This is a genomic window from Sphingomonas sp. TX0543 (genome assembly GCF_048565505.1).
Classification (GTDB): Bacteria; Pseudomonadota; Alphaproteobacteria; order Sphingomonadales; family Sphingomonadaceae; genus Sphingomonas.
In genome coordinates, this window is the sequence record NZ_JBLZUS010000002.1 from 2,734,632 (window position 1) to 2,792,302 (window position 57,671).

A 57,671-nucleotide genomic window follows, 5' to 3' on the forward strand; every position below is an offset into this window, starting at 1 on the left:
ACCACCCAATCGCTCGTCGCCAACTCCAATAACAAGGCCCACTCAAAGCTCATGAGCGCGATCACGACCGCGCCTACGGAACTGTCCGTGCTCATGCCGGTGCTGTTCGAATCGTTCATCGGCCCGATAGTCGCCGTGTTGATCAAGCAGGAGGTGCGCCGGGACGCCGCAGCCTTCGAGGCGTTCGTCCGGGGCCCCCTCAACCAGAAGTTGGTCGCGATGGCGGACATGTGCGTCGGCTTTGCCCGGCCACTCCAGCAGAATAATCCCGCGTTCGGCCGCTACTGGCAGGTTGTGAACAAGAGGAACGACGTGATTCATGGTAACGTGGACCCGGTGCGCGACGCCCTCGAGACCGTCTACTTCCACGGCAAGAGACCGCTTTTCAGAACAGGTGGGGACCGAATCCGCCAGCATTGGATCCGGCTGATCGATCGCTATAGGCCGCAAGAGATTCTTGACGACTACCTCGCGCTCCACGACTTCATCTGGGAGATCATTGGCCACATGACACCTTCTGGCAGGCAGCGGATCGAGATGGTTATGAACGACACGCAGCCTGGTTGGGACAATCGGCGAAAGATCGCGGGCAGGCTTTTTCCCGACCATGTCGCCACTACCGCGTTTGAGGGGCTCCGGTACGACTGGCAGGTGGATCGACGACAGTGAAGGAGCGAGCGCTGGATCAGCTCGAGGCCGTGATCCGCCATTGCCCGTTTTTGCTTTGTGAAGACGATCCTTTACCTGATTGTGCCTAGCTCCTCCGAGAACTGCCGTTCCGCAAACGACCTCGATCCGGCCACTCGATTAACAGTCGAGACTTTGATCACGGGATGACGGCTTTTCGCGATCCGGTGCCAAAAAGCCGCCTGACCGCTACCGGCCCAGTTGCTGCCGTTCCAGCCCCGATGACATGTACGTCTATTTGTGGGCCGTCAGTTGGCTGTCCGCTACCGATACGAAAGGCACTCGAAGCAGACAAAGACGCTGCTGATCCAGTCTACATTAGCGGGCCGCTTACCCAGTCCTTGTCATCGGAGCGGAGCGTTGGGACTTCGCTCGTGCGACATGCTCAGCACGGCCCCGTGTTCGAGCGCTGGCGGCAGCGGCGATGCGCCGAGACAATTGCGAGGCTCCGTAATAGGAACGGTTTCGCAGGATAGCTTGCGGCGGGGGGATCGGTGTCATCTGAACAGATCAAGATCGGGGCGAGGTCAATCGCGCTCACAAAGGCAGTCAACGGATCTAACTTTCGGATGAAGACCGTGCTCACCCTGGACCCCTTCGACTATGTCGATCTGTGGCTCCGAAGGGAGAAGAAGGACGAGGCGCAACACTACTGGAGGCAGGCGAGAAACTTTCATCGCGCAGCGCAGGGGCTAACGATCGAGTCATCGCCTCTGGTCCTGTACTACTGCTTCATGAACGCCGCGAAGGCGCTTCTCGCCTCCAAGTCGATCGTGTTCAATCCATATCATGGCGTGTCCGGCAACAGGATGCGCGGGCCGAACAGTAAGACTGTCCTCAGCAACGAGGGGGTCAAGATCAAGCAGAACGGCATCGTGCCTGCGATGGTCTCCTACTTCGCGGAAACGGAGACCGCCCGCGTCCACAGCTTGGAGGACATACTGTACAACGTCGTGTGCGTGCATCGCACCTGCTGTCTGAGCTATTCCAACAAGCCCGAGCGGTTCATCCCGCTCAGACAGGCGGCCTTCAAGCGGGACGCGGCATCTGGACAGGTCTCGCTCCACGCCGAGATTGGTGATGGCATCAACTGGAAGATCTACAGGAGGCGCCTGCCGCCGGAAGTCACGGAGGTTGTCGGAGGCCCACCCACCATCGTGTCGACCCGCACCATCCATTGGGCGGCGGCCGGCCGTCCCAGCGACGCCGAACTCGCCTCGCTTAGTGGTCTGAATGCTGAGATCCGCCGGATCATCCACTACATTAACGGCGCACACACCTTGTGGTACCTGAAAACGACCGGCGCGAGCACAATCGATCGGAGCCCGATCACGTTGATGCTGATCGCGATGCACCGACTAAGCGAGATTTGCCGTTACACGCCTTCGCAGCTCAGATCGTATCTCGACGGACCAAAGAATTGGCTGCTCAGCGAATTTATAGCCATGTCGCCGTCCCAGTTCCTGGACGAGATAGCCTGTGAGATGACGGGGCATCAGATCATGATCCCCAACGTCAGGGTACCAAACTGAGGGGTCATTCGTGAAGATATACATCGCTTGCGGCCTGACTCACGTTCCACGTGACGTCTTCGCCGAGTATGCCTCATACCTGCACGCGCTGGCTGCCAGGCTGCGCGATGTTCCGAGCGTGACGAGCGTGCGCTACGCCTTGGTCGACAGCGACCCCCAGCTCGCCTCGAAATCGGCGGGTGACCAGGCGGGACTTTGCTACGACTGGGATCGCAGGATGGTCGAAGATGCTGACCTTGTCGTCGCGGACGCGAGCTTCCCGTCCACAGGGCTCGGCATCGAGCTGCAGATCGCGGAAGCTGCGGGGATCCCAGTCGTCATGCTCATCGGCGACCTCGGCATCAACCGCGTCAGGGAGGTCCACTACCGCAATCCGGACGACAGCCAGCACGAACTCCAGATCGGACGAGGCATCGTTTCATTGATGGCGCTCGGCCTGCCGGCGATCCGCAAGACAGTACAGTACACCCGTTTTGACGAGGCGATCGCCCGAGGTGTGGACGCCGTCGCGATGCAGGTCCAGCAGTGATCTCACTGTTCGCCCCTCAGTCGATCGCGAGCGCGCTAGATAGCGTAGAATGCATTGGCAGATCACGCGTAAGCTTAAAGTCGCTTCCGGGATCGCAAATGCGCTCCTGAAGCTCCGAGTTTGGGGCGCGTTGCTGCCAATCCGTCGATGATGTTCAATCGTGATGCAGGGGCTATAAGCAGCTATGCCACCAGACGCTTTCACGCCTTTAACCGGTGACGCGCACCTATCTTTGCGGATAGGCGACACTTTCATTGTCGAAGGAACCGTTACTGCCCGAGGTTTCGTGGGAATTGGCGTGATCGTTGCAGCCGCCTTGCTCGGCTCCGCTGCAATCGTGATAGCAGCGAGGTCTCGGCCCCGGCAGCTTTCCGGATCATTGGTGCCACGCCTCGATGGCTGAATCTGGGGCGCAAAGCAGGGCGGCAACTTCTTGTCATTCAGGCAGTATTGCTGCATCTCTATCTGACCCCGCTGGTGCCGACCTCGGCACGGCTACCAGAACGTCACACTGATCTGGCACGAGCCCGCCCATAGGGCGTTGTCTTCTGCAGGTGCTCTAGCGATTTTTCGAAGGAACCCTATGGTCTGCCTCACAAGGTGGGGCTCCATGTTAGACAAACACGCGCTCAGCGAACGCGATATTTGCACGAAGTTCATCTCGCCGGCTGTGAAACAGGCAGGCTGGGACGAAATGACTCAGATTCGGGAAGAGGTGAATTTCACCAAAGGCCGCATCATCGTCCGCGGTAAATTGGTCTCTCGTGGCGAATGCAAGCGGGCCGACTATGTCCTCTATTATAAACCCAACATCCCGCTCGCAATCATCGAGGCGAAGGACAATGCGCAGCCGGTAGGCGCCGGCATCCAGCAAGCCCTGGAATACGCCGAGACCCTCGACATCCCGTTCGTATTCGCATCGAACGGAGATGGATTCGTTTTTCACGACCGGACGGGCACGGGCGACACCCGCGAAACTACGCTTGCTCTGGATGAATTCCCGTCGCCAAATGAGCTGTGGCGACGCTACGCGGAGTGGAAGGGATTAACGCCAGCGGGCGAGGAAATCGCCCTCGAAGATTATTATGATGACGGCAGCGGGAAACAGCCGCGCTACTATCAGGTCAACGCCATAAACGCCGCGATCGAAGCGATCGCGAAGGGGCAGAACCGAGTTCTGCTCGTTATGGCGACCGGAACCGGCAAAACCTACACAGCGTTCCAGATCATATGGCGCCTCTGGAAGGGCGGGCACAAGAAGCGCGTGCTTTTCCTCGCGGACCGCAATGTTCTGGTCGACCAGACCATGGTCAATGACTTCCGGCCCTTCGGCCCCGCCATGGCCAAGCTGTCAGCCAACTCCAAGACGATCGAGCGCGACGACGGCAGCAAGATCGAGCTGACGCTTGCCATGGACAAGAAGCGCCGGGTCGATACGGCCTATGAAATTTACCTCAGTCTCTACCAGTCGATCACAGGGCCTGAGGAACGGCAGAAGCTGTTCAAGGAATTCTCGCCCGGCTTCTTCGATCTGATCGTGATCGACGAATGCCATCGCGGCAGCGCGGCCGAGGACAGCGCATGGCGCGAGATCCTAGAGCACTTTTCCGACGCGACGCAGATCGGCCTTACCGCAACGCCCAAGGAAACCCAGTACGCGTCCAACATCCACTACTTCGGCAAGCCAGTTTACAGCTACACGCTCAAGCAAGGCATTCGGGACGGCTTCCTCGCGCCCTACAAGGTTATCAAGGTTCACGTTGACCGCGACATCGAAGGCTATCGACCGCAGGCGGGTCAACTCGATCGCGAAGGTAACGAAGTCGAGGACCGTATCTACAACGCGCGTGATTTCGACCGGACCTTGGTGCTGGATGACCGGACCAAGCTCATCGCTCGCAAGGTCACGGAGTTCCTGAAGGAAAGCGGTGACCCGTATCAGAAGACGATCGTCTTCTGCGTCGATCAGGAACACGCCGCCCGCATGCGGCAAGCCTTGGTCAACGAGAACTCCGATCTGGTCGCGGAAAACTCCCGCTACGTCATGCGGATCACCGGAAACGATCCGGAAGGACAAGCGCAGCTCGGCAATTTCATTGATCCCGAAAGCCGCTATCCGGTGCTGGTCACCACTTCGCGCTTGCTCTCCACCGGCGTGGATGCGCAGACCTGCCGGCTGATCGTGCTGGACCGGGAAGTTGGCTCGATGACCGAGTTCAAGCAGATCGTCGGGCGGGGGACCCGCGTTCATGAGGATACCCGCAAGTTCTTCTTCACGCTCATGGATTTTCGCGGCGCGACCAACCACTTCGCCGACCCTGATTTCGATGGCGAGCCGGTGCAAATCTACGAGCCCAGCGACGATGATTCCGTCTTCCCGCCCGATGACGAAGACACGACGAGCGATCCCAGCGGCGATGACGAAGAGGAATCACGCGAAGACGAGACCATCATCGACGGCGGCGATCGGCCGGACATTACCATCAATGATGGCGGAATCAGGCGCGGGAAGATCTACGTCGACGGAATTGGTGCCAAGATCATAGCCGAGCGCGTGGAATACCTCGACGAGAGCGGCAAGCTCGTCACCGAAAGCCTTCGCGATTTCACGAAGCGGGCACTGCGCAAGCACTTCGCAAGCCTCGACGAATTCTTGAACCGTTGGAACCACGCTGACCGCAAGCAGGTCCTGGTCGATGAGCTAGCCGCCGAAGGCCTTGCCCTCGATGTGATCGCCGATGAACTCGGCAAGGATCTCGATCCCTTCGATTTGATCTGCCACGTCGCATTCGACCGCAAGCCGCTCACCCGCCGCGAGCGCGCTACCAACGTCCAGAAGCGAGACGTTTTCTCCAAGTACGGCGAGCAGGCCCGTGCCGTGCTGCGCGCCCTGCTCGACAAGTATGCCGACGAAGGCATGCTGAATCTTGACGACACCAACGTGCTTCGTATCCCGCCGCTGAACACGCTGGGCACCCCGGTCGAGCTGATCAAGGCATTCGGCGGCAGGGCCGGGTTTGAAGAAGCCGTCCACGCCCTGCAAGACGAGCTCTATCAGGAAGTCGCTTGAACTTATGTCAGTCCGTACCCTCGTCAAATCCATTCAGGACATCATGCGCAAGGACAGCGGCGTCGATGGTGACGCGCAGCGCATTAGCCAGCTGTGCTGGTTGTTTTTCCTGAAGATCATCGACGATCAGGATCAGGAATTGGAGCTGATGCGCGACGGCTATCAGTCGCCCGTTCCACCGCAATTCCAGTGGCGCAGCTGGGCTGCCGATCCCGAAGGCCTGACCGGCGAGGCGCTGCTCGCCTTTGTCAACGAAGAGCTGTTCCCGGCGATGAAGGGCCTCAAGCCCACCGGCCAGCCGGGTGATCGCCGCCGCGTGGTGCGCGACGTGTTCGAGGACGCTTACAACTACATGAAATCCGGCCAGCTCCTCCGGCAGGTGGTCAACAAGATCAACGATATCGATTTCAACAACCTCACCGAGCGCCAGCACTTCGGCGACGTTTACGAGCAGTTGCTCAACGACCTGCAATCGGCTGGAAACGCCGGCGAATACTACACCCCCCGTGCGGTCACGGCCTTCATGGTGGACCGCATCGATCCCAAGCCGGGCGAGATCATCTTCGATCCCTCCTGCGGCACTGGCGGGTTCCTCACTTGCGCGATGAAGCACATGCGCGAACGCTATGTGAAGCGGCCGGAGGACGAGGCGCTGATGCAGGCGTCCTTCCGCGCGGTGGAAAAGAAGCCGCTGCCGCACATGCTCTGCGTCACCAACATGCTGCTGCACGGAGTGGAAGATCCCAGCTTTGTGCGGCACGACAACACGCTGGCCCGGCCCTACATCAGTTGGGCGCAGAAAGACCGCGTCGATGTGATCCTCACGAACCCGCCTTTTGGCGGCAAGGTGTTGATTTCCGCTGAGAGCTGACCCGGGAAGGTCCAAAGTTTCCACTGAGAAGTGACCCATGTTCTGAGCTTCCCCCTGGCATTTGCGTCGGGGGATCAAGGAGTGATCGACATGGCGTTATTGAGCGTAATCCGGCGCTGGCATTTCCGCGAAGGGATGCCGATCCGGGAGATTGAGCGACGCACCGGATTGTCGCGCAACACGATCCGCAAGTACCTGCGCGCCGGCACGGTAGAGCCGAAGTTCAAGGTTCCCGAGCGGCCAAGCAAGCTGGACCCGTTCGCCGAGAAGCTGTCGGCATGGCTACGGATCGAGGCGGGCCGGTCGCGTAAGCAGCGGCGCACCGCCAGGCAGATGCACGCCGATCTGGTCGTGCTGGGCTATGACGGATCCTACAACCGCGTCGCGGCCTTCGTTCGCACCTGGAAGGCCGAGCGGCAGCGTGATGCCCAGACCAGCGGCCGCGGTACTTTCGTCCCGCTGGCGTTCGCGCCGGGCGAGGCGTTCCAGTTCGACTGGAGCGAGGACTGGGCGATCATTGCCGGCGAGCGGACCAAGCTGCAGGTGGCGCACAGCAAGCTGTCGCACAGCCGGGCGTTCATCGTCAGAGCCTATCTGCTCCAGACCCACGAGATGCTGTTCGATGCGCTGACCCAGGCGTTCCGGGTTCTCGGCGGCGTCCCCCGGCGCGGGATCTTCGACAACATGAAGACCGCGGTCGACCGGATCGGTGCCGGCAAGGTCCGGCAGGTTAATGCCCGGTTCGCGGCGATGGCCAGCCACTACCTGTTCGAGCCGGATTTCTGCAACCCGGCCGCCGGTTGGGAGAAGGGACAGGTTGAGAAGAATGTCCAGGATGCCCGGCGCCGACTGTGGCAGCCGCTGCCCAGCTTCCCCGATCTGGCGGCACTCAACGCCTGGCTCGAACAGCGCTGCATCGAGCAATGGGGCCAGATCCAGCATGGCGTCCTGCCCGGCACGATCGGCGATGCCTGGGCCGACGAGGTAGTCAGCCTGATGCTGTCAAAGGGCCCCGAACTTTCCGCAGATGTGGGCGCTTAAAATTCCCTATGCTGGCGGTTTGAGCTATGCGGTGATCAGCCGTATTCGGGATCGGGTTTTCCTTTCGTTGGCGGGCGGCCGCGACGCTTTGGCGGTGGATTGAACGTGACGCCGGCGCGGACGTTTTCGGGCACCAGCGCGGCGTGCTCGCGCATCCTGTAGCTGGAGCCCTCGATCTGGATGACGACGGCGTGGTGCAGCAGCCTGTCGAGCAGCGCCGTCGCCACGACGGCATCGCCGAAGACCTCGCCCCATTCGGCGAAGCCGCGGTTAGAGGTGAGGATCATGGCGCCCTTTTCGTAGCGGGCGTTGACCAGCTGGAAGAACAGGTTCGCGCCGCCGGGTGTGACCGGCAGGTAACCGATCTCGTCGACGACGAGCAGCGACGCTCTGGTGAGGAAGCGGATCTTCTCGCGAAGCGTGCCCTCGCGCTCGGCCTTGGCGAGCTGGGCGATCAGATCAGCCAGCGGGATGAAGTAGACCGCCTTGCCGGCGCGCACGGCCTCGACCGCCAGCGCGGTCGCGATGTGGCTTTTCCCGGTGCCGGGCGGGCCCAGCAGATGGACGACCTCGGCGCGCTCGATGAAGTCGAGGCCGGCGAGCGCCAGGATGCGGTTGCGGTCGAGCGAGGGCTGGAACGAGAAGTCGTAGCCGGCGAGCGTCTTGACGACGGGCAGCCGCGCCATGCGCAGGGCCGCCTTGATTCGGCGGTTCTCGCGCAGAGACAGCTCCTCGCCGAGCAGATCGTCGAGCGCCTCGATGCCGTCGATCTGGCCCTGCTCGATGCGTCGCAAGGTCGCGTCGAGGATCTCAAGCGCCCGCGGCATCTTGAGGCTGACCAGGCTGCGGCGGATCGAGTCGACGCGCGAGGATGGTGCCGCGCCGTTCATGGCCGTCCTTCCATCGCCAGGCTCGCGCCAATGGCTTCATAAACCGCCAGCGAGCGCAGCGGCACATGGTCACCGAGCCGGCCGATCATCGTCGTGCGCCGTTCCTGTGGCCGTGATTGAGGCCTTCCGGTGCGATGACGCCGGTCGATGCGATACTGGAGGCGTCCTTCGAGCACAGGGTGCTCAGCAACCACAACGCCGCGATCGATTACCCGGACTACGTCCGGTAGCTGCTCGACCTCGACGATGCGGCGCGTGCGGTCAGGCACGCTGTAGAAGTTGCCGCCGACCGCCACAAAGCCGTCATGGGTAACCCGCCGCTCGAGCTTCAGCACGGCGTTGAAGCGGTGTTCGGGCAGCCGCTGCAGTTCTCCCTGCTCCTCGGCGAAGGCCTCGGCCACCACGCGCTGCGTCGTGCCGTGCACCCGGACATTGGCCACCGTGTCGAGCCACTCGACGAGCTGGGCGTTGAGGTCCTCCATGTTGCGGAAGGATCGGCCCAGGAAGAAGTCCTCGCGGATGTAGCGGAACGGCCGCTCAACTTTCCCCTTCGTCTTGGCGCGATAGGGCCGGCACGCCCGGGGCTGGAACCGGTAGTGCTTCGCCAGCGCCAGCAGCGAGGTGTTGTAGACGATGTGGCCCTGGTCGTCCTCGCCGGTGACCGCGGTCTTCATCCGGTCATAGAGGATCTCGATCGGCACGCCATCGATCGCCTCGAACGCCTGCATGTGACAGCGCAGCAGCGTCTGCAGGTCCTGATGCAGCACATAGCGGGCGAACACGAGGCGCGAGTAGCCCAGCACCAGGCTGAACAGCCAGACGATGCGCACCACGCCCGGCTCGTCGGTGAACTCGACGACGAACCGGGCGAAGTCGACCTGGGCCTGCACGCCGGCCTTGGTCTCGAAGCGAACCTCGTAAGGCTTGGGATCATGGTCGGGCCGGATTGCTGCCAGGTAGCGCTTCACCGCGGTGTACGCGCCGGCATAGCCCATCTCCCTGATCTCGCGCGTGAGGCGCGAGGCCGTCAGCTCGGGGAACGCCGTCACGCGCTCGCGCAGGAACTCCATGTAGGGCGCGATCTTGCTCGGCCGCCCGGCCTTGCGGGGGCCGTAAACCGGCACCTCGACGCCGCGCTCGATGTATTTGCGAACGGTCTTGGGATCACGGCCCGTCCGGCGGGCGATCGCCGTCACCGACAGCCCCTGCCGGTGCAACTCCAGTATCATCATGGCTTCTCCAAGTCGGATCATCAGCGCCGCCTCCCGCAGGAGGTCATCGCGCCGATTTTGGCGTTGCCCAATGAGCCGGGGTTAACCCCGGCTCATTGGGCAACCAGGCCCAACAATCAGGGAATTTTCAAAGCCCACATCCGCGGAGAATTACACGCCCACTGACAGATGCCGTTGGGGCGGACCTTCGACGGCTTCGTCGAGCACGCCAAGCGGGTCTCGCCGACCTGCCTCGTGCACTTCGAGCGCAACCGCTACAGCGTGCCGGCATCCTTCGCCAACCGGCCGGTCAGCCTACGCGTCTACCCTGACCGAATCGTCATCGCCGCCGAAGGCCAGATCCTGTGCGAGCATGACCGGATCATTGAACGCTCGCACCACCTGCCGGGGCGGACGGTCTATGACTGGCGGCACTATCTGGCGGTGATCCAGCGCAAGCCTGGCGCCCTGCGCAATGGCGCGCCCTTCGCCGAGCTGCCTGATGCGTTCCGGCGGCTGCAGGGCCATCTTCTCAAGCGCCCCGGCGGCGACCGGGAGATGGTCGAGATCCTCGCCCTCGTCCTGCAGCACGACGAGCAGGCGGTGCTTTGCGCCGTCGAGCTGGCGCTCGAAGCCGGCGTTCCGGCCAAGACCCACATCCTCAACATCCTGCACCGGCTGACCGACGGCAAAGCTGGCACCCCGCCGAGAATCGACGCCCCACAGGCGCTGAGCCTGGTCCGCGAGCCCAGGGCTAACGTCGAGCGCTACGACGCGCTCCGCAACAAGGAGACCGCCCGTGCGTCATGATCCTGCCAGCGCCGCCGTCGTGGTCATGCTTCGCGGTCTGAAGATGTACGGCATGGCCCAAGCCGTCAGCGAACTCGTCGAACAGGGGGCGCCGGCCTTCGATACCGCGGTGCCGATCCTGTCACAGCTGCTCAAGGCCGAGGTCGCCGAGCGCGAGGTCCGCTCGATCGCCTACCAGATCAAGGCCGCCCGCTTCCCGGCCTACAAGGACCTCGCCGGCTTCGACTTCGCTTCCAGCGAGATCAATGAAGCCATGGTTCGCCAGCTGCACCGCGGCGAGTTCATCGACGGCGCCCACAACGTCGTGCTGATCGGCGGGCCGGGCACCGGCAAGACCCACATCGCCACCGCGCTCGGCATCCAGGCGGTCGAGCATCATCGCAAGAAGGTCCGCTTCTTCGCCACCGTTGACCTGGTCAACGCGCTCGAGCAGGAAAAGGCCATGAACAGGGCCGGCCAGCTGGCCGATCGGCTGCTGCGTCTCGACCTCGTGATCCTCGATGAGCTCGGCTACCTGCCGTTCAGCTCGTCAGGCGGGGCATTGCTGTTCCACCTGCTCAGCAAACTCTACGAGCGCACCAGCGTCGTCATCACCACCAACCTCAGCTTCAGCGAGTGGGCCGGCGTGTTCGGCGATGCCAAGATGACGACCGCGCTGCTCGATCGGCTCACGCACCACTGCCACATCCTGGAGACCGGAAACGACAGCTTCCGCTTCAGAGCCAGCACCGCCGCCGCGGCGCCCAAACCACGAAAGGAAAAATCGCCAGCTTGACCCATCACCCGCATCGCGGGACATATCTTCAACCCGGGTCACTTCTCGATGAAAATCCCGGGTCAACTCTCAGCGGAAATCAACACATGGGCCTTCAGAAGGCGGTAAACCGTGGCTTCCGACACGAAGTAACGCCTTTCGTCGGTAAAGCGCACCGCCAGCTCCCGTGGGCTCAGCTCGGACTGCTCCAGTGCCAGTTCGATGATCTGATCATGGATGTCAGGCGGGATCCGGTTCCACACGCGGCTCGGTGCCGATGGCCGATCTTCCAACGCCTCCGGTCCGCCTTCGAGGAACCGGTCGTACCAGCGGTAGAACGTCCGGCGTGCGATCCCCAGCTTGTCGAGGGTGAGCTTCGCCGGCAGATGCGACTGCTCGACGATCCGGATGATCTCGAGCTTCTCGGATGCGGGATATCTCATTCGTCGTCGCCCCCATCCGCGATCATGCTTTTTTTGAGCAGACGGTTTTCGAGCGTCAGGTCGGCCACGCATTCCTTCAGGGCACGGGCTTCGCGGCGCAGGTCCTGCACCTCGCCGCTGGTCGCGGCACGAGCCGTGTCACCCGCCAGGCGCCGCTTGCCCGCTTCCATGAACTCCTTCGACCAGGTGTAATACAGGCTCTGGGCAATGCCTTCCTTGCGGCATAGTTCGGCAATGCTGTCTTCGCCACGCAGCCCATCGAGCACAATGCGGATCTTGTCTTCGGCCGAAAAATGCCGCCGGGTCTGCCGCCGGATGTCCTTCACCACACGCTCAGCAGGGGCCTTGGCAGGCGATTTTTTCAAGGAGTGTTGGGGCTTCATCTTCGTTCCTTCGTCACTACGACGAAGCCCCAACACTCCTTAATTCACAACCTCAAATCTGTGCCATTGGCGCTGACGGGGAACAGCCATGGGCCACAGCGCTTTGGGCGGCCGATCCCCGAACGACGTCATGCTCGAATACATTATGCACGAGGGCAAGATCCGCTTCACGCCGCCGGGCGAAATCAAGCGGCACTTGGCACGGGCAGTACAGGGTATCCTGACCACGGACGGCGTGACCTTCGACGGTATTCTGTATCGCTGGAACCGGGACGGCATTACGCAGGTCCTGTCGAACAACTTGTCGTCGCAGGCATTTCGCCAGCGGCTCGAAGGCACGGCGAAGTGCGACGTGCATATCCGGGTGTACGATTGGAACCTGGATTCCATCGAGGTTCTCGACGAACACGCCAATCAGTTCGTACCGCTCTGGTCAGACGACCCCGATTACACCGCCTTCTTGAGCCGGGCAGAGCATAAATTTCACCAGAGGTGCGCTTCCTCAGGCGCGACGGGCGCGCAGACGAGCGAAGAGAAGGCGCGGCACCGGGGGGATAATCTTAAGCGTGCGTGGCGCGACATGCACACCCAGCCGTTCCGGTTTGCAAAGACGGCCAGCTCTATTCTCGAAATGGCCGAGATCAGGTCGAAGGCGCGCAACATTCAGGACGACCCGGACCTGACTAACTTCGACGACCTGCTGTTAGAAACCGCAGTCGCTGGGGCCGAGCGCGTGGACGTTCCTCTTGGTCCGTCGCAGAAGCGGGAAACGAAAGGCAGGCCGGAACCGTCGTCAAGGGCCAAGTCCAAGCTGCCAGAATCTCCGTTTGATTGGGGCGGCTTGGAGCCTGCACCCCGGACCAACCAGCTCATGCTTGAGCAGCTGGAAGAAGAGGATCTCGACGGCGGGATCGATTGGGACGCCGATGACGATCAGCTCGGGCTGAGGGACTGAACGTGAGCGCCCCCAGCCGTCGACCTAGTGATCCGCTTGGCGATCAACCAGCTCCGACTCATGGCGACCTGAAGCCAGACTACGCACATCGCGCTCGCTCCGAACGGGTGGCGCGGGTCTTGCCGTTTTTTAAGGCCAACTACGTTGAGCACGGACCGCAGACACTCGTCGTTGAGCAGTTGCTCACCTACCTCGCGTCGATGCAACCTCTGCTCGGTGGTCCAATCGATGGACGGCGGTTGTCTGAGCACTCGAACGCCGGGAAGTCCCGCATGATCGAGCACCTGGTCGCGACCGCGGCATTGCGTCGTGCAGCCGCGGGTCTGCCGCCCAATCCGTACCAAATCGTCGTGTTGGAGCTGGACAAAACGACGTCGGTATCTGCCTTCTACCGGCGCATCCTTCTGCAGCTCGGTGATGACCATTGGGATAGCCCAGCCAAGCTCGACGAACTGGAAGAGCGCGTCCAGCATCTCAGTCGGAAGCTTGAGGTCGAGGGGTTGGTCTGCGACGAGGTTCAGCATTTGGATCGGAAGACCACTGACGCGCGGCAGGTCACCGATCGCTTCAAGACGTTCCTCAACCGTGGTGTTCTACCACTCATTCTGGTTGGCGATGAGGATTCCGAGGTCTTCTTTAACAAGAATCCGAAGTTTGCTTCGCGGCTCGGAACACCCCTCACGCTGAAGCCCTTGGACGTGCGCAATAATGAGGAGGACCGCGTCCATTTCCTGCGCTTCTGCAAACGACTTGACCAGTCGATGGCTGAGGCGGGCATCGTTGATGCAGTCGCACGTTTAGACGGCCCCGGGATCAGGACTCAGCTCGCTGTCGCTAGCGGCGGCCATATCGGAAGGGTGTGTCGCGTAGTTTGCGAAGCCACCTTGCATGCGCTGTGGCGGGGCTCACCCGTTGTTGAGCGGCACGATCTCAGCGTAGCGACGCGCCAGTTCGCGATGAAGTTGAATTGGGTCATGCACGACCCGTTTTCGATTGTTCCCGGTGCCAGTTCCGAGAACAGCACGGGAGCGCGGATTGGATGACTAATCGTCCACGTCAGTTGCGATTTCCCTACAAGCCTGCGGCGGACGAAAGCCTTTGCGGCGCGTTGGCAGCCGCTTGTCACGACTCCCGCGTGCGGTCGATCAAACAGGTCCTCTCCAACGGCGGGGTTCGCGTTTTCGATCCCGGGCAAGTTCAGGTTGCAAGGCCCCAGGTACTCGACGCTGTGGCTACAATCATGAAGGTGAATGCCGCGCAACTATCGTCACACGGCTATACGCCGATGACGCGCAACATGCTTGCGCTTGCAGACGTCGTCGTACCCCGAAAGGTTATCGAGCTTCGTCGCCGCCGGGTTGGACCGCTTTCTCTCATGAAACAGCCGCATCATCGAGCGGCATGGCTCAACCGGCTGTTGCCATACTGCCCGGAGTCGTTGGAACTTCTCGTCGATGCCTGCCCGAGCTGCGGGCCGCTTCAATGGCGTTATGCGAGAGGCATCGGTAACTGCGATCATTGCGGAGCGCTGATCGCGCCGTCTGGCTCGGCATCCTTAGCGGCCGCGCTGGCGGATGACTACCGGCAGGCAGCCAATTTGATGTCGCATCAAGAGGATGTCGGAGCGGAAGCTATCAAGGCGCTTCCATCCTGCATTCAGAGGTTTTCCCGAACGACCTTACTCGCGACGCTCCTGCGGGCCGGAATCGTGTTCTCCAGCCAACGAAGCTGGTTCGCGATCCACAAGTTGATCGAGCAACCACCCACCGTCGTTGCGCAGGTTATTTGCGCCGGTGCCAGAATGCTCAGGGGTTGGCCTCACTCTATTCGCACGGAGGTCAGTGCGCTGACCGACGCGATGGCTGATGACCTCGTGGCGTACGACGCATTGCGGAACGACCTGCGCTGGTTGACCGGGCGGACATCCGAAGGTGCGGAACTCTTTAGTATCGCGCTCAGCACCCTCGACGGCCGGACCGCAGACGTGTTCGCGACGGGAGAAGCGCCCTATTATACAACCACGCAGGTCAGCCGCCTGCTGAACATAAGCTCCCGTGAGCTCAAACATCTGAGGGACGCGGGCGTCGTCCGGTACGACAAGCTCCCGAGCGAACAACGCACGAGAGCTCGGTATCACTCGAAAGACATCGATGAATTAGTGAACTTGCTTCGTGACTGCATGACGGCTGGGGCAGCCGGCGCCGCACTGGATGTGCCGGTCTACGCGGTCGATCAAATCGCTAAGGCTGGCTACATCGAAGCTGTCGACGATCCTCGCGTTCATGCGCTTCGGGGACATCAGGTTGTCAAACAATCTGTGGAGGCGCTTGTGGATCGGCTCCGCAAGGGCGCGTTGCAGGCGAGTCCTCCTTCGACTGCGGATCGCCTCGAAAAGGTCTTGGCGGCATTTCCGGGGGAAAAGCCTTGGGGAGCGGCAATCGGTGCGCTGCTACGATATGGCGCCCGTTACTATTTGCCCCAAGGCGACCTCGCAGTCCGGCGGATCATGGTCGACCCTGCAGTTGTTTCGACCTTTCAGCGCGGTCGCGCATGGTATTCCGGCAGCGGCGTGGGGGTCACGCATATTGCGCTGCGCGACGCTGCTGAAGTTCTCGGGTCGAGCTTCCCGGAGGCTGTCGCTGCCGTCAATTCCGCTGGGCTCGCAATCGTTCGCTATGGCCCTGGCAAGGGGGTCTGTCGGGATGGCTTGCGCCGCTTGGCCGGTGAGATGGCCTTTGTCCGTGAAGTCGCGGCGTACACCGGGAGTCACCACCGCGCGGTTTACAGCGAACTCACGAGGCATGGCGTTCCGCGAGTACACGGAGGCTGGTGCCGCCGAATGCTGGTTCAACTCGGCTTGGTTTCTGGATCTAGTCCCCCTCCGTCGCCAATGGCGGACGCGATGACGACTGGCAGGTAACGCAGTAAACAACGCTAGGACGGATCGACATTCAGGATTCCCAAGGGGAGTGATCGCTGATTCATAGGTATCCGTGTTGAGACGCGGAGCGGATGATGGTGGCCAAGCGGTATGAACTGAATGATGCACAGTGGTCGAGGATCGCGCTGCTGTTGCCGGGCAAGGCGACGGATCCGGGGCGAACTGGATCCGATAACCGCTTGTTCGTGAACGGATGTTTGTGGGTGCTGCGGTCTGGGGCGCATTGGAGCGACCTGCCGGAGCGCTACGGCAAGTGGAAGACCGTGCATCGCCGCTTCAGTCGCTGGTGCCATGCCGGTGTCTGGGAGCGGGTGTTCGCAGCGCTGACGATCGACCGGAATAACCAATATCTGATGATCGACAGTACCATCGTTCGGGCGCACCAGCAGGCGGCGACTGGAAAAGGGGGGCGTGCGATCAGGCGCTGGGGCGTTCCCGAGGCGGACTGACCACCAAGGTCCACATGCTGGCGGACGCGCTCGGCCGGCCGCTGCGCTTCATCGTCACGCCCGGCCAGACCGGAGATATCACCCAGGCGCCGGCCCTGCTCCACGGCCAGGAGGGCGGCGCCGTACTCGCCGACAAAGCCTATGACAGCAATGCCTTACGGGCCATCATCGCCGACATGGGGGCTGAAGCGGTCATCCCATCGAACCGCCACCGCAAGGTCGCCATCCCTCACAACGCCACCATCTACAAACACCGCAACTGCATCGAGCGATGTTTTGCCCGCCTCAAGCACTTCCGGCGCTTCGCCACGCGCTATGACCGACGCACCGCCCACTTCGCAGGCTTCATACACCTCGCCGCCGCCATGATATGGCTACGATGAATGTCGATCCGTCCTAGCGTTAACCATCAAAATGCGATGTCACAAAATATGAGTATTGCAACTCACAATATGAGTATTTATTGAAGCCTTTGAGAGGAGGCTTCATGATTCGTTTGAAAGAATTACGGCTCAAGACCGGGCGTACCCAAGCGGATGTCGCTGCAGAATTGGGTACAAATCAACAAACTTATGCTCGTTGGGAAAATGGGAAGAGCAACCCGCCACATGCGATGCTTGGGAAGATGGCCGAGCTATTTGGGGCAACATTCGATTATATCCTCGCACGTGAATTGCCCGCAGGAAACATGCGTCAGCGGCCGTCTGGAAGAGACACGATGCGATATTGGGGCGATGTAGGCTTGCGTCCCCGCGGCGGTACGAAGACGATCGGATTTCCCGTAACGGCTGAGCAAGCGGAGCGCCTAAGAGCACGGATTGCGAGCGGCGAGCGGCTTCCCGATTGGGTCACGTTTGAGGCGATGAACAACCGAATCCTCGCGTTTCGTCCTAAGCAAATGCGGCGTATCTGGTTGGTGGACGAAGCCGATGAGTTTCCTGAGGACTTCCACTTCTCGGACGCACTCGACACGGCAGGGCGGCCCATCGAAATCTACAGAGCATTAGCAGACTGGGTCGATCAGGAAGAGGGTGGTGAGGACGTCTTTTCAGATCACCCAAAAGCTCTCCAGGAATCGGCCTTGGAGGTCATTGAGCAAGCAGGTTTCACAAACGATCCTTACACCCTCGGCGAACTGCTCAGGAACACCGTTATCCATCATGTTGACGGTGAGGTGGAGGCTTACGAAGTAAATCACGATGATCTCGCGTCGGCCATGTTCCATCTTGAGCATAGCAAAAATGTTGATGTCATCGAGCTGTCAGCGACCGAAAGCAGTTTTGAACGCTATCACCCACTTGAGGATCTCGCCCTGATCGAATTCTCAGCAATTGAGCTACAGGCTGCTTGGGCGAAGGAGCGGAGTGAGTATGAAGCTTGAGGCACTTAAGGCGAAAATCGGGCGTAGTCTCGGCGAGCCCTGCACGCTTGCTCCTACGACCTCACTTGATCGGAAAGAGCGGGTCCGCCTTTGGAACGCCGACCAGAAGCGGCATCGTCGAGAGACTTTCAACGGATTCTCTGGGCGCTTTCCTACTCAGGAAGAGCTTTTCGCCTTTCTTACCAACGAGATCGTGGCGGGTGAGCGCACTCGCGCCGCGATTGCGAGAGACGCCGCCATCCGCCCACAGACGCTGGCGTACTTCATTCGGGTTGGAAAAGTTTCGACGCAGTTGCCGATCGCGGAATGCGACCCGTCACCCTCAAGCGTAGTTCAGCTAGATGCGATCGAATTGTGACGAGGTTAGAATGCCACGGCGTGAGGCCGGTTCAGCGATAGTCAGCCCGGCCTTCGGCGATCGGGCCGAAACCACAAATCACGCGCGACGATCGGCGCTGGCGTACGCGCTGCGAAACTTCGCCGGACGCAGCATCACCAGAGCCGACGGCTTGCACCGAACGAGCGGCTGGGACCGGTCGCGCTGGCGAGCCGCGGGATGATCGGCGCCTCCGCCTCCCGCACGCGCGCTGCAACAGCCGGCCATTCATCGCCGAACCAGTGTTCGCCGTTCTCGCCCTGCACGATCGGGTCACCGCCCCGGCCGGTCGCCACATCCGCGATCGTCACCGTGCAGCCGCGTTCGACATCGTAGAACGCGCGGACGAGGGGCGTGGTGGGATTGTCGGGGTCTTCGCGCGTCACGATCGCCAGCTGGTTCGAACGCAGCCGCACCAGCCCACCGATCGGGAAAATGCCGAGACTCGTGATGAACGCGCGGAGCAGTCGCGGATCGAAATGCCCTTCCCACGCGATCATTCGCGCCAGCGCATCACTGGGCGACCACGGCATCTTGTACGGTCGGACAGAGGTTACCGCGTCATAGACGTCGCAGATCGCCCCCATCCGCGCAAAAATGCTCAGTTGGTCTCCGGAGAAGCCATAGGGATAGCCGCGCCCATCGATCCGCTCATGATGATGCAGGCACACATCCAGCGCGACGGCACCAACGTTTTCGCTGCGACACAATAGCGCATGGCCGATTTCGGGATGCGACTGGACGGCGCGGCGCTCATCGTCGCTCAGCGCGCCGGGCTTTTCCAGCAGCGCCTCGGAGATACCGGTCTTCCCGATATCATGGAGCATGCCCGCCAGCCCCGCCTGCCGGATTTCCTCGGTCGTCATCCCGATCTGCCGCGCAAGGTTCATCATCAGCGCGCAGACCGCCACCGAATGCAGATAAGTGTATTCGTTCTTGCTCTTAAGCCTCGTCACGCTGATGATCGCCGTACTGTCCCGCGCGACCGATGCCGCGATCTCATCGACCAGCGGCTCCAGCGCGGCAACCTCGACCGCCCGGCCGAGGCGGGCATGCATGAACATGTCGATCACCGCCGCCTTGCTGCGCTGCACCGTCTGGCGCGCGCGATCGAGTTCGGTGATCTTGCCGGGGGTCCGCGGCCGCTTCCGACGTTCGAGCGCCGGCTCGCGATGCCCGGCCTGAACGATTTCCGCCTGATGCGCAGCCGACGGCGCGTCCGTGCTTTCGACAAAAGCCGTTGGCCCGACGCCGCGGCTGTCGTCAATCGTCAGTGTTTCGATACCGCTCAAAGCGATCCGTTCGATCGTCGCCTGATCATTTATCAGAAGGCTTTTCCGCCAGAACGGCACGCTGAACCATGAACAGTTGAAGCTCGCGACAAACATTCCCACACGGAGTTGCGATAGTGAGATCTCGTGAAGCATCAGATATTGGCGCTCGGCACTGCGGATACGCCGCCGTAGCTTCATCAGGTTAACGTATTGCAATCGGACGTTGGCGCTCCGCGAACGCGAGACGTTCGAGGCCCGTTTCGGACGTGCTCGCCACGATGCTGGCACGATCGTGCACCTGAAACGTTTGGCCGGCATGCCACACAAGAAGCTGACCCTGCCAACCAAGGTGTGCCTTTGTTGCGGACGACCGTTCGCCTGGCGCAAGAAATGGGCACGCGACTGGGACAGTGTGAAATTCTGCTCGGACCGGTGCCGGGCGAAGCGAGCCGCGAGATCACCCTCGACGTGATCGCCCCCGCCTGACATGTAAACACATATACGACGGGCGGCGACCCGATCGAACGGTGGGAGCTGGATTTGCCGAGAAAGGTGGCGCTGGGCGCGCTGGTGGTCATTGTTCTGTCGGCGATCGGCCTAGCCGTGTGGGAGCCGCTGATCGCCGCGCCCGCCGAAGCGCCGCCGAAACGCGCCTATAACGTGACGATCGCCCGCGACCGCTGGGGCGTGCCGCATCTGTTCGGCAACACCGACGCCGATGTTGCATACGGCATCGCGTTTGCGCACGCCGAGGACGATTTCGCGACACTGCAGGAAGTGTTGGCAGTGACCCGTGGGCGCGCCGGTGCCATGCTGGGCGCGGAGGGCGCGAAGCTCGACTATGCGCTCGCGTTCGTGAATGCCCGTGCCACCGTCGATCGCGACTATATGAAGCAGCCGGCAGACGTCCGCGCGCTGCTTGACGGCTATGCATCAGGGCTGAACCTTTATGCCGCGCGGCATCCCGCCGAAGTGCGATTGTCGCGACTGTTTCCGGTCAACGGACGAGACATCGCTACAGGGTTCGTCCTGCGTTCGCCGTTCTTTTTTGGCCTGGATGCGACCCTGGGCGCGCTCATCGAGGGCAAGCCGCTGCCGGCCGAACAGGCGCCAGCAGAAGCGACGGCGATCGGCGCGGCACCGAGCGGATCGGGCGAGAGGCCCAACGGCTCGAACGCGTTCGTTGTCGGGCCGGCCAAGTCGAGTGACGGCGCGACGCGGATGGTGTCAAACTCGCATCAACCCTGGGCCGGGCAGGCAACGTGGTATGAACTGTCCGTTCAGTCGAAACAGGGCTGGCATTTTTCCGGCGCGACATTCCCCGGTGCCCCCTATCCCCTGCTCGGCCACAACGAAACGCTCGGATGGACCAACACGGTCAATCGGCCCGATCTGATCGACGTCTACAAACTGGTGCTGAACGACGCCGGGGATGCGTATCGTTACGACGGGCAGTGGCGCCCGCTGGAAAAGCGTACGATCTGGCTCGGCGTGAAGCTGTGGGGGCCGTTTGTCCTGCCGGTGCCGAAAACGGTGTATCGCGCGGTCCAGGGCCCGGTGATCGAAAACCGGTCCGGCGCCTATGCGGTGCGCTATGCCGGCGCCGACCAACTGAAGATGGTGGAGGAATATTACCGTCTGTCGCGCGCGCGCACCTTTGCGGAATGGCAGCGCGCACTGGCGATGCAGGGCGTCCCCGCCACCAATTTCCTGTTTGCCGATGCTGTCGGCAATATTGCCTATTTTTACAATGCCAGCTTCCCGAACAGAAAGCCGGGCTTCGACTATCGGAAGGTTTTGCCAGGCGACACGTCGCGCGCTTTCACGCCCGGAACAGTCGCGTGGAACATGGTGCCGCGCAACGTGAACCCCGCATCCGGCTTTCTGGTCAACGCCAACAGCACGCCCTTCCTGTCGGCCGGGCGCGGCAGCGAGTTGAATCCCGCCGATTACTCACCGCTGCTCGGGATCGAGACCGACACCACCAACCGCGACAACCGCGCGCTGGACCTGATGACCGCGCAGCCGACGATCAGCGACGACGATCTCCATCGCATCAAGTTCGATACCGGCGTCGCGCGCCACGGCTGGACGGGGAAGTGGTTCGGCGACCTGCTGGCGGTGGATCCGAAAGGTGACCGGACCCTCGTGTCTGCGCTGGAGATCCTGCGCCAGTGGGATTGGAATGCGGACGGCAAAGGGCCGGCAGACTCACTTGCGGTGATGCTGATGCGCGTGGGCCAGCGCTGGCACTACCAGCGGCAACCCGAGCCCGACCCACGAAGCGAGCTGCTGGCCGCGGCGACCTATCTTCAGCAGCATTTCGGGCGGATCGACGTTCCGCTCGGCACGGTGCTGCGATTGCGCCACGGCACGGTCGACCTGCCGCTCGACGGCGGGCCGGAGATCCTGCGTGCGGCATCGACCTGGGACATCGCGCCGGACGGCCGGCTGGCGGTCAACCATGGCGACAGTTTCGTTATGTTCGTCAGCTGGTTGAACGGCCGCGTCGCATCGCAGTCGATCCAGCCTTATGGTGCCGCCACCACCCGACCCGCCTCGCCGCACTATGCCGATCAGGCCCGGTTGTTCGTTCAGCACCGATTGAAACCTGTCTGGTTCTATCCGAGCGAGCTCAAAGGCAATATCGAGCGGGTGTACCGCCCGTGACGAAAAGTCGGCAACTGTCGCCAGACGGGTTCGTGCCGGCTTCGATGCACCGCTCCACAACTTTTGAGCAGACGAATGTCTAACTTTGATGACTGGGTGGAGTCACCGCGCGTGCGGCCGCTCAACGCCGCCGAGCCGCGACAAGCCGGCCGCTACGTTCTTTGCTGGCTTCAGCAGGCTCTGCGGGCTTGCGACAATCCGGTGATCGACGCGGCGCTGACACTCGGCAACATGCTGGGATTGCCGGTGCTCGTGTATCACGGGGTACGTGAGGACTATCCCTACGCTTCCGATCGTCTGCACCATTTCATCCTGGCCGCCAGTCGCGATCTGGGAATTGGATGTCGCGAGCGCGGTATCGCCTGTGTTCAACATGTCGATCGGGCCGATCGTCGCGAGAAAGGGCTCGTTTACCGGCTCGCCGCAGAGGCGGCAGCGGTCATGGTCGAGGATCAGCCGGCATTCGTCGCGCGGTGGCAGGCGGCGCGGGTCGCTTCCGGCGTGCCGGTTCCGTGCTACGCGATCAACGCGGCCTGCGTCGTGCCGCCCGCGGTGCTTGACAAGGGAATCGGCGGTCGTGCCGCGTTCTTGCGGCAACACGAGCCTGCGCGCGCCGCTTGGCTGGACTGGAGCGAGCAGACGCCGGCTGTCGGCCCATACGCCGGCCCTTTGCCGTTCCTCCCCGACCGGCTAGACGAGATCGACCTCCAAGCGGTAATCGCGCGGCTCGCGATCGATCACAGCCTGCCCGCCAGTACCGCATTCGCGGCCGGCCGGGCCGCCGCCGAACAGCGGCTGAAGCGCCTGGTAGAAGAAGTGCTGCCGGTCTACGCCGCGGTTCGCAACGATGCGACACGGCCGGAGGGCGCCAGCGGCCTGTCACCCGATTTGCACTTCGGCGTGCTCGGGCCGCGCGAGATCATGGCGGCGGTGATGAGTGCGAAGGCGGGGTCGCAGCACAAGCGCAAATTCGCCGACGAACTGCTTGGGTGGCGGGAATGGTTTCGTTATCAGGCAAGCCAGCTGGACGCACCCGAACGCTATGATCGGGTCGCAGGCTGGGCTAGGGCATCACTTGCCGCGCATGCCAGCGATCCGCGCCCCGCGGCGGAAACGCTGGCCGCGATGCTGCGTGGCGAGACGCGCGACGAAACCTGGAACGCCTGCCAGCGCCAGTTCCTCGCACTTGGCTGGATGCACAACAATCTGAGAATGTATTGGGCCAAGCGCATCATCGCCATGACGCCCGATCCCGAAACCGCCTGGTCGACCGCGTGCTACCTGAACGATCGACTTAGCCTCGATGGGCGTGATCCATCGACATATGGTAACATCGCCGCGATGTTCGACGGCGCGCCTGGAAGCGAGGAGCGCGCAATCTACGGCCGGGTTGCGACGCGCGGCGATGGCTCGACCCGCTCACGGAATGGCGGCGCCGCTTGGCTGGCCGAGGCAGCCGGCCGCCCGGTTCCGAACGTCTCAATTCCCGGCGGGGATTACCGGCGTCCCTATCTCGGCTAAGATTGCGGGTGGCCACCGGTGTCATAGTGCATATCGCTTCCGCAGAGCTGCCGGCACATCGCCATCGCGGACCCGACGATCGAGATACTAGGCGTTGAGCAGCCTGGCAGCGATCGCAGCCAGCAAGGCAACCGGCATGGCCACTGCACCAACGCGGAAGAAGCGCCAAAAGCCGACATCCTCGCCCTCCCGCCTTATCGCCTGGAGCCATAGGATGGTCGCGAGCGATCCGGTCACTGACAGATTCGGTCCGAGATCTACACCGATCAGCAGCGCGTCGGTCACGATACGGGTTGGCGCCGCCTCCGCCACCGCCAGGCTGGCGACCAATCCGGCGGGCAAGTTGTTCATCAGGTTGGACGCGACCGCCAGCGTCGCGCCAGCCGCCGCTGCGCCGGGAACCGGATCAAGCGCCACGGCGCGCATCGCCGCTGCGACCATCGCGATGACCCCCGTGCCATCCAACGCCTCGACCAGCACGAACATACCGGCGACCAGCAACAGCACGCCCCAGGAAACGCGGCGCGCGAGAGCCACCGGCGATCGACCCGCAAGCAATGACACGATCAGCGCCGTCGCGATCCCGGCGATCGCAGTCGGCAGCCCCAACTGCAGGTCGAGCGATGACATCACCACCAGCAGCAGCGCCGTGAGCAAGATCCCGGCCAACGCGAGTTTGCCCCCGCCCGCAAGCACGGGCCGCTCGACATCACGCGCGCATTCGCCCACGATCAGCTTACGTTCCATCAGCCGCAGAATGACGAAAGTCGCGACGATAGATGCCAGCGACGGCAAGGCGAATGATCCAAGCCACTGCCCGAGCGGCGGCATGTGCCCACCATAAAGGACAAGGTTGGCAGGGTTGGATATCGGCAGGACGAAGCTGGCCGCGTTTGCGACGAGCGCGCAGGCGAGCAGCAGCGGCAATGGTTCGGCCCGTGCCCTTCGTGCGACCGCGAACACCGCCGGGGTCAGGACCACCGCGGTGGCATCGTTGGACAATAAGGTGGTGACGAGAACGCCAGTCGTATAGACCAGAAGGAACAGCCGGGCACCCGACCCGTTCGCGAGATTGACCGCGATCGCCGCGACCCAGTCGAACACGCCGTGCTCGCGCGCGGTCTCGCTCAGCAGCATCATGCCGATCAGGAACAGATAGACGTCGCGCCCCTTGCAGATGGCAGCGATCGCGGACGCCGGGGGCAGCAGCCCGAACGCCACGATCAAAGCCGCGCCGGCGATCGCCCACACCCACTCGGGCCAGCGCATCGGGCGGATGATAACGCCGGCGGTCGACAGTCCGGCGATCGCCCAGGTGACGCCCGTTGCGATCGTCACCAAGCGCGACCGTTCTTGTTCGTAACGGCACTATCGCCCGCGCTCGCTACCAATTTTGACGAGCCGACCGTGCGGACGTCAGGACCGAGGCGCGATGGTCGTCGCATCACTTGTTTCCGGCACGGCGGCCATCGCCGCCCGGGTCCTGCGCCCCGGCGCAGGCCGGGCGCAATGGGCCGATCCCGGCCTGCATGTCGGCCATGGAGAAGTTGAGCGATTGCAGCGCGCTTCTGGCGCGGCGCGTGTCGCTGCTGTCGCTCGCCGCCACAGTCGAGATCGGCTTGGCGATCGTGGTCATGCAGATCCTTGCCTGTTGTTATGGCGGAACCCAGCGCAGACCGGAAATATCCGGCGTGGTTGCGGTTTTCGTGCCCCCCTGGCGCAACAAAAACGGAAGGCGGGCAGGTGCCCGCCTTCCAATCCGGTCAGCGGCGCGGCGCCGCCGGAGACGCGCCGGGCTGCGTCGGCGGCGGGGGCGGTGTCACGCCTGGTTGAGGCGCGCCGGCGGCGATACCGTTGGCGTCCAGTGCGGGCGGCGGCGCGCCAGCCCCGGGAGGTGGCGACACACCGCCCGGCGGGGGCGCAGGTGGGCCGTCGCGGCCAGGCGGGGGCGGCGGCGCCCCGTCGTGGCCCGGACGATGGCGCGCTCCCCCCGGCGGTGGCGGCGGACCGACCTCCTCGACACTGCCGAACCTGTCGACCAGGAAGCGCGCCTTCAACTGACCGTCATCATAACGGCCCTGGACCAGCACAGAGTTGCCCGTCGCCAGCCCCGCGTGGTCGCCGCGCCCCGCATCGACCATCACGCGCCCCGTCGGATCCTGCACGATGAAGCGGTCGCCATAGACTTCCGCCACGCGGCCGCGCACGCTTACGATGCTCCGCGCCGAGCCGAGCTTCGCAATCGGGGTCTGCACGGTGGGCGCCATCTCGACGGTTGGTCGCGTCATCGACATTGCACCCGCCCCGCCGGCGGCGCCAAGGACAAGCAGAGCGGCGGCGCCCAGACCAAGCCGTTGCTTGGCCGACAAACGCAGTTTTCCAATGTTGGTCACGATCGCATTTCCTTTCGCGGTTGATCGATGACCGATGTCTAGACGGCACTTCCACCATCCCCGCTGAACCATGCCGTTCAGTTCGAGTTTAAGCTGGCGGCATAGGGATCGGGCATGCGCATATTGTTGGTAGAGGACGACAGGGATCTGGGGCCACGCGTCGCACGAGCACTGCGTGACGAGAATTTTGCGGTCGACCTCGTTGCCGACGGGATCGACGCCGCGCATCTGGGCGACACCGAATTGTATGACGCCGCGGTGCTTGATCTTGGACTTCCCGGGCTCGACGGCGTGTCGGTGCTCAAGGCATGGCGCAAGACCGGCAAGACCCTGCCTGTGCTGATACTAACCGCGCGCGATGGCTGGTCTGACAAGGTGGCGGGCTTCAAGGCCGGTGCCGACGATTATCTGGTCAAGCCGTTTCGCGTCGAAGAGCTCGTCATGCGCCTGAGGGCCATCGTGCGCCGCGCCGCAGGACATGCAAATGCGCGGATCGATTGCGGCCCGCTATCGTTCGACAGCCAGACAGGGCAATTCGAACTCGACGGCCTTCCACTGAAGCTCACCGCATTCGAATGGCGCGTGCTGTCTCAGCTGATGCTACGCCGCGGTGCCGTCGTCGAGCGGCTGGAGCTTCTTGAGCGCGTTTACGAAGGCGACGCAGACGTGGATTCCAATAGCCTGGAAGTGATCGTCGGCCGGCTGCGCAAGAAGGTCGGCGCCGAGATCATCGAGACGGTGCGAGGTCGAGGTTACAGCCTCACCTGCCCGGCCTGACGCGATGCGCACATTCCCCCGGTCGTTACAGGGTCGCATGCTGTTGCTCTCCGGCGTCGCCACGCTGGTCGCACTGCTGTTGGCGGGCTGGGCGATCGCTGGAGTTCTCGAACGGCTCGTCATCGAAGGCCTGGACCGGCGCCTGGATGCCGAACTGTCACTGTTGGCAAGCAGTGTGGATGACAATGGGGCCATCGATCGCGACCGACTTCGGCGACGGATTGCCGCCTTCGAGCGGGGGCCGGGCTGGCGCTGGCAGATCGTCGGGCCAGCTGGCACAATCGGCTCGACCGACTTCCCGACACTGGATCCGGGGCCCCCAAGGCCGCCGCGCATGCCGGAAGGCAAGCGACCCGACGAAGACGGCGCGCGGATCGGCGCGCTGGAAGGCCACGAGGCGGACGGCTCGCATATTCACGCGCGCCGTTTGACGATCCACAGCGATAACGGCGACGTGGAATTGACCGCTGCGGCTCCGCGGGAAATCCTGGCCCGTCCGATCCGCGCCGCGTTGCTGCCGTTACTAGCGGCCCTGGCCATGCTCGCGGCGCTTCTCGCAGCGGCGACGATCGTGCAGCTTCGCGTGGGATTGCGGCCGATAAGACGGATGCGGGATCAGGTCGCGGCGTTGCGCGATGGCAGGCAGGCGACGATCGATGAAAACCAGCCGTCAGAGCTTCGCCCGCTTGCCGCCGAGCTGAACGCGCTGGCGCGCGACAACGAAGCCGCGCTTGGCGCCGCCCGCCAGTCCGCCGCGAATCTCGCCCACGCACTGAAGACGCCCGTTGCGGCGCTGGCGCTCGACGTTCGTGACGAGCCAGCGCGAGCGGCGCAGGTCGCGCGGATCGATGCCACCATCCGCCACCATCTTGGTCGTGCCCGCGCGGCAGCGGCCAATAATCGCGCGACCACGCTTGTCGCGCCGGCGGTTGACGGCGTTGTCACGGCGGTCCGCCGGATTCACGCGGAGCGGGCGATCTCCATTGATGTCGAATTAGCACCCCATCTGGCGGTCGCGGTCGATCCGCACGACTTCGATGAGATGATCGGCAACCTCATCGACAATGCGTGCCGCTACGCACGGTCGCGCGTGCGGATAACCGGCAGAATCGATCCCGCGGATCACCGCCAGATCGGGATCACCGTTGCCGATGATGGCCCAGGTGTCCCGGCCGACCTTCGCGCCCGCGTGCAGAAGCCGGGGCTCAGGCTGGACGAGACAGGCGACGGGCATGGTTTCGGGCTGTCGATCGTTGCGGAACTGACGAGCCTCTATGGTGGATCGCTCGCGCTCGACGAAGCAATCGGGGGCGGGCTCGCCGCGCATCTCGCCTTACCCCACGCCTAAGCGAAAAACCCGCAGTGGATGAATCGAACGTCTGGCAATGCGCCCCGATTTCACAAATGAATGCGCTGCACTGGCGCTTGCGGCGTAGCCTGAAGGGCAACGCGGCGGGATCTCGGCGGCGACGCAGCGCGCTCCGCAATCCATGTCGCCACTGATCACAACGGTCAGCGCGAAGAATATGATCGCTTGGGTGGATTGACGACCAGAATCGATCGGCGGCTCAACACGACTTAGCCGCGCGGCGCGTTATCGCGCCAGCGTGACAAAGCTGTACGCTGGCCGCTCGCCCTCCGCAGGGTGATCCTCGCGTGCGATTTCTCGCCAGCCCGCGAATGGCGGCACGATCGTTTCACCATCCGCCGCCAGATGCACTTCGGTCAGCTCGACGCGCTCGGCGAGCGGCAGGAAGAGAGCGAATATCTCCGCGCCACCGATAACCGCGGCATCCTCGCCCGCCAATGCCAGCGCTCCGGCAACATCCCGTGCGATCTCAGCGCCATCGGCTGACCAACTGGCATCGCGAGTCAGCACGATATGGCGACGGCCGGGAAGCAGCGCGGGAAAGCTATCAAACGTCTTTCGGCCCATTATCATCGGACGGCCCATCGTCTGGGATTTGAAGCGCTTGAGGTCCGCCGGCAACCGCCAAGGGAGGCCCCCGTCCCGCCCGATCACGCCATTGTCCGCGCGAGCCAGATGGAGAGAAACCTGCGTCACGCCCCGAATTCCGCGCTCAGCGCGTTGCGGCGCCTGCCGGTCGTCCCGCCGGCAGCGCCTGGGCTGGCGGCGGGGCACTCTGCTGGAGTAGCCAGGCTGCAGCCGTGGCGGTGATGATCGTGACCAGATATTCCCGCATCGTACCGTCTCCGTGACCATTGATTACGCTTGTAGTCAATGCGGCTGAATGGCTGGTGAACGGCGGCGATCATGATTGAGGGTAGGCGAGAAGCGCATCTGACGGAAGAGACTAGCCCCGCGCTTTCGCCTCTGCGCGAAATTTATGAAGCAGTGGCTCAGTGTAGCCGCTCGGTTGCTCTACGCCCTCAAACACCAGCGCCCTGGCCGCGCGATAGGCGAGATTGCTATCCCCCTGCCCGTCCATCGGGCGATAGGCTGCGTCACCGGCGTTCTGCGCATCGACCGTTGCCGCCATCCGTGCAAACGCCTCGTCCACCGCCTCCTTCGTGGCAACGCCGTGCAGCAGCCAGTTGGCGATATGCTGCGACGAGATACGCAACGTCGCGCGATCCTCCATCAGCCCGACGTCATGGATATCCGGCACCTTGGAACAGCCGATGCCCTGATCGATCCAGCGCACGACATAGCCCAGAATGCCCTGCGCATTGTTATCGAGTTCCTCGCGTACTTCCTCCGGGCGCCAATTGCGGCCGTTTGCGACAGGCACCGTCAGCAATTTCTCCAGCGGCGCCACCGGCTCGGCAGAGCGCTCATGCTGCCGAGCGAAAACGTCGACGCGGTGGTAGTGAGTCGCGTGCAGCGTCGCGGCGGTCGGCGACGGCACCCACGCTGTATTCGCCCCTGAAAGCGGGTGACCGATCTTCTGCTCCAGCATGTCCGCCATCCTGTCGGGCGCGGCCCACATGCCTTTGCCTATCTGCGCCCGGCCAGATAGCCCGCAGGCCAGGCCGATCTGGACATTGCGATCCTCGTAGGCGGCGATCCACGGTGCCGCCTTCATCTCCCCCTTGCGGATCATCGGGCCGGCCCGCATCGCGGTGTGCATCTCGTCGCCGGTGCGATCGAGAAAGCCGGTGTTGATGAACATGATCCGGTCCCGCACCGCATGGATGCACGCGGCGAGATTGGCAGAGGTGCGGCGCTCCTCATCCATCACCCCGACCTTGATCGTATTTCGGGTCAGGCCCAGCAGATCCTCTACCCGATCAAACAGCCGATTTGCGAAAGCACATTCGACCGGCCCGTGCATCTTGGGCTTTACGATGTAGATCGAACCGGCGCGACTGTTGGCAAGATCGCCTTCCCGCCGGAGATCGTGAAGCGCGATGAGGCTGGTGACGATCGCATCGAGAATACCCTCCGGCGCGTCGCCACCATCCGCGAGCCGCACCGCCGGCGTGGTCATCAGATGGCCGACGTTGCGGACAAGCAGCAGGCTGCGCCCCGGCAGCGTGACCGTCGCGCCATCGACGCCGGCATAGTGCCGGTCGGCGTTGAGCCGGCGCGTCATGGGGCGGCCGTTCTTCTCGAACGTGTCTTCCAGATCCCCGCGCATCAGCCCGAGCCAATTGGCATAAGCGGCAACCTTGTCCTCGGCATCGACAGCCGCGACCGAATCCTCAAGATCGCAGATTGCGGTCAGCGCTGATTCGAGCACGACATCGGCGACCCCTGCCGGATCGCTGCGACCAATCGGATGATCCCGATCGAACGTCACCTCGATATGGAGGCCGTTATGGCGATAGAGGCGCGCCGTCTCGCTTTGCCCCACCAACTGCGCCGGATCGCGCAACACCGGCTCAGCAGAAAGGTCCGCCCATGAGCCGCTCGCGAGCGGGACCGCATCGTCGAGAAATGCCTTGGCCCAGGCGATTACCTGCGCCCCGCGCGCGGCATCATAGCCGCCCGGCGCAGCCGCACCGGGGATCGCATCCGTGCCGTACAGTGCATCGTAAAGGCTGCCCCAGCGCGCATTCGCCGCGTTGAGCAGAAAGCGCGCGTTGAGAATCGGCACGACGAGCTGCGGCCCTGCGAGCCGGGCGATCTCCTCATCCACGTTGGCGGTGCCAACGGCGAACTGCGCGGGCTCATCGACTAGATAGCCTATGTCGCGCAGGAACGCCTCGTCCACCGGCTCGCGCGCGATGTAGCGCGCGTCAATCGCCTGTTGCAGCCGCTCACGCTCGATCAGCAACGCGCGATTGTCTGGCGCGAGATCAGCGAAGATCGCCGCTGCCCCGGCCCAGAAATCGGCCGCGGCGAGCCCGGTGCCGGGCAAGGCGCGCTCATCGATGAAACGCGCCAGTTCCTCCGCGACCTGCAGACCCGCCTTATCGATCATCGCCATCCCGAACTCCTTCACACACAGAATAGACCGGGCGAAACCTGTTCGATAGGCTATAAGAAGTTGAAACAGTTATTCTCCATAAGAACGAATAATGCTTGATCCCGATTACGAGCTTTTCGCCGAAATAGTGGATGCCGGCAGCCTCTCTGCCGCGGGCCGCGCGCTCGCTATCACTCCCGCGATGGCATCCAAGCGGCTGGCGCGCCTGGAGCATCGGCTCGGCGTCCGACTTGTGCACCGCACGACCCGGCGCCTCGCCCTTACGGAGGCTGGCGCGCGTTTCCATGCCGATCTCATCACGATCCTCGCGGAAGTGCGGGCCGCCGAAGCCCGGGTCACCGGCGTCAGCGTCGGGCCTAGCGGACCGGTGCGCGTATCCGCGCCCACCTCTTTCGGCCGGCTGCATATCGCGCCGTATATCCACCGTTTCCTGGACCGCCATCCGGGTGTGGCGCTGGAATTCAATCTGTCTGACGTGTTCGACGATCTGCTTGCAGAGCGCATCGACCTCGCCGTCCGCATAGCGCCTGAGATCGCGCCCGGGCTGATCGCGCATCGGATTGGGACCAGCCGTCGTATTCTGTGCGCCGCGCCATCCTATCTCGCAACCCATGGCGCACCGACCACGATCGCGATGCTCGCCGATCACCAATTGCTCGCTGCAAAGGGCCAGATGCCGTGGCGCCTGGTAAATGGCGCACGGCGCGCGACGATCGACCGGCCCAGCGTGGTGACCACGAACTCCAGCGAGATCGTCCGCGAGCTGGCGATCAGCGGCGTCGGCGTGGCACTGCGCTCGTTATGGGATGTGGGAGAAGCGCTTGATCGCGGCGAATTGGCGCGCATTCTGCCAGACTGGGAGGGATCGGCAGACGTGGGCATCTATGCGGTGCATCCGAGCGCGCCAACGATATTGCCGGCGGTAACCGCGTTCGTCGCCTTCCTGCGCGAAACGCTGGCGGGCGCTGCTTTCTAGACGGCGACCGGGGCAGCGATATGCGGATGCGGATCGTAATCCGCCACCGCGAAATCCTCGATCCGATAGTCAAAGATCGATTCCGGCCGCCGCGCGATATGCAGGCGCGGATGGCTGCGCGGCGCGCGCGCCAGCGTTTCCTCCACCAGATGCGCGTGATTGAGATAGATATGCGCGTCGCCGGCGCTCCACACCAGTTCGCCGGGTTCCAGATCGCATTGCTGCGCCAGCATCCGCAGCAGCATCGCCGCGGAGAACGCGTTGAAGGCGAAGCCAAGCCCGAGATCGCACGAACGCTGCCACAACATCCCGGACAGCCGCCCCCCCGCGACGTGATATTGGTACGTCATATGGCATGGCGGCAGCGCCATTCCGCCGAGTTCCGCGACGTTCCAGCCAGTGAACAGCAAGCGGCGCGATGCGGGGTTTCTCCGGATCGCCTCTACCAGCTCGGCAATCTGGTTGACCGGCGCGGCGCGCCGAAACAGCCCCTCCCCGGCCGGCTCATACGTGTCCCAATTTACCCATTGCTTGCCATAGACCGGCCCCAGATCGCCCCATTGCGCCGCGAACGCATCGTCCGCCAGCACGCGTGCCTCGAAAGTGTCGCGATCGATCTCCTCGCCGGTTTCGCGGCGATAGCGATCGAGCGGCCAATCGGTCCAGATGTGAACCTTCTGACGCACCAGTTCGCGAATATTCGTATCGCCCGTGAGAAACCACAGCATCTCACGCGCCGCCGTTTTCCACGCGACACGCTTGGTGGTCAGCAGCGGCACCTGATCGTCCGAAAGATCGAACCTGAGCGTCGGACCGAACAGCGATCGGGTGCCAACGCCAGTGCGGTCGCGCCGCTCGTCACCATTTTCCCACACATCTCGCAGCAGCCGCAGATACTGGTTCTCGAAATGCCGCTCGTCGATCATGCAAGCAGCAGTGGCAGGCGCACGAACCAACGGCAAGAGGCGGAGAATTGTCTCGGTAATTGAGCCATTTCGGATCAAAGACGATACTCGGAAGCCGCGACGGGTGCACCTTCGCGCGATGATCGATCCGCATTTGATGCGCCTGTTCGCGCCGATCGCCTGCACCGCAACCGAGATCGCGATCTTCGCCTATCTCGATTCGCGTGGCCGAGTTTTGGGGGTTCGCCATGTCCACTCGTCCACGGTCGCCGAGGTGGATGTGCCGATTCGCGCGATTGCCGGGGATGCGCTTGCGTTCGGGGCCGATCAGGTGGTGATGGCGCACAATCACCCGTCCGGCGATCCCGAGCCCAGCCGCGACGACCTGGCCGTGACCCGGCGGATCGCCACCGCGCTCAACGCCTTAGGAATCCGGCTCGTCGATCATCTTGTGCTGGCCGGGGATCGCGCCATCAGCCTTCGCGCCCGCGGGCTGCTGTAGCGATTTCTGGCGGCAGGGCCTGATCGCGGTGGGATCGGGTCTCCCGCCCGTCGCCCGGAAGGTCGCCAGATAACCGCCGGCAGACGGCATGTCCTCTATCTTCACGAGCTGATAGCCGACCGCCGCGAACTCGCAGCGCAACAGATCGGGCGGCGTTCCATGATCCGCGGTCGGGCGGTCGGCATCGACCACGACCACAAGTCCTCCGGAACGTAGCGACGGCCGCATCCGCCAGAGGAACTCGTAAGGCTGCTCGATCTCATGGTACATATGCACCATGAACACGCGGTCGAAGCTCGCCTCCGGCAGCTTCGGATCGGCGGGCGCGCCAAGCCGCACGCTGACATTGTCGAGCCGCTCACGTGCGGCGCGCTCTGCAAGCGCATCGCGTACCGCCGGCATGATATCCTCCGCCAGCACCCGCCCGTCCTTGCCGACGCGCTGGGCGAGGCGGACGGTGTAATAGCCCTCGCCGGCGCCGATATCCGCCACCGTCATCCCCGGCGCGATCTGCGCGCGGTTCATGACTGCGACGGCTTCGTTCAGCCGGTCGCGCGCCTCCTCGGTCGACCAGCGGGCGGAGACGATGTGCGCGACCGGCCGGTCGGCGGCGGGAAAAGGGCCGGGCTCACGCTCGTCGTGCCGGATCAGCGGCTGAGACCCATCGCAGCCGGCCAGCAGAAGCACCAAAGCGGCGGAAGCGAGCGCCAGCCTCAATCGACGTCCTCCACCTCCACCGTCTCGCCCGTCACGCGCTGCGACAGGGCGGCAGCCATGAAATCGTCGAGATCGCCGTCGAGCACATCGCCCGGCGAGGTGGATGTCGTGCCGGTGCGCAGATCCTTCACGAGCTGATAGGGCTGAAGCACATACGAACGGATCTGATGCCCCCAGCCGATATCGGTCTTGGTGGCGTTGACGGCGTTCGCCTCTTCCTCCCGCTTGCGCAACTCGTGCTCGTACAGCCGCGCGCGGAGCTGGTTATAGGCCTCGGCGCGATTCTTGTGCTGGCTGCGCTGGTTCTGGCACGACACGACGATGCCGGTGGGCAAATGCGTGATGCGCACCGCCGAGTCGGTGGTGTTGATGTGCTGCCCGCCCGCGCCCGACGCGCGATACGTATCGATGCGCAGTTCGCTGTCGTTGATCTCGATATCGATCGAATCGTCGATAACGGGATAGACCCATACCGAAGAGAAGCTGGTATGCCGCCGCGCCGAGCTGTCATAGGGCGAGATACGCACCAGCCGGTGCACGCCGCTCTCGACCTTCGCGTAGCCGTAGGCGTTCTCGCCCTTCACCAGCAGCGTGGCGGATTTGATGCCCGCCTGTTCACCCGAGTGATAGTCGACCAGTTCCACCTTGTAGCCGCGACGTTCCGCCCAGCGCGTGTACATGCGCTGGAGCATCTCGGCCCAGTCCTGGCTCTCGGTGCCGCCGGCGCCGGCGTTGATCTCGATATAGCTGTCGTTGGCGTCGGCCTCTCCGGCGAGCAGCGCCTTGACCTTGTCCTGCTGCGCGCGCTCGGCGAGCTGGGCGAGCGCCTCGGTGCCGTCGCGCGCCATTTCCTCGTCGCCTTCGGCCTCCGCCATCTCGATCAGTTCGCTGGTATCGGCCAGCTCGCGCTCGATCGTCTTGGTCGCGCCGATCGCCTCGTCAAGCCGACGGCGCTCGCGCATCACTTCCTGCGCCTGCTTGGGATTTCCCCAGAGCGCCGGATCCTCCACACGCGCGTTCAGCTCGTCGAGCCGGCGGAGCGCGCGATCCCAGTCGAGGAATCGGCGCAGCAGCGCCAGCGCCTCTTTGATCGTATCGACATGGGCCTGCGCCTCGGCGCGCATCTCAATTCTCCAAAAGTCACGTCATCCCGGCAAGACGATCGCTGCTTTCTCTGGACCATGCCGGGGTGACGAAAGTGTGGCGGCGGACTTAAGCGCCGGGCCGGAAAACGGCAATGGCCCTGATCGTTGCAGACAGCGTCAGTAAATCCCGCCCTGGCGTTGCAGGAACTCACTGTCGTTCGGCTGATTGCGCGGGCCGGCCGCGGCTGATGCGGCGGCGGATGGCTCCGCTTCCGGGCGACGCGGCGCGCGGCGCGCCTCGCTCTGCGGCTTGAACGCCTCCCAGATCACGCTCGCCTTGGGATCTCCCATCGATGGCCATGCGCCGAATACCGGGCGGCCGGAGCCACGATCGATCCGCACCATGCGAATGCCCTCGGGGGCGCGGAACGGCAGCTTCTCCAGCCCGTCATACGCCTTTGCGGCGAATTCCTTGAAGATCGGCGCGGCCATCGTGCCGCCCTGCGCATAGCCGCCCAGGCTCGTCGGGGTGTCGTAACCCATATAGAGCCCGCCCACCATTTGCGGCGTGCCGCCGATGAACCACACGTCGGTCGGCCCTGAATTGGTGCCCGTCTTGCCGAACATCGGGCGATTGAGATCACGCAGCACAGTTGCGGTGCCACGCTGGATCACGCCCTCCGTGATATGCACCATCTGATAAGCGGTCATCGCATCGATCACCTGCCGGCCGCGTATGCCGGGGCGCGGCATCGGCTTCCCATCCCAGTCGGGCATGTTGCAACGATCGCACGCGCGCCAGTTTTCCGGCCAGATCACCTTGCCGTGACGATCCTGCACGAAATCAACCAATGTGGGCGCATGCCAGCGGCCCTGATTGGCGAGCACGCCATAGGCATTGACCATCCGCATCACCGTCGTCTCGCCCGCACCCAGCGCATAGGAGAGGTACGGCTGGTAATCGCCGATGTTCATCGTCTTCATCAGGCCGACGACGTTGGTCATCCCGGTCTGCGCGGCCGCGCGGACCGTCATCAGGTTGCGCGACTGCTCGATGCCCCAGCGCATCGTATGCGGCCCTGCACCGCGGCTGTTGCCGAAATTGCGGAAGCACTTCTGGCCAAGGCGGGCGCCCTGATAAACGCAGAACGGGCCGTCAACGATGATCGACGCCGGGGTCATGCCATGTTCCAGCGCGGCCGAATAGACGATCGGCTTGATCGTGGAGCCAGGCTGACGCAGCGCCTGCGTGGCGCGATTGAAGGACTGGATCGAGCTGTCGAAGCCGCCCTGCATCGCAAGGATGCGCCCGGTTGCCGGCTCCTGCACGACGAACCCGCCCGATACCTTTGGCACGGCGCGCAACGCGAAGCGGCTTCCCTCCGAGGCGACCGCGAGGATATCGCCCGGCTTGATCGCCGCAAAGGCGGTGCCGCCCTTTCCGCGCACTGGCATCTGCGCAAGGTCGCGCGGCAATTCTCCGGTCTGGCCGTTGGCGAAGCCGATCCGCCATGCGTCGCCGTCACGCGCGATCGCGATCGCGGCGCGCCAATCGTTGTAATTCACCGCGACATTGGAGGTGATAAGCGCGCCGAGCCAGCCATCCCCTTCGAAACTGACATGCCGCAACGGCCCGGCCCAGCCACGCCCGCGATCGTAGCGCAGCAGCCCGTCACGCAGCGCTTGTGCGGCGTAGCTCTGCACTTTCGGATCGAGCGAGGTGCGCACCCAAAGTCCGCCGGAATAGACGCTGTACGGCCCATCGCGCGCCGTCTCGCCATATTTGCCGATGAGCTGGCGGCGCACTTCCTCGACGAAATATCCGCCGACGCTCTCGAACTTCGGCATGCGGTGCGAGATCGCGCCGATCGGCTGCGCCCTTGCCTCATCGCGCTGCGCGGCGGTGATAAAGCCCGCTTTCGCCATTTCGCCGAGCGCCCAGTTACGCCGTTCGAGCGCGCGATCGGTATCGCGGAACGGATCGTAGTTCGACGGGCCCTTGGGCAGGATCGCGAGATACGCCATCTGCGGCAGCGTCAGCTCGTTCAGTTCCTTATCGAAATAGGCGTGGCTCGCCGCCTCGACGCCATAAGCGTTACGGCCGAGGAATATCTGGTTCAGATAGAGTTCGAGGATCTGCTGCTTGCTGAGCGCATTCTCGATCTTCCAGGCGAGGATCGCTTCCTTCGCCTTGCGGGTGGGCGAATAGGCGTTCCCGATCAGCAGGTTCTTGGCGACCTGCTGCGTGATCGTGGAGCCGCCGCGCGCGCGCCGCCCGGTGCCAAGCTTGGAAACGTAATCGACCACCGCACCGGCAACCCCGGTGTAATCAACGCCGTGATGTTCGAAGAAGGTCTTGTCCTCCGCCGCCAGAAAAGCCTTCACCAGCAACGGCGGATATTCCGCGAACGACAGCTCGACCCGCCGCTCGCGGGCATAGGAATAGATTGGCGCGCCATCGATCCCGCGCACGTTGGTCGGCAGCGGCGGCTCATAGGTGCGAAGCTGATCGACCGACGGAAGATCGCGCGCGAAGATGAGCCAGAACGCGCCGACCGCGATTACGAAACCCGCGGCAAGCATCGCGACAATCTTCACCCAGCGCTTCGCCCAGGCCGTCGCAAGCGTCCGCCGCACACGGCCTGTCTCACGATGCAATCTGATGGTTGCGGGTTCGGGGGGAGAGGACGCCATACGCGGGCGCCGGTTTAGCAGGATTGCCGGGCGGGGGAAGCCCGCGCCTCCCTGCCCGTTGCTATTTCGTCGCCAGCCGCCGCGCGAAATGGATTTCCACCGCGCGCTTCACGCTCTCCGCGATCCGCTCCCGGCCCGCGCGGCTATCCAGGAAGCCGGCATCCTGCGGATTGGAAATATAGCCCGTCTCAAACAGGATCGAGGGCATGTCCGGCGCCTTCAGCACCATCAGCGAGGCCATTCGGTGAAAGTTCGGTTTCGTCGGCATCAGCGGCGCCGCTTCACGCCCCAGCAGCCGCGCGAAGCCGGCGGAGGCGTTCATCGTCTCGCGCTGGGTGAGATCGATGAGGATCGAGGAGACATCCGGGTTCTGATCGAGATCGACGCCAGCGATAATATCAGCCTTGTTCTCGCGCGCAGCGAGCCGCGCGGCCTCCTTGTCAGAAGCGACCTCCGACAGCGTGTACGCGGTTGCGCCCGATGCGTCGCCAGCGCCAACGCTATCGCAGTGGATCGAAATGAACAGATCGGCCCGCAGCCGCCGCGCTATCCCGAAACGTTCGCGCAGCACCAGATAGCGATCGTCATCCCGGGTAAGCGCGACGCGGACCCTGCCTGATGCGACCAGCGCGTCGCGGATCGCGCGGGCGATCTTCAACGTGACATCCTTCTCACGCAGCCCCGTGCCGGCATTGATCGCGCCTGGATCGACTCCGCCGTGCCCCGCATCGATCACTACCAGCGGGCGATCCTCATCCCCGGTCACACGCGGCAGCGGCGAGCGCCTGGCCGGCGGCACCGGCACCGAAATCTTATATTTCGGCCGGCTGCCGCCAAAGTGAAACGGAAGGAAGCTCAGCGGGCGCGCGCTGCTGGCATCCGCGAACCGGCGCGAACTGGCGCGTTCCAGCGTGAGCGCAAGCGTGCGGCCATCATCACGAAACTCTCCACCGGCCACGATCATCGGCCGATCAAGATCGAAGACGATCCGCGCGCCGTCAGCGCCACGCCATCCCTGCCGGATCGCGCTGACCGCCCCGTCACCAGCCAGCGAGCGGCCGGGGCGCGCGCCATCGATATCGATCGCAATACGGCGCGGCGCATCGAGCACGAAGCTGGACGCCGGGCCGACGGGATCGTCGAAATGGATGAGTATCCGCGCGCCATCCACGTCGACGCGCTGAACGGTTGCAGCCCCGGCGGGCGCCGCAACAAGAGCAATCGCAAACGCGAGCACCAGCGCCACGCGCGCCATGGCGCGACGCAACCGCTTTTCGAGCGCTCTGCTCCACCGCCCCGCCATTCGCTCCGCCCTAGCCACCCCTTGCCGAAGCCCGGTGAGGGGCAATTCGCTATCGAGGTTTGCGTAAATAGAGTTAACAGTTGCTTGACACTCTCGCGAGTATTTTGCGGCGGGACGTGCTGGTTGATGCGTGACAAGTCCGGTGCTAGGCACCATCTCGACCGGAGAGGCGCGTAAATATCCGCGCGTTAACTTCCGGCCCACCGCTCGCCCGTCGTTCACGGGGCCGGGCATACAGGTTGACGTTTGCATGCCGCATCTTTCCCCACCGCTGAACCGCCCGGCAGAAGCCGGCGGCGCGGGCTTGGGCTTGTTCCGGGGCGACGCGCCCCGGCGTGCGGCGCGAACGAAGGCGATTTCACCAACAATTCGCACGGCCAGGCGCGTCGCCCGGCCGGCACCAGATTATCGCACGGCAGCGCCGCCAACCGGCGACCGTGCGTGGAGACCATTAAATGACAATGCGCATGCTGATCGACGCACGCCACCGGGAGGAAACCCGCGTGGCTGTCGTCAAGGGAAACCGGATCGAGGAATTTGACTTCGAAAGTGCCGAGCGCAAGCAGCTCAAGGGCAATATCTATCTCGCCAAGGTAACCCGCGTCGAACCGTCGCTCCAGGCGGCGTTCATCGATTACGGCGGGAACCGGCACGGCTTCCTCGCCTTTTCGGAGATCCATCCGGATTATTACCAGATCCCCAAGGAGGATCGCGAGGCGCTGCTGCGCGAGGAGGCTGAGCACGCCGCCGAGGAGGCGGCGCTGCGCGCCGAGCAGGAGGCGGCCGAGGAAGACGAAGAGCCCTCAGACGACGATCTGGAGCGTTTCGACGATGACGGAGGGATGGATCCCGAAGTTGCAGAGGAAATGGAAGGCGAGACGCGCCCACGCCGCTCGACTGTAAACGACGATCAGGTCGAGGCGCTGCGTCAGCGCCGCATGAACCTGCGCCGCCGCTACAAGATACAGGACGTGATTCACCGCCGTCAGGTGTTGCTGGTTCAGGTCGTGAAGGAAGAGCGCGGCAACAAGGGCGCGGCGCTGACCACCTACCTCAGCCTCGCCGGGCGTTACTGCGTGCTGATGCCCAACACCTCGCACGGCGGCGGCATCTCGCGGAAAATCTCGAATGCGAGTGATCGCAAGCGCCTCAAATCGATCATGGCGGAGCTGAAGCTGCCGGCGTCGATGGGCTGCATCGTCCGCACCGCCGGGCTGCAGCGCACCAAGGTCGAGATCAAGCGAGACTTCGATTATCTTGCGCGATTGTGGGACGGTATTCGCGAACAGACCCTGTCTTCCACGGCGCCGGCGCTGGTCTATGGTGACAGCGATCTGCTGAAGCGTGCGATCCGCGACATCTACAACAAGGATATCGACGAGGTAATCGTCGAGGGCGAGGACGGCTATCGTCAGGCAAAGGAGTTCATGAAGCTCCTGATGCCGAGCCACGCCAAGAAGGTGAAGCATTACAGCGATCCCTTGCCGCTCTATCAGCGCGCCGGCGTCGAGGATCAGCTCGCCGCGATGTATCATCCGGTGGTGCAGCTCAAGTCGGGCGGCTATCTGGTCATCAACCCGACCGAGGCGCTGGTCTCGATCGACATCAATTCCGGCCGCTCGACGCGCGAACACAATATCGAGCAGACCGCGACAGCGACCAACCTTGAGGCGGCGCACGAGATCGCACGCCAGCTCCGCCTGCGCGACATGGCCGGCCTCGTCGTCATCGACTTCATCGACATGGATAACAATTCCAATGTCCGCAAGGTCGAGAAAGCCATGAAGGAGGCGCTGAAGAACGATCGTGCCCGCATCCAGGTGGGCCGCATCTCTTCCTTCGGCCTTATGGAGATGAGCCGTCAACGGCTGCGCACCGGCGTGCTCGAGGCATCGACACGCACCTGCCCGCATTGCGAAGGCACCGGGCTGGTCCGCACGGCATCCTCGGCCGGCCTGTCCGCGCTGCGGCTGATCGAGGACGAGGCCGCGCGCGGCCGCGGTTCGCTGCTCACGCTTCGCGCCAGCGTGGAAGCGGCGGTTTACGTGCTCAATCGCAAGCGCGCCGATATCGCCGAAATCGAGGACCGCTATGGCGTGCGCGTCGAAATCCTGCCCGATGGCGAGCAGGAAGGCGCGCGCATGTCAGTCGAGGCATCCGGCCCGCCGCCGGCCTATGCGCCCAAGTTTGCCGCACCGGTCGAGGAAATCGAGGACGACTATCCCGAGGATATCGAGGACGAGATCGCCGAGGAGGAGGAAGAGGCCGACGGCGAGGAGCGCCGCGCCGATCGCCCGCGCGAGGAAGGCGAACGCGACAGCAACGGCCGTCGTCGTCGCCGTCGCCGCGGCCGTCGCGGCCGGGCACGTCCTGAGGACGGGGCTACCGAAGGATCGTCAGACGAGGAAGCCGAGGGCGACGGCGACACCGTGTCGGAAGACACCGATCAGCCCGAAGCCGCCGAGGCATCCGCTGACGGCGAACGCGAGGGCGGACGTCGCCGGAGCCGTCGTGGCCGTCGCGGCCGCGGTCGCAGCCGCGACGAGGCGGGCGTAGCGCAGGATACCGCGACCGAGGACGCGCCTGTCGTAGTCGCTGCCGAGCCGGCGGCACCCGACGCAACCGCCGAACCCGAAGCGGCTCCGAAGACGCGCCGCCGCCCGCGCGCGCGCGCTGCCAAGACCGAAACCGTTGTCGAGGCGCCCGCGATCGAAACGCCGGCTTCTGCGGACGTGAACGAAGCGCCCGCACCAAAGCCCAAGCGCACGCGTCGGAAAAAGGCGGACGTGGAGGCGGAAACACCCGTTCCGTCCGCGCCGCCAACTGTCTCCGAACCGACCGAGGCGCCGGTCAAGCCAAAGCGGACGCGCCGCAAGAAGGCTGACGAGGCACCTGCAGAGACGGTGCAGGAGGCCCCCGCTGAGGAAGCCGTGGCCGAGCCAGGCGATGATAGCGCAGGCGATGTATCCGGCAGCCCACGCCGTGGCTGGTGGCAGCGGACGTTCGGCGCCTGAACGATGCGCGGCCGGGTTTCAGCGGGGGTTCATCGGTACCATCGCAGAAACCCGGTCGTCACCGCCCGCCAGCGGGCCAAGCGCAGGGAAAATCTTGTCTGATGAAGCGGACGCTGGCCGCCTTCGCCACCGCGATCCTGATCTGCGCGCAACCCGCGCACGCACAGTCCCTGCTGCGCGACGCGGAAACGGAATCGCTGTTTCATGACATGTCCGAGCCGCTGGTTAAGGCCGCCGGGCTCAATCCGAGGGACGTGAAGTTCGCGCTGGTCAATGACGATTCGATCAACGCTTTCGTGATCGGCGGGCAGACCGTCTATATCCATTCCGGCCTGATCCAGGCCGCCGACAACGCCAATCAGGTGCAGGGCGTCATCGCGCACGAACTGGGCCACATCGCGGACGGGCATATCGTAAACGCAGGCGCGGGGACGAAACCCGCGATGGCCATCTACCTACTCAGCATGGTGCTCGGCATCGCCGCCGCCGCCGCTGGCGCAGGCGAAGCCGGAATGGGCGTCATGGCGGCCGGACAACAAGCCGCCATGGGGAAATTCCTCGCTTTCACACGCACACAGGAATCCACCGCCGATGCCAGCGCAGTTAAATATCTGAATGCCGCCGGGATCACCGGCAAGGGAATGCTGTCTTTCTTCAAGACGTTGCAGCAGCAGGAATATCGCTACGGGCTCAACAATATCGACCCGTTCATGCAAACGCACCCGCTTTCGGGCGAGCGCATCCAGACGATGACCGCCGATATCACGGCATCCCCGGCGTACAGCAAGCCGCCCGACGCCACGCTGCAGGAGCGCTTTCTGCGTGTGAAGGCCAAGCTCGCCGGATATGTGAACACGCCGCAGCGCACGCTGACAGCGTATCCGGAGAGCAGCCAGACGGTGTATGCGCATTATGCGCGCGCCTATGCCTATCATAAGGCCGGCTATCCCGACAAAGCGGATGCCGAGGCGAATGCATTGGTGAAAGCCGATCCGCATGACCCTTATTTCCTCGAGATTAAGGGGCAGATACTGCTCGAAGCCGGCAAGCCCGGCGAAGCACTGCGGCCCCTGCGCGAAGCGACCGAGCTTTCGCGCAACAACGCGCTGATCGCGACTACCTTCGGCCACGCGCTGATCGCGACCGAAGACAAGGCGAATCTGCCCGAGGCTATCAAGGTATTGCGCACCGCCATCGCGCGTGACGACGAGAATCCCTTCGCCTGGTATCAGCTTGGCACCGCCTATGAGCAGTCTGGCGATCAGGCGCGCGCCGCGCTCGCCACCGCCGAGACCGCGAGCATGAACGGCGACAGTCGTACCGCCGCATACAGCGCGAAAATCGCGATGGCTGGTATACCGCAGAACACGCCGGACTGGATTCGCGCGCAGGATATCGCGATGACGGCGCAGAACGACATGAACGACAATCCGAAAAAGTATAAACGCAAATGAATCGCATGATGCTGGTGGCGCTGGTGGTGATCGGCGCCGCGTTTGGCGCAATGGGCACCTGGCTTGCCGAAAGGGTCGCGCCGGGCGCGCTTTCCGACGGGGATCGCGCGCGCATCGAGCGGACCGTGCGCGACTATATCCTCGCCAACCCCGATATCATCCCCGAGGCGATGCAGCGGCTGAACGATCGCGAAAACGCCAAAGTTATCGCAACCATGCGCTCCGCGATCGAGACGCCCTATGGCAACGCCTATATGGGCAATCCCAACGGGGACGTTACACTGGTGGAATATTACGATTACAATTGCGGTTACTGCCGCGCTAGTCTGCCCACGCTGGATAAGTTGGTGAAGGCCGACCCGAAGCTGCGCGTCGTTTTCCGCGAAATGCCGGTGTTGGCGGAAAGCAGCCTCGTCGCAGCTCGCGCAGCACTCACCGCCGCGTCGCAGAACAAGTTCAAGCCGTTTCACGATGCGCTCTACGCCGCCGGTCCGGTGAGCGATCAGACGATTGCGTCGGCCGCACGCGCAGCGGGCGTGGATCTATCCAAGCGGCCGCCCGATGCCGACGAGGAAATACGCACCAATCTCGCCACCACGGCGAAGCTCGGCATGCGGGGCACGCCGAGCTGGGTCGTAGGCGATCGCGTGCTTTCGGGCGCGCTGCCGATAGACCGTCTGCAGGAAGCGATCGCTGCCGCGCGCGCCGCACGCTCATGAACGATGACGCGATTCTGAGGCTGGAGGGCGTATCAAAGACCTATGCCGGCGGTGTCACCGCGCTTGAGCCGGTGGATCTGACGATCCGCCGAGGCGAGATTTTCGCGCTGCTCGGCCCCAATGGCGCCGGCAAAACGTCACTGATCAGCATCATCTGCGGCATCGTCACCCCGTCCGCCGGCACGATCACGGTGGCGGGGCATGATGCGATCCGCGACTATAAGGCCGCCCGTCGCACGATCGGGCTGGTGCCGCAGGAGCTATCGACGGATTCGTTCGAGAGCGTGCTCGCGACAGTTACCTTCTCGCGCCGCCTGTTCGGCTACGGCCCGAACCCGGCCTATATCGAGCAAATCCTCCGCGAGCTGTCCTTATGGGACAAGCGCAAGGCACGGATCATGGAGCTTTCCGGCGGGATGAAGCGCCGCGTGCTGATCGCCAAGGCGCTGGCGCACGAGCCGCAAATCCTCTTTCTCGACGAGCCAACCGCCGGCGTGGACGTGAACCTGCGTCGAGACATGTGGAAACTCGTGCACCGCCTGCGAGATAATGGCGCGACGATCATCCTCACCACCCATTATATCGAGGAGGCGGAGGAGATGGCCGACCGTGTCGGCGTCATCAACAGCGGCAAGCTGCTACTGGTCGAGCGGAAGGACGCGCTGATGCAGAAGCTCGGCAGGCGCGAACTGGCGCTGACGCTAGCCGAACCGCTCCCGGCGCTGCCGGACGGGCTGGAGAAATGGCAGCTCGCACTGGAGAACGACGGCCGCACGCTGCGCTACGTATTCGATGCACAGGCGGAAAAGGCCGGCATTCCCTCCCTGCTCCGTGCGCTGTCCGATCGGGGCATCGGCTTTACCGACCTGGAAACGTCGCGATCTAGCCTGGAGGATATCTTCGTCGATCTGGTGGGGGCCAAACCATGAACATAAACAGCGTCTGGGCGATCTATCGCTTCGAGATGGCGCGGTTCGGCCGCACGATCTGGACCAGTCTGATGGTGCCGGTCATCACTACGTCGCTTTACTTCGTGGTGTTCGGCTCGGCGATCGGATCGCAGATGCGCGAAGTCTCCGGTGTACCCTATGGGGCGTTCATCGTGCCGGGGATGATGCTGCTTGCGATCTTTTCCGAAAGCATTCTGAACGGCAGTTTCGGCATTTACATGCCCAAGTTCACCGGCACGATCTACGAGTTGTTGTCCGCGCCCGTATCGGCATTCGAAATCGTACTGGGTTATGTCGGCGCGGCGGCGACCAAATCGTTGACGATCGCCCTTATCATCTTCGCAACGGCGCACATCTTCGTCGACCTGCGCATCCTGCATCCATTGGCGATGATCGCCTATCTCGCGCTGATCTGCATCACGTTCTGCCTGTTTGGCTTTGTCATCGGCATCTTCGCAAAGGGATTCGAGCAGTTGCAGGTGATCCCGCTGCTGATCGTCACGCCACTTACCTTCCTGGGTGGCGCCTTCTATTCCGTGATGATCCTGCCGGAACCGTGGCGAACGGTGACCTTGTTCAACCCGGTCGTCTATCTCATCAACGGATTCCGCTGGACCTTCTTCGGAACCAGCGACGTGGCGGTCGCGGTTAGCCTGACGGTGACGCTTACGCTGTTGACCGTGTGCCTGGTGACCATCGGCGTGGTCTTCAGGACCGGATGGCGGCTGAAGAACTGATCGTTCAGCCGTTCTCCGCGATCAGCTTCTCCACCAGCGGCGCAATGCGGTTGCGCCATTTGGAGCCGTTGAAGATGCCATAATGGCCGACCCCTTCGGCGAGCAGATAATGTTTCTTCGCCTCGGGCAGGTTGGTCGCGAGCGTCAACGCCGCCTTGGTCTGGCCGATGCCGGAGATATCATCGCGCTCGCCCTCGATCGCCAGCAGCGCGATATCGGTGATCGCGCCCGGATCGATCGGGCGCCCGCGATGCGTCATCAGCCCACGCGGCAGCTTGTGCTCCTGAAACACCACATCGATCGTCTGAAGGTAGAATTCTTCGGTCATGTCGCAGACCGAGCGATATTCGTCGTAGAACTCCTTGGTCGCCTCGGCGCTCTCGCCATCGCCGCGGACGAGATGCTTGAACATCTCCCAATGGCTCATCATGTGATTGCCAAGGTTCATCGACATGAAGCCGGTAAGCTGCAGGAAGCCGGGATAAACACGTCGCCCCGCGCCCGGATACATGCGCGGCACGGTCGCGATGACATTCTGGCTGAACCAGGCGTGCGGCCGCTCGGTTGCCAGCGTATTCACCGCCGTCGGCGCCTCACGCGTGTCGATCGGCCCGCCCATCATCGTCAGCGTCCTGGGGCGGCACGGATGCTTGTCGGCGCTCATCAACGCCGCGGCAGCATAGGTCGGGACCGAAGGCTGGCAGACCGCCAGCATATGTCCGCCCGGCCCGATCGCCTCCATGAACTCGATGAGATAATCAACATAATCATCAAGGTCGAACGCGCCGTCGGTAACCGGCACCAGCTTCGCATCGCGCCAGTCAGTGATGTAAACATCACAGGTCGGCAGCATCCGCTCAACAGTGCCTCGCAGCAGCGTGGCGAAATGGCCGGACATCGGGGCAACGATCAGCAGTTTCGGGCCTCCGCTCACGCCGACGCGCGCAAAGCGCTTTAGCTGGCCGAATGGCTTCTGCAGCACCACTTCCTCGACCACCTCGACGGCTTCGCCGTTCACCATCGTGCGATCGAGCCCGAAAACCGGTTTGCCGCGCGGCGCGGCCGCATGTGCGAACACCTCGAGCGCCGAAGCCATCACTGCGCCGCCGCCGAAATAGGAGAACGGGTTTGCCGGATTGTTCAGCATGCCCGCGCCAAAATTGGCCCAGGCGCTAGCACCTGCGAGCATCGAGCGCTGGAATTCATAGGCGTCGTAGAGCATCGGGTATCCTGATCGGCGAAGCTTTGATCGCGAACTGGTAGCCCGTTTCAGATTAATGACAAATCAAATTGCTGCAATCGCGAACCGCCGCTGGCGACACCCGGCCCGCCGCCCGCGCCGTTGAGCCAACAGAGCCGGGCTGCTAGGCGCTTTCGCATGTCGACAGAAGCGCCCGCAGAAGCCCCCCGCCGCCGCTTGGGCAGCCTTGCCCTAGTGTGGGATCACGCACGGCGCTATCCGGGGCGCATCGCCGCCGCCGGCGCCGCGCTTACGATCACCTCGCTGGCCACGATCGCGATCCCTTACAGCTTCAAGCGTGTCATCGACCGCGGTTTCGGCCCCGGCGCGCATGGCGATGTGGCGAGCGCCTTTCACTATCTGTTGATGATCGTAGCCGTTCTGGCAGTGGCGACGGCGATCCGCTTTTACTTCGTATCATGGCTGGGCGAGCGGGTGGTGGCGGATATTCGCGCCCGCGTGCAGCGCCACCTGCTCACGCTCACCCCACGCTTCTTCGAAGAGAACCGCCCGTCGGAAATCGCCTCGCGGCTGACGGCGGACACTGCGCAGATCGAGAGCGTCGTCGGCTCCACCATGTCGGTGGCGCTGCGCAACATGTTTACCGGCATCGGCGGCATGGTCTATCTGTTCGCGATATCGCCAAAGCTGGCGGGGATGCTGCTGCTCGGCATACCGATGGTGATCCTGCCGATCGCGCTGCTCGGTCGGCGCGTGCGCGCCTATTCGCGGACTTCGCAGGATCGCATCGCCGACGTCGGCGCGATGGCGACCGAGACGTTGGGCGCGATGAGGATCGTCCAGGCGTTTGGGCAGGAGGAACGCGAGGCACAGCGCTTTGCCGACGCAGTCGAGGCGACGATGGCCGCCGCCCGCCGCCGCATCCTTGTGCGCGCGGTGATGACGGCGATCGTGATCGGGCTGATCTTCGGGTCGATCACGCTGGTATTGTGGGAGGGCGCGATCGATGTGGCCGCGGGGCGCCTCTCAGGCGGCGCCATCGCGGCCTTCGTTCTCACCGGCGGTATTGTGGCGGGTGCTTTCGGCGCGCTGACCGAGGTGTATGGCGAGTTGCTGCGCGGGGCGGGTGCGGCCGGGCGTCTTTCGGAACTGCTCGCCGAAAAGCCGGAGATCGCCGCGCCGCGCGCACCACTTTTGCTGCCGCTGCCGCCGCGCGGCGCCGTGACGTTCGAACATGTCGAGTTTCGCTATCCGACACGACCCGACGCCCCGGCGCTGCATGATTTCAGCCTGACTATCGCCCCGGGTGAAACGGTCGCGGTGGTCGGCCCGTCCGGCGCGGGCAAAACGACACTATTCCAGCTGCTTCAGCGCTTCTATGATCCGCAGGCCGGCCGGCTGACGATCGACGGCATCGACCTGCGCGATGCCGATCCCGCCGCCATCCGATCTCACATCGCGATGGTGCCGCAGGAAACGGTGATCTTCGCCGCCTCCGCGCGCGACAATCTGCGCTACGGCCGCTGGGATGCAAGCGACGAAGAGTTGTGGGCCGCCGCCGAGGCAGCCAATGCCGCCGATTTCCTGCACTCGCTGCCGGAAGGGCTCGGCACCTATCTCGGCGAGGGCGGCGCGCGCCTGTCAGGTGGACAGCGCCAGCGCGTGGCGATCGCCCGCGCGCTGTTGCGTGACGCCCCGATCCTGCTGCTTGACGAAGCCACCAGCGCGCTCGACGCGGAAAGCGAGTTGCTCGTGCAGCAGGCGCTGGAGCGGCTGATGACCGAGCGCAGCACGCTTATCATCGCACATCGCCTCGCCACCGTCCGCGCCGCCAATCGCATCGTCGTGATGGATAATGGCCGGATCGTCGAAGAGGGCAGCCATGGCGCGCTGATCGCGCGCAGCGGGCTCTATGCGCGTCTCGCCAGCCTCCAGTTCAGCGAAGCGGCGTAGCAATCGCCTGCCCTTTCTGCTCTAATCGTCGGAAAAGGTAAGAGGAACGCAGATATGGCCCGCGAATTCGATGTGATCGTCTACGGCGCGACCGGATTCACCGGGCGGCTGGTGGCGGAGTATCTGCAGCAGACCTATGGTGCGGATGGTCCGAAATGGGCAATGGCCGGCCGGTCGCTGACAAAGCTGGAGGACGTGCGGACCGAGATGGGCGTGGCGGCGGACGTGCCGCTGCTCGCCGCCAATTCCGATGACCCCGCCAGCCTGCGCGCGATGGCCGCGCGCGCGACCGTGGTGATCTCCACCGTGGGGCCATATCAGCTCTATGGCAGCGATCTGGTCGCCGCTTGCGTGGAGACCGGCACCGCCTATGTCGATCTGTGCGGCGAGCCGGGGTGGATGCGCAGGATGATCGATGCGCACGACGCACGCGCGAAGGAAACCGGCGCGCGAATCGTCTTTTCCTGCGGCTTTGATTCGATCCCGTTCGATCTCGGCGTGCTCACTCTGCAGGAAGGCGCGATCAACCGCTTCGGCAAGCCAGCGCCACGCGTGAAGTGCCGGGTGCGCACCATGAAAGGCGGCTTCTCCGGCGGCACTGCCGCCAGCCTCAAGGCGACGCTGGCGGCGGCGGCGCGCGATCCGTCGCTCCTCACGCTCCTTGCCAGCCCGTTCGCGCTGACGCCGGGGCATAGCGGGCCACATCAGCCGACCGGCCTGATCCCGGAATATGATACGACGATCGCCGCCTGGGTCGCACCGTTCATCATGGCGCCGATCAATACCAAGAACGTCCACCGCACGAACTTGCTGCTTGGCCAGAAATATGGCGGCGATTTCGTTTACGACGAGATGATCGTCGCCGGGCTTGGCGATATCGGCAAGGCAGCGGCAGAGGCGCTGGCGAAGATCAATCCGCTCGCCGGCGACAAAGGCCCGAAGCCGGGCGAAGGCCCGTCGAAGGAGGAGCGCGACAACGGCCATTACGATATTCTCTTCATCGGCCTGATGCCGGATGGCGCGCGCATCGATGCGGTGGTTACCGGAGACCGCGATCCCGGCTATGGTTCGACCAGCAAGATGCTTGCCGAAAGCGCGCTTTGCTTGGTGCAAGACGTGGCAGGCGCCGGCGGCATCTGGACCCCGGGTGCGCTGATGGGCGATGCGCTGCGCAAGCGGCTAATAGCGAAGGCCGGCATGACCTTCACGGCGGGGTGAAAAAGGGCTCGCTTTGGTGGAGGGCCGTGATCGACACCCAGACGCGATTAACAACCTATTGTTATGGCGTCGGCAACCGCCCCGTTATCGCCTGAATGCGGAATCAGGCGGCGCAGTTGCGCCCCAGGCTTAACGGCGCGAGCACAAGTCTTTGAGAGCCGTCCCAAAAACGCACACCTGCGAAATTAGAACGATTGCATTGCTCGTTAATCTCTCGGTAATCTTTACGTACTGGAACGCCGCTCGGTGCGTAGGGGGATGATTGATGAAAAGTCGCATTGCTACGGTCGCTGCTTCGCTATTCCTTGCGTCATCGCTTGCCGCCCCGGCGCTCGCGGATACGCTGGCGACGCCACTTAACAGCAACAACAATCAGAGCGGCATCATGTTCGATGTTGTGGTTGGCAGCCAATCGCTTGTGCTGCAGTCGCTAGGCGTGAACATTACCGGTGGCACCTACGACTTCAAATTCTACACGATCGATGGCGGCATCGGCTCGAACCAGAACAACGCCGCAGCATGGACGCTGCGCGATTCCTTCAGCGGCGTGACAAGCGCGGGCACCGATAATCTGACCAATTTCGACATCGCGGACTTCGGCGTCACGGCCGGCTCGACGATAGGTTTCTATTTTACGGGAACCGTGCCGTACACGGGTATCGTACGTTACACCAACGGCAACGCGGTTGGAGACATCGTCGCGTCCAATAGTGCGCTGTCGATCCTGAGCGGTTACGGGAAGAGCTATCCCTTCGCGGAAAATTTCTCGCCGCGGGATTTCAACGGTGCGATCACTTATGCCGTCGCAGGTGTTCCCGAGCCGGCGATCTGGGCTCTCATGATCCTCGGCTTCGGCACGATCGGCTTTGCGATGCGGCGTGCTCAGGCCCGCTCGGACGTCCGCTTCGACGCCAAGATCAAACGGATCGCGGCGCACGCACAAGCATGATTAGCCAACTTAGTTAGTTAAGACGCCGGGCTGTCGGGGAGACTCGGCAGCCCATTTTCATCGGCGATTGTCTTGCCCGCCAAAATCGGTGGTCGTCCTTCTCGGGTGGCGGCAAGCCCAGGCACTGATCGATCAGTGATCTTGTCAGGCAATCGCTCGCATGGCCCTACCGCCCCAGCGCGATCGCGCCCGCCGCCGCGAAGCCGGTCAGCGCGATCACGCCCAGCAATCGCGCCAGTTCCTCCTTGCGGAAATTGGCGAGAACGACGTCGTCGAGGAACCAGCGACCATCCTCCGCCGGCAACACCGCGCCAAAACGTGTCATGCGACGGAAAATTCGGCGCTGCGCGCGCCCTTCCGGCTCGAACGATATCGCGCTTGCGGCGTCTGTGGCCTTAGCATCCACGAAGCGCTTCACGATCGCCGTTTCCGCGCGAATGACAATCCCGGTGGCGATGCGATCGACGATGTTGAGTTTCACTTCCTGCGCCCTTGATGACGGATGTTCGAAGGTCGGCCGCGCCGCTTGATCTCGCGCCGGGGCCCGTCTCGCCGTGATGGCGGCAACGCACCCTTTCCCTCCGGCAATTCGAAGCGCAGCGCGCCCGACACCGGATTCGCCTCGGCAAGCCGCAGGCGAAGACGTCGACCCAGCGCATATTCCTCGCCACTCGTTTCGCCCACCAGCATCCGCGCACCTTCATCGAAGCGGAAATATTCGCCGCCCAGATCGCGCACGGGCATCAGTCCGTCGCCGCCGATGCCCTCCACGGTTGCGAAGAAGCCGAAGTTCGCCACTCCGGTGATGCGCGCCTCCACCGTCTCGCCGACGCGCTCGGCGAGATATGCGGCTACATAGCGATCGATCGTGTCGCGCTCCGCTTCCATCGCGCGGCGCTCGAGTTTGCTGATCGCCTCGCCGATGCGTTCGAAATCCTCGTCCCCGCCAAGTCCGCCTGGTCCCAGTTCGTAGGCGGAAACGAGCGCCCGATGCACCAGCAGATCGGCATATCGGCGGATCGGGGAGGTAAAGTGGCCATAACTGCCAAGCGCCAGCCCGAAATGGCCATGATTCGCGGGGGCATAATAAGCCTGCGTCTGCGTGCGCAGCACCTGCTCCATGATCTGCGGACGGAAGTCAGCGTCGGCGACTTTATCGAGGATGCGGTTGAAGGTCGCCGGTTTGATGACCTGCCCCAGCGCGAACGAAACCCCGAACGTATCGAGATACTCCTTCAGCGCCACCAGCTTCTCGCGCGCCGGTGGCTCATGGACGCGATACATCACCGGCGCCTTCTTCGCTTCCAGCGCCTTGGCGGCGGCGACGTTGGCGGCGATCATGTAATCCTCAATCAACCGATGCGCATCGAGCCGCTCTCGCGGCGCGACGGACATGATGCGCCCCTTCTCGTCCAGCACCACGCGGCGTTCCGGCAGATCGAGCGCGAGCGGCTCGCGCTTGTCACGTGCGGCCGAAAGCGCTTCCCAGCACCCCCATAACGGGCGCAGCGTATCGAGCATCGGCCCCGCCCCGGCATCGATTGTCTCCTGCGCATCCTCATAGGCGATGTTCGCCGCGATCCGCACCGCGGCACGCGTGAAGCGCCATGATTTCAGGCCCCCGCTCTTCGTGATCTGGAGATGGCAGGCCAGCGCGGCGCGATCTTCCCCCTCCTTTAACGAGCAGACGTCGGCGGAAAGCACCTCCGGCAGCATCGGCACAACGCGATCGGGGAAATAGACCGAATTCCCCCGGCTGCGCGCCTCGCGATCGAGCGCCGAGCCGAGGCGGACATAGAAACTGACGTCAGCGATCGCGACGATCGCCTTCCATCCGCCGGCATTCGCGGGGTCGTCATCCGGCGCGGCCCATACGGCATCGTCATGGTCGCGCGCATCGGCGGGATCGATCGCCACGATCGGCAGATGCGTCAGATCTTCCCGCGCCTCGCCCAAAGGTTGCCGGGCGACCTGGCCGGCCTCGGCCAAGGCCTCCTCGGCGAAACGATCCGGGATCCCGAACTGGTGGATCGCGATCAGCGAGAAACTGCGCGGCGCGAACGGATCACCGAGACGCTGCACCACCCGCGCGGTAATCCGCGGCGGCCGGCCAGCGCGTTCCGCCAGCACCAGATCGCCCGCCTCCGCGCCGCCGGCGTCGGATACGGGGAACTCGCGGCGCTCCTTCTTCTCCACGCCCTGAAGCCAAAGCCGATCGCCCTGCCCGCGCAACACGCCGATCATCTGCTCCGAAGACGCGCCGAGGGATTTCATCGGATGGGCGATCCAGCCGCTTCCGGCCTCCTCCGTCCGCGCAAGGATACGCGCGCCCACTGCCAGCGCGCCACGCTTGCGCTCCCGCACGCGCAGGCGTGGCGGCGGGCTTTCAGACTCCCACCGCTCCGGCACTGCCCATACGTTGCCGCCATCATCTACGTCAGCGATGCGGAGCACCGTCACCTTGGGCACCCCGCCCATCTTGTGGAAGGCCCGGCCGGGGGCGGAGTCGATCAACCCTTCGTCGGCCATATCCTTCAGCAGCGCTTTGAGCGCGATCTTTTCCTGCGCCGTCAGGCCGAAAGCGCGCGCGATCTCCCGCTTGCCGGCAGGAGTTTCGCTCGAAGTGATGAAATCCATGATCTGCTGGCGCGTCGGCAGGCCGGCTTTTGATTTACGCATCACGCGGAGATAGGGGCTACGCGCGCCAGCGTCACGCACCAAGACGCCCCGCGTTGGCGATCGGCATGTCCCGAAACCGCTGGAAGACTGGCGAGGAATTGCGCCCTGCTACTCCGAAAATATTGCCACGCACCCGGCTTAAGGCAATATATCGTTGTTTTTGCTTATATTAGCGCTGACCGTCCATCAAATTTTAAGCTTGATCTCTAACCGGATTAGAACTCCGGGCGGCCTATTCGCACCTTATGGGTAAACATCGCAGAGCCGCCATACAGAATAACTCCCCCGCCTCGCCCTCGCTGGCCGATGCCCTTGGCCTCGCGGCCACGCCAGATCCGTTGATCGATGGCGCCCGCACCGCCAGCCTGGAGGAAACGCGCGCAATCTGGCCCGTAACGATCGCGGTGCTCGTGTTCGGGCCACTCGCCGTGCTCGGGCGCGGCGTCTTCGAGCGTGGCAACGAAAGCTTCTTCATCGATTACGGCGGTCTAGCAGCGCTGTTTGGCGCACTGATCTGGCTGGTTCTCGCATTCCCGCGAATCGACTCGCAGCCGCCCCATCGGCGGATTGCCGCGGTATCGATATTGTCCGCCGCGCTCGCCGTGATGCTCTCGCTCTTGCTTGATGGCGCATCGGCACTTCCGGCACCGGAATTGCGGGTTTCCGGGTTTGTCGCGGTGTTCGGCGGCATCATCGCCGCGGCCGTGTCGCTTCACGCGATCCGCGCTGCCAGCATCGCCTTCGCCACCGCGCTTGCGGCAATGGTTCTGGTTACAGCTGGCCCCGGCTTCGATTTCGCGATAGCCGCGCTGCTGGCCAGCATCTTCGCAACGGGCCTGATCCGCGTCGCCTGGCGAGACATCACGATGCAGGCGGATCGCGCGAGCGAACATGAAGCGAGCCGGCTCGCCGTGCGGCTGGTCGACGAGTTCGAGGCGCAGGGCACGGGCTGGTTCTGGCAGACCGATCGCGCCGGAAACGTCACCTACATCACCGGCAAGGTGGCGACCGAACTGAACCGCATGGGTGTCTCGCCAATCGGGACACGGCTCGTGAATATTTTCCGGGTCGATTCGGAACTGATTGACACCGAGCGCACGCTTACCTTCCATCTCTCTTCACGCACCAGTTTCTCGGACTATTCGGTGCGCCCCGCGTTCGACGGGACGGTAGATCGCTGGTGGTCTATCTCCGGAAGGCCGATCCTGGACGATCTGGGCTGCTTTCAGGGTTTCATCGGCTCCGGCTCTGACCTGACGGAGAAGCGTCGCGCCGAAGCGGAGATTACCCGGCTCGCGCTGTTCGACAGCCTGACCGGGCTTGCGAACCGGCAACGCATGCGGCTTTCGCTCGAAAAGACGCTGATTTCACGACGTAATGCGTCGTCGCTCACCGGTCTGTTCCTGCTCGATCTCGATCGTTTCAAGGCGGTGAACGATACGCTCGGGCATCAGGTCGGCGACGAATTGCTCAAGCAGGTGGCGCAGCGATTGCAACGCACCGTGGGGGATTCCGGGCTGGTCGGCCGTCTCGGCGGCGATGAGTTTGAGGTCGTGTTGCCGCGCGATGCCGATCGGACACGCCTCGGCGAGATCGCGCAGGACATCATCACTGCGCTTTCGGCGCCGTACATCATCGGCGGCACGACGCTCTCGATCGGCTGCTCCGTCGGAATCGCGATCGCGCCCGAGCATGGCGAGGATGCGGAAACGCTCGTTCGCAACGCCGATCTCGCGCTCTATGCCGCCAAAGCCGACGGGCGCGGCGTGCATCGTTTCTATCGCCCGGAATTGCTGGCGGGCGCGCAGAACCGGCGGCGACTGGAAGACGACCTGCGCCTCGCGCTCGCGGGAGACGAGTTCCACCTCACCTATCAGCCGGTGGTTTCCACCGCCAACGAACGCATCGTCGGCTATGAGGCGCTGCTGCGCTGGGATCACCCCTCGCGCGGGCCGATCAGCCCGGCGGAATTCGTGCCGGTCGCCGAGGAATGCGGGTTGATCGAGCAGATAGGTGAATGGGTGTTGCGCACCGCCTGCGCCGAAGCCGCGAACTGGCCGGATCATGTGCGAGTCGCGGTCAACGTATCGCCGCTGCAATTCGCCAATCCGGTGCTGCCCGCGATCGTCACCAACGCCATCGCCGGATCGGGCATCGCGCCGCAGCGGCTGGAACTGGAAATCACCGAGGGAGTGTTCCTCAACGAGGATGCATCTTCTGAACTGATGTTCCGCGCGCTGAAGGGTATCGGCGTCCGGCTTGCGCTCGATGATTTCGGAACCGGCTATTCGAGCCTCGGCTATCTGAAGAAGGCGCCGTTCGACAAGATCAAGATCGACCAGAGCTTCGTGCGCGGGGCGATCCAGCCGGGCAACCGCAATGCGGCGATCATCAAGGCGATCGTGTCTCTGGCCGATACGCTTGGGATGGAAACCACCGCAGAAGGCGTGGAGCAGCAGGACGAGATCGGCATGATCCGCGATCTCGGGTGCAGCCACATTCAGGGCTTCGTCTATGGCCGGCCGGCGCGCGCCGCCGACGTAATCGAACAGTTACGCGCCGATGCCGGCAATGCCACGCCGATCGGCCACCGGATCAGCCGCGCTCCGCGCGCATCGGTTCTCCGCACCGCGCGGCTGGAGGTGGGCGACGAAACGGGCGATATCCGCATCCGCAACATCTCAGCGGGCGGCGCACTGATCGACGGCGTCGATTTCCCGGAGGAAGCGGTTGGGGCGGACGTGCTGATCGAACTGATCGAGAATCAGCTTTTCCCCGCGACGATCCGCTGGACGAACGATGGCCGCGCTGGACTGCAATTCGCGGAGGCATTCGATGTCGATCGGTTCGCCCACGCGAGCCCGGCTATCAGCGTCCGGCCGCGCAAGGTCGCCTAACGCCGTCGGCTCAGTCACGATGTTTGGAAGCGCCGAATCCATCGGCTTGGGAAAGATTATCTATATCAATGCGTTCCGATGTTTATTTCATGTGATTCTCGAATGCTCGATCACGCACGCGCAAATCGGTGTTAGCGAACGGATCGGCCGGCAGTAGCGACGCACCATCAGCGAAAAACGCGCTTCAGATGTTCGATGGTCGTCGTCGCGTCGAAGGTCACATCCTTCCGTCGATCATCACTAAATATTTTTGCGGCCGGGCCCACTGCCATGCCGACGCGACCGGCTTCTTTCGGGCGAGCCTTCGCGACTCGAATGCGATATCCGTTTCACGGACATCGATGTTAGCCGTTCTCCAATAAGATG

General features: G+C 63.6%; 44 protein-coding genes and 5 pseudogenes (1 of these 49 only partly in view). 31 read left to right on the plus strand and 18 right to left on the minus strand.

Going from position 1 to position 57,671, the window contains the following annotated elements:
• From ACM61V_RS13755 to istA (ACM61V_RS13780), 6 genes and pseudogenes are all read left to right on the plus strand, one after another.
• Positions 1–669, plus strand: the 3' portion of a protein-coding gene (locus ACM61V_RS13755; RefSeq protein WP_419714075.1) for a hypothetical protein. Its footprint begins 504 nt before the window's first position; only the last 669 of its 1,173 coding nucleotides appear in the window; its start codon lies beyond the left edge, outside the window; it ends in the stop codon at positions 667–669.
• 587 nt (positions 670–1,256) lie between these two features.
• A complete protein-coding gene (locus tag ACM61V_RS13760) occupies positions 1,257–2,219 on the plus strand; it encodes a YaaC family protein (protein ID WP_137787677.1) in 963 nt (320 codons plus the stop codon).
• 10 nt (positions 2,220–2,229) lie between these two features.
• Positions 2,230–2,748 carry a hypothetical protein gene (locus ACM61V_RS13765; protein ID WP_137787678.1) on the plus strand — a complete coding sequence of 173 codons (519 nt, stop codon included), beginning with the start codon at positions 2,230–2,232 and terminating at the stop codon, positions 2,746–2,748.
• A gap of 610 nt (positions 2,749–3,358) precedes the next feature.
• On the plus strand, positions 3,359–5,818 hold the full coding sequence (hsdR, locus tag ACM61V_RS13770) for an EcoAI/FtnUII family type I restriction enzme subunit R (RefSeq protein WP_419714076.1): 2,460 nt from the start codon (positions 3,359–3,361) through the stop codon (positions 5,816–5,818).
• Positions 5,766–6,689 (plus strand): type I restriction-modification system subunit M, encoded by a 924-nt coding sequence (locus ACM61V_RS13775; RefSeq protein WP_419714077.1) that lies wholly within the window; start codon positions 5,766–5,768, stop codon positions 6,687–6,689. The genes hsdR and ACM61V_RS13775 overlap by 53 nt, the downstream gene beginning before the upstream one ends.
• A gap of 90 nt (positions 6,690–6,779) precedes the next feature.
• A pseudogene (gene istA, locus ACM61V_RS13780) lies at positions 6,780–7,688 on the plus strand (IS21 family transposase); the annotation flags it as partial.
• Between the two features lie 77 nt (positions 7,689–7,765).
• Here istA (ACM61V_RS13780) and istB (ACM61V_RS13785) read toward each other — a convergent pair.
• Both istB (ACM61V_RS13785) and istA (ACM61V_RS13790) read right to left on the minus strand, forming a co-directional pair.
• Positions 7,766–8,620, minus strand: coding sequence for an IS21-like element helper ATPase IstB (istB, locus tag ACM61V_RS13785; protein ID WP_419713830.1), 855 nt, complete (start codon positions 8,618–8,620; stop codon positions 7,766–7,768).
• On the minus strand, positions 8,617–9,873 hold the full coding sequence (istA, locus tag ACM61V_RS13790) for an IS21 family transposase (protein ID WP_419713831.1): 1,257 nt from the start codon (positions 9,871–9,873) through the stop codon (positions 8,617–8,619). Before istA (ACM61V_RS13790) ends, istB (ACM61V_RS13785) begins: the two co-directional genes overlap by 4 nt.
• 147 nt (positions 9,874–10,020) lie before the next feature.
• On the opposite strand from istA (ACM61V_RS13790), the pseudogene ACM61V_RS13795 reads away from it, so the two are divergent.
• Both ACM61V_RS13795 and istB (ACM61V_RS13800) read left to right on the plus strand, forming a co-directional pair.
• A pseudogene (locus ACM61V_RS13795) lies at positions 10,021–10,641 on the plus strand (Mu transposase domain-containing protein); the annotation flags it as partial.
• On the plus strand, positions 10,631–11,416 hold the full coding sequence (istB, locus tag ACM61V_RS13800; RefSeq protein ID WP_419713736.1) for an IS21-like element helper ATPase IstB: 786 nt from the start codon (positions 10,631–10,633) through the stop codon (positions 11,414–11,416). The pseudogene ACM61V_RS13795 and the gene istB (ACM61V_RS13800), both read left to right, overlap by 11 nt.
• A gap of 71 nt (positions 11,417–11,487) precedes the next feature.
• Here istB (ACM61V_RS13800) and ACM61V_RS13805 read toward each other — a convergent pair.
• Positions 11,488–12,221 (minus strand): annotated as a pseudogene (locus ACM61V_RS13805) (helix-turn-helix domain-containing protein); the annotation flags it as partial.
• A gap of 130 nt (positions 12,222–12,351) precedes the next feature.
• Here ACM61V_RS13805 and ACM61V_RS13810 point away from each other — a divergent pair.
• The 6 genes and pseudogenes from ACM61V_RS13810 (at position 12,352) to ACM61V_RS13835 (ending at position 18,305) form a co-directional block, all read left to right on the plus strand.
• On the plus strand, positions 12,352–13,176 hold the full coding sequence (locus ACM61V_RS13810) for a hypothetical protein (RefSeq protein WP_419714078.1): 825 nt from the start codon (positions 12,352–12,354) through the stop codon (positions 13,174–13,176).
• A gap of 2 nt (positions 13,177–13,178) precedes the next feature.
• Positions 13,179–14,219 (plus strand): TniB family NTP-binding protein, encoded by a 1,041-nt coding sequence (locus ACM61V_RS13815; RefSeq protein WP_137788472.1) that lies wholly within the window; start codon positions 13,179–13,181, stop codon positions 14,217–14,219.
• Positions 14,216–16,096: a hypothetical protein gene (locus ACM61V_RS13820; RefSeq protein WP_137788473.1), complete on the plus strand. Its 1,881-nt coding sequence runs from the start codon at positions 14,216–14,218 to the stop codon at positions 16,094–16,096. The genes ACM61V_RS13815 and ACM61V_RS13820 overlap by 4 nt, the downstream gene beginning before the upstream one ends.
• 95 nt (positions 16,097–16,191) lie before the next feature.
• Positions 16,192–16,949 (plus strand): annotated as a pseudogene (locus ACM61V_RS13825) (IS5 family transposase).
• A gap of 104 nt (positions 16,950–17,053) precedes the next feature.
• A complete protein-coding gene (locus ACM61V_RS13830; RefSeq protein WP_137786258.1) occupies positions 17,054–17,947 on the plus strand; it encodes a helix-turn-helix transcriptional regulator in 894 nt (297 codons plus the stop codon).
• On the plus strand, positions 17,937–18,305 hold the full coding sequence (locus ACM61V_RS13835) for a hypothetical protein (protein WP_137786259.1): 369 nt from the start codon (positions 17,937–17,939) through the stop codon (positions 18,303–18,305). The genes ACM61V_RS13830 and ACM61V_RS13835 overlap by 11 nt, the downstream gene beginning before the upstream one ends.
• 134 nt (positions 18,306–18,439) lie before the next feature.
• Here the strand turns inward: ACM61V_RS13835 and ACM61V_RS13840 are convergent, their stop codons facing one another.
• Complete coding sequence (locus ACM61V_RS13840) at positions 18,440–19,795, minus strand: HD-GYP domain-containing protein (protein WP_249341487.1); 1,356 nt, start codon at positions 19,793–19,795, stop codon at positions 18,440–18,442.
• Between the two features lie 118 nt (positions 19,796–19,913).
• On the opposite strand from ACM61V_RS13840, the gene ACM61V_RS13845 reads away from it, so the two are divergent.
• From ACM61V_RS13845 to ACM61V_RS13855, 3 genes are all read left to right on the plus strand, one after another.
• The gene (locus ACM61V_RS13845) at positions 19,914–20,069 is read left to right on the plus strand and encodes a DUF2256 domain-containing protein (protein ID WP_137786476.1); all 156 of its coding nucleotides are present in this window, start codon (positions 19,914–19,916) and stop codon (positions 20,067–20,069) included.
• Between the two features lie 68 nt (positions 20,070–20,137).
• The gene (locus tag ACM61V_RS13850; protein ID WP_419714079.1) at positions 20,138–22,267 is read left to right on the plus strand and encodes a penicillin acylase family protein; all 2,130 of its coding nucleotides are present in this window, start codon (positions 20,138–20,140) and stop codon (positions 22,265–22,267) included.
• Positions 22,268–22,342: 75 nt separating this feature from the next.
• The gene (locus tag ACM61V_RS13855) at positions 22,343–23,788 is read left to right on the plus strand and encodes a deoxyribodipyrimidine photo-lyase (RefSeq protein ID WP_137786260.1); all 1,446 of its coding nucleotides are present in this window, start codon (positions 22,343–22,345) and stop codon (positions 23,786–23,788) included.
• 87 nt (positions 23,789–23,875) lie between these two features.
• Here ACM61V_RS13855 and ACM61V_RS13860 read toward each other — a convergent pair whose 3' ends face one another.
• From ACM61V_RS13860 to ACM61V_RS13870, 3 genes are all read right to left on the minus strand, one after another.
• Complete coding sequence (locus ACM61V_RS13860; protein WP_212742176.1) at positions 23,876–25,126, minus strand: arsenic transporter; 1,251 nt, start codon at positions 25,124–25,126, stop codon at positions 23,876–23,878.
• Between the two features lie 106 nt (positions 25,127–25,232).
• Positions 25,233–25,424 (minus strand): hypothetical protein, encoded by a 192-nt coding sequence (locus ACM61V_RS13865; RefSeq protein ID WP_137786261.1) that lies wholly within the window; start codon positions 25,422–25,424, stop codon positions 25,233–25,235.
• Between the two features lie 127 nt (positions 25,425–25,551).
• Positions 25,552–26,181 (minus strand): hypothetical protein, encoded by a 630-nt coding sequence (locus tag ACM61V_RS13870; protein ID WP_171007537.1) that lies wholly within the window; start codon positions 26,179–26,181, stop codon positions 25,552–25,554.
• A gap of 114 nt (positions 26,182–26,295) precedes the next feature.
• On the opposite strand from ACM61V_RS13870, the gene ACM61V_RS13875 reads away from it, so the two are divergent.
• Complete coding sequence (locus ACM61V_RS13875) at positions 26,296–26,958, plus strand: response regulator transcription factor (protein ID WP_137786263.1); 663 nt, start codon at positions 26,296–26,298, stop codon at positions 26,956–26,958.
• A gap of 37 nt (positions 26,959–26,995) precedes the next feature.
• Positions 26,996–28,306 carry a sensor histidine kinase gene (locus ACM61V_RS13880; protein ID WP_137786264.1) on the plus strand — a complete coding sequence of 437 codons (1,311 nt, stop codon included), beginning with the start codon at positions 26,996–26,998 and terminating at the stop codon, positions 28,304–28,306.
• Between the two features lie 246 nt (positions 28,307–28,552).
• Here ACM61V_RS13880 and ACM61V_RS13885 read toward each other — a convergent pair whose 3' ends face one another.
• The 3 genes from ACM61V_RS13885 to ACM61V_RS13895 all read right to left on the minus strand — a co-directional run bounded on the left by ACM61V_RS13885 (position 28,553) and on the right by ACM61V_RS13895 (position 31,346).
• Complete coding sequence (locus ACM61V_RS13885) at positions 28,553–29,023, minus strand: dihydrofolate reductase (RefSeq protein WP_249341488.1); 471 nt, start codon at positions 29,021–29,023, stop codon at positions 28,553–28,555.
• Between the two features lie 16 nt (positions 29,024–29,039).
• Positions 29,040–29,162 (minus strand): hypothetical protein, encoded by a 123-nt coding sequence (locus ACM61V_RS13890; RefSeq protein ID WP_283214531.1) that lies wholly within the window; start codon positions 29,160–29,162, stop codon positions 29,040–29,042.
• A 111-nt stretch (positions 29,163–29,273) separates the two neighbouring features.
• The gene (locus ACM61V_RS13895) at positions 29,274–31,346 is read right to left on the minus strand and encodes a malate synthase G (RefSeq protein ID WP_137786479.1); all 2,073 of its coding nucleotides are present in this window, start codon (positions 31,344–31,346) and stop codon (positions 29,274–29,276) included.
• 97 nt (positions 31,347–31,443) lie between these two features.
• Here ACM61V_RS13895 and ACM61V_RS13900 point away from each other — a divergent pair, with 97 nt between their 5' ends.
• Positions 31,444–32,328, plus strand: a complete 885-nt coding sequence (locus tag ACM61V_RS13900; protein WP_137786266.1) for a LysR family transcriptional regulator — start codon at positions 31,444–31,446, stop codon at positions 32,326–32,328.
• Here the strand turns inward: ACM61V_RS13900 and thyA are convergent.
• Positions 32,325–33,254, minus strand: a complete 930-nt coding sequence (thyA, locus tag ACM61V_RS13905; RefSeq protein ID WP_137786267.1) for a thymidylate synthase — start codon at positions 33,252–33,254, stop codon at positions 32,325–32,327. The two genes, ACM61V_RS13900 and thyA, sit on opposite strands and share 4 nt — an antisense overlap.
• A gap of 103 nt (positions 33,255–33,357) precedes the next feature.
• On the opposite strand from thyA, the gene ACM61V_RS13910 reads away from it, so the two are divergent.
• Entirely contained in the window at positions 33,358–33,735 is a 378-nt protein-coding gene (locus ACM61V_RS13910; protein ID WP_249341489.1) for a JAB domain-containing protein, read from the plus strand.
• Here ACM61V_RS13910 and ACM61V_RS13915 read toward each other — a convergent pair.
• The 4 genes from ACM61V_RS13915 to ACM61V_RS13930 all read right to left on the minus strand — a co-directional run bounded on the left by ACM61V_RS13915 (position 33,658) and on the right by ACM61V_RS13930 (position 39,534).
• The gene (locus ACM61V_RS13915) at positions 33,658–34,446 is read right to left on the minus strand and encodes a class I SAM-dependent methyltransferase (protein ID WP_137786481.1); all 789 of its coding nucleotides are present in this window, start codon (positions 34,444–34,446) and stop codon (positions 33,658–33,660) included. The two genes, ACM61V_RS13910 and ACM61V_RS13915, sit on opposite strands and share 78 nt — an antisense overlap.
• A 2-nt stretch (positions 34,447–34,448) precedes the next feature.
• Positions 34,449–35,576 carry a peptide chain release factor 2 gene (gene prfB / locus ACM61V_RS13920; protein ID WP_137786268.1) on the minus strand — a complete coding sequence of 376 codons (1,128 nt, stop codon included), beginning with the start codon at positions 35,574–35,576 and terminating at the stop codon, positions 34,449–34,451.
• A 138-nt stretch (positions 35,577–35,714) separates the two neighbouring features.
• Positions 35,715–38,231: a transglycosylase domain-containing protein gene (locus tag ACM61V_RS13925; protein WP_137786269.1), complete on the minus strand. Its 2,517-nt coding sequence runs from the start codon at positions 38,229–38,231 to the stop codon at positions 35,715–35,717.
• Between the two features lie 61 nt (positions 38,232–38,292).
• Positions 38,293–39,534, minus strand: a complete 1,242-nt coding sequence (locus ACM61V_RS13930) for an N-acetylmuramoyl-L-alanine amidase (RefSeq protein ID WP_137786270.1) — start codon at positions 39,532–39,534, stop codon at positions 38,293–38,295.
• 467 nt (positions 39,535–40,001) lie between these two features.
• On the opposite strand from ACM61V_RS13930, the gene ACM61V_RS13935 reads away from it, so the two are divergent.
• The 5 genes from ACM61V_RS13935 to ACM61V_RS13955 all read left to right on the plus strand — a co-directional run bounded on the left by ACM61V_RS13935 (position 40,002) and on the right by ACM61V_RS13955 (position 46,408).
• Positions 40,002–42,548: an Rne/Rng family ribonuclease gene (locus ACM61V_RS13935; protein ID WP_137786482.1), complete on the plus strand. Its 2,547-nt coding sequence runs from the start codon at positions 40,002–40,004 to the stop codon at positions 42,546–42,548.
• A 101-nt stretch (positions 42,549–42,649) separates the two neighbouring features.
• Positions 42,650–44,002, plus strand: a complete 1,353-nt coding sequence (locus ACM61V_RS13940; protein WP_137786271.1) for a M48 family metalloprotease — start codon at positions 42,650–42,652, stop codon at positions 44,000–44,002.
• Entirely contained in the window at positions 43,999–44,721 is a 723-nt protein-coding gene (locus ACM61V_RS13945) for a DsbA family protein (protein ID WP_137786272.1), read from the plus strand. The genes ACM61V_RS13940 and ACM61V_RS13945 overlap by 4 nt, the downstream gene beginning before the upstream one ends.
• Positions 44,718–45,650, plus strand: coding sequence for an ABC transporter ATP-binding protein (locus ACM61V_RS13950; RefSeq protein WP_137786273.1), 933 nt, complete (start codon positions 44,718–44,720; stop codon positions 45,648–45,650). Before ACM61V_RS13945 ends, ACM61V_RS13950 begins: the two co-directional genes overlap by 4 nt.
• Positions 45,647–46,408 (plus strand): ABC transporter permease, encoded by a 762-nt coding sequence (locus ACM61V_RS13955; protein WP_137786274.1) that lies wholly within the window; start codon positions 45,647–45,649, stop codon positions 46,406–46,408. The genes ACM61V_RS13950 and ACM61V_RS13955 overlap by 4 nt, the downstream gene beginning before the upstream one ends.
• 4 nt (positions 46,409–46,412) lie before the next feature.
• Here ACM61V_RS13955 and ACM61V_RS13960 read toward each other — a convergent pair whose 3' ends face one another.
• A complete protein-coding gene (locus ACM61V_RS13960) occupies positions 46,413–47,630 on the minus strand; it encodes a polyhydroxyalkanoate depolymerase (RefSeq protein WP_137786275.1) in 1,218 nt (405 codons plus the stop codon).
• A 156-nt stretch (positions 47,631–47,786) separates the two neighbouring features.
• Between ACM61V_RS13960 and ACM61V_RS13965 the strand changes: the two genes are divergently transcribed.
• The 3 genes from ACM61V_RS13965 (at position 47,787) to ACM61V_RS13975 (ending at position 51,729) form a co-directional block, all read left to right on the plus strand.
• Entirely contained in the window at positions 47,787–49,562 is a 1,776-nt protein-coding gene (locus tag ACM61V_RS13965) for an ABC transporter transmembrane domain-containing protein (RefSeq protein WP_137786276.1), read from the plus strand.
• A 54-nt stretch (positions 49,563–49,616) separates the two neighbouring features.
• Positions 49,617–50,780 carry a saccharopine dehydrogenase family protein gene (locus tag ACM61V_RS13970; protein WP_137786277.1) on the plus strand — a complete coding sequence of 388 codons (1,164 nt, stop codon included), beginning with the start codon at positions 49,617–49,619 and terminating at the stop codon, positions 50,778–50,780.
• A gap of 265 nt (positions 50,781–51,045) precedes the next feature.
• Complete coding sequence (locus tag ACM61V_RS13975) at positions 51,046–51,729, plus strand: PEPxxWA-CTERM sorting domain-containing protein (RefSeq protein WP_137786278.1); 684 nt, start codon at positions 51,046–51,048, stop codon at positions 51,727–51,729.
• 166 nt (positions 51,730–51,895) lie between these two features.
• Here the strand turns inward: ACM61V_RS13975 and ACM61V_RS13980 are convergent, their stop codons facing one another.
• Positions 51,896–52,210 (minus strand): hypothetical protein, encoded by a 315-nt coding sequence (locus tag ACM61V_RS13980; protein WP_137786279.1) that lies wholly within the window; start codon positions 52,208–52,210, stop codon positions 51,896–51,898.
• The gene (locus ACM61V_RS13985) at positions 52,207–54,408 is read right to left on the minus strand and encodes a ribonuclease R family protein (RefSeq protein WP_171007546.1); all 2,202 of its coding nucleotides are present in this window, start codon (positions 54,406–54,408) and stop codon (positions 52,207–52,209) included. Before ACM61V_RS13985 ends, ACM61V_RS13980 begins: the two co-directional genes overlap by 4 nt.
• A gap of 1,349 nt (positions 54,409–55,757) precedes the next feature.
• Here ACM61V_RS13985 and ACM61V_RS13990 point away from each other — a divergent pair.
• Both ACM61V_RS13990 and ACM61V_RS13995 read left to right on the plus strand, forming a co-directional pair.
• Positions 55,758–56,921: pseudogene (locus ACM61V_RS13990) on the plus strand (putative bifunctional diguanylate cyclase/phosphodiesterase); the annotation flags it as partial.
• Positions 56,922–57,002: 81 nt separating this feature from the next.
• Positions 57,003–57,305 (plus strand): PilZ domain-containing protein, encoded by a 303-nt coding sequence (locus ACM61V_RS13995; RefSeq protein WP_419714268.1) that lies wholly within the window; start codon positions 57,003–57,005, stop codon positions 57,303–57,305.
• Positions 57,306–57,671: the final 366 nt, after the last annotated feature.

Coding starts and splice junctions, on each gene's coding strand:
- ACM61V_RS13875 (WP_137786263.1), top strand. CDS start 26,296: ATGCGCATATTGTTGGTAGAGGACGACAGGGATCTGGGGCCACGCGTC.
- istA (WP_419713831.1), bottom strand. CDS start 9,873: ATGATCCGACTTGGAGAAGCCATGATGATACTGGAGTTGCACCGGCAG.
- ACM61V_RS13830 (WP_137786258.1), top strand. CDS start 17,054: ATGATTCGTTTGAAAGAATTACGGCTCAAGACCGGGCGTACCCAAGCG.
- ACM61V_RS13845 (WP_137786476.1), top strand. CDS start 19,914: ATGCCACACAAGAAGCTGACCCTGCCAACCAAGGTGTGCCTTTGTTGC.
- ACM61V_RS13930 (WP_137786270.1), bottom strand. CDS start 39,534: ATGGCGGGGCGGTGGAGCAGAGCGCTCGAAAAGCGGTTGCGTCGCGCC.
- ACM61V_RS13895 (WP_137786479.1), bottom strand. CDS start 31,346: ATGATCGATAAGGCGGGTCTGCAGGTCGCGGAGGAACTGGCGCGTTTC.
- ACM61V_RS13955 (WP_137786274.1), top strand. CDS start 45,647: ATGAACATAAACAGCGTCTGGGCGATCTATCGCTTCGAGATGGCGCGG.
- thyA (WP_137786267.1), bottom strand. CDS start 33,254: ATGATCGACGAGCGGCATTTCGAGAACCAGTATCTGCGGCTGCTGCGA.
- ACM61V_RS13880 (WP_137786264.1), top strand. CDS start 26,996: ATGCTGTTGCTCTCCGGCGTCGCCACGCTGGTCGCACTGCTGTTGGCG.
- ACM61V_RS13925 (WP_137786269.1), bottom strand. CDS start 38,231: ATGGCGTCCTCTCCCCCCGAACCCGCAACCATCAGATTGCATCGTGAG.
- prfB (WP_137786268.1), bottom strand. CDS start 35,576: ATGCGCGCCGAGGCGCAGGCCCATGTCGATACGATCAAAGAGGCGCTG.
- ACM61V_RS13940 (WP_137786271.1), top strand. CDS start 42,650: ATGAAGCGGACGCTGGCCGCCTTCGCCACCGCGATCCTGATCTGCGCG.
- ACM61V_RS13975 (WP_137786278.1), top strand. CDS start 51,046: ATGAAAAGTCGCATTGCTACGGTCGCTGCTTCGCTATTCCTTGCGTCA.
- ACM61V_RS13865 (WP_137786261.1), bottom strand. CDS start 25,424: ATGACCACGATCGCCAAGCCGATCTCGACTGTGGCGGCGAGCGACAGC.
- ACM61V_RS13890 (WP_283214531.1), bottom strand. CDS start 29,162: ATGCGGGAATATCTGGTCACGATCATCACCGCCACGGCTGCAGCCTGG.
- ACM61V_RS13900 (WP_137786266.1), top strand. CDS start 31,444: ATGCTTGATCCCGATTACGAGCTTTTCGCCGAAATAGTGGATGCCGGC.
- ACM61V_RS13820 (WP_137788473.1), top strand. CDS start 14,216: ATGACTAATCGTCCACGTCAGTTGCGATTTCCCTACAAGCCTGCGGCG.
- ACM61V_RS13945 (WP_137786272.1), top strand. CDS start 43,999: ATGAATCGCATGATGCTGGTGGCGCTGGTGGTGATCGGCGCCGCGTTT.
- ACM61V_RS13840 (WP_249341487.1), bottom strand. CDS start 19,795: ATGAAGCTACGGCGGCGTATCCGCAGTGCCGAGCGCCAATATCTGATG.
- ACM61V_RS13965 (WP_137786276.1), top strand. CDS start 47,787: ATGTCGACAGAAGCGCCCGCAGAAGCCCCCCGCCGCCGCTTGGGCAGC.
- ACM61V_RS13760 (WP_137787677.1), top strand. CDS start 1,257: ATGAAGACCGTGCTCACCCTGGACCCCTTCGACTATGTCGATCTGTGG.
- hsdR (WP_419714076.1), top strand. CDS start 3,359: ATGTTAGACAAACACGCGCTCAGCGAACGCGATATTTGCACGAAGTTC.
- ACM61V_RS13935 (WP_137786482.1), top strand. CDS start 40,002: ATGCTGATCGACGCACGCCACCGGGAGGAAACCCGCGTGGCTGTCGTC.
- ACM61V_RS13985 (WP_171007546.1), bottom strand. CDS start 54,408: ATGCGTAAATCAAAAGCCGGCCTGCCGACGCGCCAGCAGATCATGGAT.
- istB (WP_419713830.1), bottom strand. CDS start 8,620: ATGAACGGCGCGGCACCATCCTCGCGCGTCGACTCGATCCGCCGCAGC.
- ACM61V_RS13960 (WP_137786275.1), bottom strand. CDS start 47,630: ATGCTCTACGACGCCTATGAATTCCAGCGCTCGATGCTCGCAGGTGCT.
- ACM61V_RS13950 (WP_137786273.1), top strand. CDS start 44,718: ATGAACGATGACGCGATTCTGAGGCTGGAGGGCGTATCAAAGACCTAT.
- ACM61V_RS13835 (WP_137786259.1), top strand. CDS start 17,937: ATGAAGCTTGAGGCACTTAAGGCGAAAATCGGGCGTAGTCTCGGCGAG.
- ACM61V_RS13970 (WP_137786277.1), top strand. CDS start 49,617: ATGGCCCGCGAATTCGATGTGATCGTCTACGGCGCGACCGGATTCACC.
- ACM61V_RS13855 (WP_137786260.1), top strand. CDS start 22,343: ATGTCTAACTTTGATGACTGGGTGGAGTCACCGCGCGTGCGGCCGCTC.
- ACM61V_RS13810 (WP_419714078.1), top strand. CDS start 12,352: ATGCTCGAATACATTATGCACGAGGGCAAGATCCGCTTCACGCCGCCG.